Raw genomic sequence first — 54,051 nt, 5'->3', positions numbered from 1 at the left:
AACGACAGCAAGCGCGCGGCGGCGGTCGGCTGGTGGACCGCCGCCGGCGGGGTGTCGATCGCCGCCGGGCCGGTGCTGGGCGGCCTGCTGGTCGAGGCGGTCGGCTGGCGCTGGGTGTTCTTCGTCAACCTGCCGCTCTGCGTGGCGGGGGCGGTGCTGACCCAGATCGTCGTCCCCACGACGCCGCCCAGGCCGAAGGTCCCGTTCGACATCCCCGGCCAGGTCCTGGCCGTCGCCGCGGTCACCCTGCTGGTCGGCGGGCTGATCGAAGGGGGACATCGCGGCTGGAACGGGGGGCCGCTGGCGGCTTTGATCGCCGGCCTGCTCCTGGCCGCCGCCTTCGTGCTGATCGAGCGGAGGGCCAGGCATCCGGCCATGCCGCTGGCGGCGTTCCGCGAGCGCCCGGCCTGGACGGCGGTGGCGGTCGGCTCGGCCCTGAACTTCACCTATTACGGCCTGATCTTCGTGCTGGGCCTCTACATGCTGCGCGCCCTGCACTGGACGCCGGGCAAGGCCGGGATCGCCTTCCTGCCGCTGACGGCGACCTTCGTGCTGTCGAACCTGGTCAGCGGCGGCCTGGCGGCGCGGCTGGGCGCCAGGACGGTCACCGCCGGCGGCGTGCTGATCGCCGCCTGCGGCTACGGCCTGACCGCCCGGCTGGGCGCGGACAGCGGCATGCTGGAGATGCTGCCGGGCTTCGCCCTGATCCCCGGCGGCATGGGCCTGGCGATCCCCGCCCTGACCAGCGGACTGCTGGCCAGCGTCGACCGCCACGACGCCGGCGCGGCCTCGGGAACCCTCAACGCCTGCCGCCAGGTCGGCGGCGCGGCCGGCGTGGCGATCTTCGGGGCGCTGGCGGGGGCGGACGTGGCGACGGGGTTGCGGGTGTCAGGTGTCAGCGCGGCGGTGATCCTGGTCGGGGCGGCGGCGGTGATCCTGCTGCCCGCGCGAAAGGTTTAGCGCCCAAGGAAAACGCCCGCCCCGGTCTCCCAGGGCGGGCGTTTCCAATTCAAACCTCAGTTCCCGCTCACACCAGCGAGCCGTGGCACTGCTTGAACTTCTTGCCCGAGCCGCAGGGGCAGGGGGCGTTGCGGTTGGTGCGTTCCCATTCCTCCGGCAGGGATGAGATCGGCAGGGCCTGGCGCTGTTGCGGCGACAGGCCGTCCGGGATCTCGCCAGCGACGGCGGCGTTCTCGCCGGTCAGCGGGTCCAGGTGGACCTCGACCAGGTTCTCCAGCGACGAATGCGGAATCTCCGGCTCGGCATAGGCGATCTCGACCGTCATCAGCCAGCGGGTGGTGTTGGTGCGCAGGTCGCCCAGCAGCTTCTCGAACAGCGAGAAGGCTTCGGTCTTGTACTCGTTCAGCGGATCGCGCTGGCCATAGCCGCGCAGGCCGATGACGTTGCGCAAGTGATCCAGGTGCATCAGGTGCTCGCGCCACTGCAGGTCGATCATCTGCAGCAGGAAGTTCTTCTCGACCGAGCGCATCTGCTCGGGCGTGATGATCACTTCGCGCTGGGCGGCGTAATCGTCGGCGGCCTTGACGATGCGGTCCTTGATCTCCTCGTCGGCGATGCCTTCCTCGGCGGCCCAGGTTTCGATCGGCAGGTCCAGGCCCAGGATCGACTGGACGCGTTCCTTCAGGCCCTCGACGTCCCACTGCTCGGCATAGGCCTTGGGCGGCAGGTGACGGGCGATCAGGTCGTCGATCGTGTCGTGACGCATCTCGACGATGATGTCCGAGAGGTCGTCGCTTTCCATGAACTCCTGGCGCTGCTCGAACACGGCCTTGCGCTGGTCGTTGACGACGTCGTCGTACTTCAGGAGGTTCTTGCGGATCTCGTAGTTGCGCTGCTCGACGCGCTTCTGGGCCGTGGCGATGGCGTTGTTCAGCCACTTGTGGGTGATCGCCTCGCCTTCCTGGACGCCGAAGGTGCGCATGATCGCGTCCAGGCGTTCGCCGGCGAAGATGCGCAGCAGGTCGTCCTCGCACGACAGGAAGAACTTCGACCGGCCCGGGTCGCCCTGACGGCCGGTGCGGCCGCGCAGCTGGTTGTCGATACGGCGGCTTTCGTGGCGCTCGGTGCCCAGCACGAACAGGCCGCCGGCGGCCAGCGCCTGTTCCCGGGCGACGACGATCTCGGCCTCGAGGCGCTTGCGCTCCTCGACCTCGTCCTCGTGGGTGACCTCCAGGCCCATGCCCTTCTGCTGCTGGCGCCAGTTGGCCAGGCGCATGTCGATATTGCCGCCCAGCTGGATGTCGGTGCCGCGGCCGGCCATGTTGGTGGCGATGGTCACCGCGCCGGGCACGCCCGCGTCGGCGACGATGCCGGCTTCCTGCTCGTGGAAGCGGGCGTTCAGCACCTGGTGCGGGATGCCCTTCTGCTTCTTGCCGTTGTTCTCGAACGAGAAGCTGGACAGCAGCTTGGACAGCTCCTCGGACTTCTCGATCGACACGGTGCCGACCAGGATCGGCTGGCCGCGCACGTGGCAGTCGGCGATCTGCTTGAGGATGGCCTCGTTCTTCTCGCGCTCGGTGCGATAGACCTCATCGTCGTCGTCGATGCGCTTGATGACGCGGTTGGTCGGGATTTCCGAGACGGTCATCTTGTAGATGTCGTCGAATTCCTGAGCTTCCGTCGACGCCGTGCCGGTCATGCCCGACAGCTTCTTGTAGAGGCGGAAGTAGTTCTGGATGGTCACCGAGGCCAGGGTCTGGTTTTCGGGCTGGACGTCGGCGCCTTCCTTGGCCTCGATGGCCTGGTGCAGGCCTTCCGACAGGCGGCGGCCGGTCATCATGCGGCCGGTGAACTCGTCGATCAGGATGACCTCGCCGCCCTTGACGATGTAGTCCTTGTCGCGCGTGTACAGCACGTTGGCGCGCAGGGCCTGGTTGACGTGGTGCACCACCGAGACGTTGGCCGCGTCGTAGAGGCCCGCCGAGTCCTCGGCCAGGTGGCCGCCCGACATCAGGATCTCTTCGATCTTCTCCTGGCCGTCCTCGGTCAGGATGACCTGCTTCTGCTTCTCGTCGTGGTCGTACGTGCCCTTGTCCTGGATCAGCTGCTTCACCAGCACGTCGATCGTCTTGTAGAACTCGCTGCGGTCCTCGGTGGGACCCGAGATGATCAGCGGGGTGCGGGCTTCGTCGATCAGGATCGAGTCCACTTCGTCGACGATGACGAAGTTGTGGCCGCGCTGGACCATCTCATCGACGCTGTAGACGAGGTTGTCGCGCAGGTAGTCGAAGCCGAATTCGTTGTTGGTGCCGTAGGTGATGTCGCTGCGGTACGCGCGCTGACGCTCCCCCTGGCTGAGGCCGTTGACGATCACGCCATAGCTGAGGCCCAGGAAGGTGTAGATCTGGCCCATCCAGTCGGCGTCGCGGCGGGCCAGGTAGTCGTTGACGGTGATGACGTGGACGCCCTTGCCTTCCAGGGCGTTGAGGTAGGTGGGCAGGGTGGCGACCAGGGTCTTGCCTTCACCCGTGCGCATTTCCGAGATGCCCGAGAAGTGCAGCACCATGCCGCCGACCATCTGGACGTCGAAGTGGCGCATGCCCAGCACGCGCTTGCCGGCCTCGCGCACCACGGCGAAGGCTTCGTTCAGAAGGTCGTCGAGGGTCTCGCCCTTTTCGAGGCGGGCCTTGAACTCGGCGGTCTTGCCCCTGAGGGCTTCGTCCGACAGGGCGGCGTACTCGGCTTCGTAGGCGTTGATCTTCACCACCCGCGCGGCGAAGGCCTTGACCTTGCGTTCGTTGGAAGAGCCGAAGAGCTTTTTGGCGAGACCAAGCATGCAGGGGGAATCCGGTGGGACGGTTTGACGAGGAGGCCGGCGCTAAGGCTGTGTGGCCTCGACTACGGTAGATGAAGTCGCGCTGGATCAGCGGATAAATCCGCTATTCCGGTGCGGCCGGAGACTTAAGCACCGGTCATCTTGGTGTCAACGCGAAGACCCTGGCGCAAGTAAGGCTTCTGGGGCCATTAGTGGCCGTCCCGCCTCGGTTTTCGGGGCCTCGAACGCTTTCCGCGCCGAAGCCGTTTCCTCTCGGCGAAAAACCGCGCTAGAGCGGCTTCAGCAAAGCCGGAGATCTTGGCCTTGAACAGCACTTTCCGCCGCGTCGGTATGATCAGCGCCATCGCCTGCGCCTTGTTGCTGGCCGCTTGCGGCCAGAACAAGGTCGCCGACAAGCCGCCGGAGCCTGGCGACACCGCGGTGGCGCGCGTCAACGGCCAGGTGATCTGGGCGTCCGATGTCAAGCGCGAGGCCGTGGCCCAGGGCCTGATCAGCGAGGGCGAGCCGCTGGACATCTCCAGCGAGGTCTTCCGCCAGCGCCTCGACGAAGTGATCGACCAGAAGCTGCTGGCCTCGGAAGCCACCAAGCGCAAGATCGACAAGGATCCGGTGGCCCAGCGCCGCCTGGCCGCCGCCCGCGAGCGCATCCTGGGCGACATGCTGGTCGAGGGCGTCGTCGAAAAGGCCGTCACCGAGGACGCTATCCGCAAGCTCTACGCCGAGCAGCAGAAGCTTTCGAAGCGCTCGGAAGAGATCCGCGCCCGCCAGATCATCGTCGGCAGCCAGGCCGAGGCCGACAGCATCAAGAAGCTGCTGGCCTCCGGCGCCTCGTTCGACGCCCTGGCCATGGAGCGCTCGACCGACCAGGCCACCCGCTTCAACGGCGGCGACCTGGGCTATTTCACCCTGGACGTGATGCCCGAGCCCTATGGCGTGGCCCTGAAGGACGCCCAGAAGGGGACGCTGGTGGGTCCGTTCGCGGCCGAGGGCGGCTGGGTCATCGTCAAGGTCGAGGACAAGCGCACCGAGGAGCCGATCACCCTGGAGGCCGCCCGGCCGCAGATCGTGCGCTTCCTGACCTATGACCAGGTGCGCGACATTCTCGAGAAGCTGCGCGGCTCGGCCAAGGTCGAGATGCTGGTCGCCAAGCCCCAGGACGTGTCCGGCGCGACCGGCGCCCAGGAACCGGCGTCCGCCCCGGCGGAGCCGCAGGGCGCCCCCCCGCCGGCGGCGGCGCCCGTCCAACCTGCCCAACCCGCCAAGAAGTAAGAGCGGCCCACATGACCAAGACTCCCCAGATGGCCGGCAAGACTTCGGGCAAGACCACCGTCGCGAAGGCCCCCGAGGCCGCGCCGGGTTCGGCCAATCCGGTGGCCGCCGCCGGCGCCGCGATCGAGCGCGCCCTGGTCGATCCTCTGACCTCCGCCTTGAAGCGCGCCGGTCTGCGCCGCGCCCAGAAATCGGCCGGCGAGGACCTCGCCAGCCCGACCGCGCCGGTCCCCGCCAAGCCGGCGTCCGCCAAACCCGTCTCAGGAGGCGCGGGCAAGCCCGGCCTGGCGATCTCGCCCCTGGCCGTGCCGTTCCCGGTGATCCCGCCGATCGCTGGCGTCGAGATCGCCACCGGTCGCGCCGGCTTCTACAAGCACGAGCGCGAGGACCTGGTCCTCATGCGCTTCGCCGAGGGGACTTCGGCGGCGGGCGTGTTCACCCGCCACGGCGTCGGCTCGGCGCCCGTCGACTGGTGCAAGCGTCAGCTGGCCGCCACCGGCGGCGCGGACGTCCGCGCCCTGGTGGTCAACGCCGGCTGCGCCAACAGCTTCACCGGCCGTCCCGGCGCCGACGCCGTGCGCCGCGTGGCCACGGCCGTGGGCAAGCGCCTGGACTGTCGCCAGCGCGACGTGATGATGGCCTCGACCGGCGTCATCGGCGTCATCCTCGACGACAGCAAGATTACCGCCCGCCTGCCGGAGGTCGAAGCCCGCCTGAAGGCCGACGCCTGGGCCGAGGCGGGTCGGGCGATCATGACCACCGACACCTTCCCGAAAGGCGCCTACGCCACGGCGCTGATCGACGGCGTGGAAGTGAAGATCGCCGGCATCGCCAAGGGCTCGGGCATGATCGCGCCCGACATGGCCACCATGCTGGCCTTCGTGGCCACCGACGCGGCCATCGCGCCCGCGGCGCTGCAGACCCTGGTCAGCCTCTATACTCGCACGACCTTCAACTGCGTGACGGTGGACGGCGACCGCTCGACCAACGACACCCTGCTGCTGTTCGCCACCGGCCAGTCGGGCGCGCCCAAGATCCACCGCGCCGGCGACAGGCGCCTGGCCGACTTCCGCGAGAAGCTGGAGGCCGTCCTGCTGGACCTGGCCCTGCAGCTGGTCCGCGACGGCGAGGGCGCCACCAAGTTCGTCAAGATCACCGTCAACGGCGCCGAGAGCCCGGCCAGCGCCCGCAAGATCGCCCGCACCATCGCCGAGAGCCCGCTGGTCAAGACCGCCTTCGCCGGCGAGGACGCCAACTGGGGCCGCATCGTCATGGCTGTCGGCCGCGCCGACGAGCCGGTCGCCCGCGAGAAGATCAGCGTCAAGTTCGGCGACCTCTACGCCGCCCGCGACGGCCTGGTCTCGGCCGAATACGACGAGGCCAAGATGAGCGCCTACGTCAAGAACCAGGAGTTCGAGGTCAGCGTCGACGTCGGCGTCGGCAAGGGCTCGTCCACGGTCTGGACCTGCGACCTGACCAAGCAGTACGTGGCGATCAACGGGGATTACCGGAGCTAGGGGCTCGGTTCCAAATTCCAAACCCTTGTCATCCCGGCCGCAGCGAAGCGGAGAGCCGGGACCCAGGGGCCGCTTCTCTGCCGCTAGCCCCTGGGTCCCGGACAGCCTCTGCGAGGCTTCCGGGATGACAAGCGGTCGGCGCTTTTCTGCTATCGTTAAATCCCGACGCCAATCGCGTAAGGAGCTCTCCCCCATGACCGACCTCACCCCCGACCAGGAAGCGGCCCTGCTGGCCGACCTGACCAAGGCCTGCCGCGAGGCCGGCTACGTGGTCGAGGCGATCGATCGCGGGCTGGAAGTGTCCGGCGGCGAGGAGGCCAATGACGACGGGGCCAATGACGACGGAGGCGGCGCCTACTACCTGCTGCCCGACCATGGCTGGCTGCAGGCGCGTTGCCTGGTCCTGGATCCCGAGGATCTGGCCGAGGCCCGCGACCTGACGGCCCTGTTCGAGACCGTGGCCAAGGCCCAGTTCCGCCTGATCGGCTGCCGCTTCGGCTACGACGTCGAGACCGGCCTGTGGCTGGTCGAGGATCTCTATCCGGGCTTCGATCCGGCCAAGGTCCCGGCGGTGCTGGAACAGCTGACCTTCATCTGGGACGCGCTGGAGGGCCTGTTCGAAAGCGCGCTCGAGGGGGTGGTTCCCAACGACGACGCCTTCGACGCCGCGTTCGACCTGGAAGCGGCGACGCCGCCGAACTAGTTTGGACGCCTTGTCGTCCAGGGGAACCGTCGGCCAAGCTTGCCGTTCCTGATCGGTGTTCATGTGTGGTTGGAGGGCGTTGCCATGTCTCGGAAACTGTTTGTCATGATCGGAGCGGTGGCCGTCCTGGCGATCTCGCCGACGGCCCACGCCCAGATGAAGCCGCCGACGACGCCGGACGAGCCGGGCGGCCGTTGGGGCGAGGCCAAGAAGAAGGCCGTGGATATCGGGTCGCAGCCGGCGCGCGACGTCGGCATCTCCAAGCGCGATATCCCGCCGATCCTGGAGAAGGCGTTCGACAATCCCTACAGCCTGCAGGGCCTGAAGACCTGCAAGGCGATCGCCGGCGAGATCACTCAGCTGAACGCCGTGCTGGGTCCCGACTACACGATCGGCAACGAATATACCGAGAACCGCGCCGGCAAGCTGGCCGAGGCCGGCGGCAAGACGATCATCAACAGCATCATCCCGTTTCGCGGCCTGGTTCGCGAAATGACCGGCGCGGCTCCGGCCGACCGCCACATGAACGCGGTGGTCGACGCGGGTCTGGCCCGGCGCGGCTTCCTGCGCGGCGTGCACCTGAGGCAGGGCTGCAAGACGCGGTTCTAGGAATTCCCCTTCTCCCTTGGCGGGAGAAGGGGACCTTCGGCTACAGCGTGCTCATGTCGATCACGAAGCGGTAGCGCACGTCGCTCCTGGCCATGCGCTTGTAGGCTTCGTTGATCTGGTCGATGGCGATGACCTCGATGTCGGCGACGATGTTCTTTTCACCGCAAAAGTCGAGCATCTCCTGGGTCTCCTTGATCGAGCCGATCATCGAGCCGGCCAGGGTGCGGCGGCCGGGGATCAGGGCGAAGGCGTTCAGCGGCACGGGCTCTTCCGGCGCGCCGACCAGCACCATGGCGCCGTCGACCTTCAAGAGGTTCAGGTACGCCCCCCAGTCGATGCCGGCCGAGACCGTGCAGATCAGCAGGTCGAACGTCCCGGCCAGGGTCTCGAAGGTCTTGGGATCGTTGGTCGCGTGATAGCGCGACGCGCCCATCCTCAGGCCGTCGGCCTGCTTGGACAGGGTCTGGCTCAGCACCGTGACCTCGGCGCCCATGGCGTGGGCCAGCTTGACGCCCATGTGGCCAAGGCCCCCCATGCCCAGGATGGCGACCTTCTTGCCGGGACCGGCGTTCCAGTGGCGTAGCGGCGAGTAGAGCGTAATGCCGGCGCACAGCAGCGGCGCGGCGGCGTCCAGCGGCAGGTTCTCGGGGATCGACAGCACGTAGTCTTCCTTGACCACCATGTGGTCGGAATAGCCGCCATAGGTCGGCGTGTCCGAACCCGGCTCGAAGCCGCTGTAGGTCAGGACGAGGCCTGGCTGATACTGCTCGCGGTCCAGGTCGCGGGCGGCCTTGCAGGTCACGCAGCTGTCGACGAAGCAGCCGACGCCGACATGGTCGCCTTCCTTGAAGCGCGTGACGTTGGCGCCGACGGCGGTGACCACGCCGGCGACCTCGTGGCCGGGCACGATCGGATAGACGCTCTGGCCCCAGCCGTTGTCGACCATGTGGATGTCGGAGTGGCAGACGCCGCAGTACTTGATCGAGATGACGACGTCGTCGGCATTGGGCTCGCGACGTTCGAAGCTGAACGGCGCCAGGGGCGCGCCGGCGGCGGGCGCCGCATAGCCTTTAGCGGTGGCCATTGGGAAGTGTCCTTGAGTTTGGGGACCGATCGGGGAGGATCGAACGGCCAGAGGTTTGCCACGCGCCGGGGCGGCGGCGTTATGCCGATCCTGCAAAGCTCATGCACGATCCTGCAAAACGCCGTGAGGACGGTTTTCGCCTCACCCGCGCGGGCGTAGAGGTTCAGTGTTGCGAAAACCCAGGAAACCAAGCCCTTGAGCGTGTCCGACAACGCCCCCGACAGCGCTGGCGTCTATGCCGAGATCGCCAGCCTGGTCGCCCGTTACGCCAAGGACGACCATCCGGAATCGGCGATCGACGGCCTCTATCTGACGCGTCGCTGCTCGCCCAGCGGCCGGTTGCACGTCGACCAGCGGCCGTCGTTCTGGCTGGTGGCCGGCGGCCGCAAGTGCCTGACCGTCGGCGACCAGGACCTGCACTACGGCGTCGGCGACTGCCTGCTGGTGGCCCTGGACCTGCCAGCCACGGCGCGGATCCTCCAGGCCAGCGAGGCCGAGCCGCACCTGTGCGTCGGCGTGGCGATCAACCCGGCCCGCCTGGCCGAGCTGATCGGTCGCCTGCCCGAGCAGGCCTCGGCCGCTCCGCCGGGCGGCGTGCGCGGCGTGGCGGTGAACCCGGCCTCGCCGGAACTGCTGGACGCCACCTTGCGGCTGCTGCGCCTGCTGGACCGTCCTGGGGACGTGGCGGCGATGGCGCCGCTGATCGAGCAGGAGATTCTCTACCGCCTGCTCAGCGGTCCGCAGGGCGCGCGCCTGATGCATATCGCCATGGCCGAGGGCCAGGGCCAGCGGGTCACCCGCGCCGTCGCCTGGCTGCGCCAGCATTTCGACCAGCCGCTGCGGATCGAACTCCTGGCCGAGCACGTGGGCATGAGCGAGAGCTCGCTGCACCACCACTTCAAGGCCGTCACCAACATGACGCCGATGCAGTACCAGAAGCAGCTGCGGCTCTATGAGGCCCGCCGCCTGATGCTGGTCGAGGGCCTGGACGTCGGCGCGGCCGGCTTCTCCGTCGGCTACCAGAGCCCCTCGCAGTTCAGCCGCGAATACCGCCGCCTCTACGGCCTGCCGCCGGCGCGTGACGTCGAGGCCCTACGGGCGCCGATCGCGGCGGAGTAGGGCGCCTTGCCACTCGCCCGCTGATCGCGTCACATGCCCGCCTGCAGTATTGGGGGCGGGTTTTGACGGAAGCCTTGATCGTTCGCGGCTTGAACAAGACGTTCGCCAAGCCCGCGGTGTCCGACCTCGACCTGACGGTCCACGCTGGCGAGCTCTACGCGCTGCTGGGCCCCAACGGTGCGGGCAAGACCACCACCTTGCGGATGGTTGCGGGCCTGACCCAGCCCGACAGCGGCGCGGTGGCGATCTTCGGCGTCGACGCCCGCGAGGATCCCGCCGCCGCCAAGGCCCTGCTGGCCTGGGCTCCCGATGAGGCGATGATCTACGACAAGCTCAGCCCGCTTGAATATCTGGAGTTCGTCGCCGGACTCTGGAACATCGAGCCCAAGGCGGCGAAGGCCAGGGCCGAGCAGTTGCTGGAGACCCTGGGCCTGACCAGCGAGGCGCGGCGGCGGTGCGAGGGCTTCTCGCGCGGCATGAAACAGAAGGTCGCCCTGGCCGGGGCGCTGATCCACGATCCCAAGCTGCTGATCCTGGACGAACCGCTGACCGGCCTGGACGCGGCCGCCGCGCGCCTGGTCAAGGACATGCTGCGGGCCCGCGTCGACGCCGGCGCCACGGTGATCCTGACCACCCACATTCTGGAAGTGGCCGAACGCATGGCCGACCGTATCGGCATCATCGCCGGCGGCCGCCTGCTGGCCGAGGGCACGCTGGACGAGCTGCGCGGCAAGGCCGGCGAGGCCAGCGGCCGGACGCTGGAGGACGTGTTCCTGCAGCTGACCTCAGAGGCCGTCCCTCAGGGCGTCGTCGCGTGAGCCTGCCGTTCAAGCCGGCCAGCACGGCGTGGCTGCTGGCCCACGAGCTGCGCCTGGCCTGGCGCGGCTTTCTGGCGGGGCGCAAGGGGCGGGGACCCGGGGCGTTGATCGCCTTCGTGATCCTGGGCGGCCTGATCGTGTTCGGCGGCGTGGCCATGGGCCTGGCCCTGCGCGGCCAGCAGGTTCCGGTGGTCCCGCTGGCGGTGGTCATCGTCGATCTGGCGCTGGCGGTGATCCTGACCCTGATGCTGTCCAGCACCCTGGCGGCCTCGGCGGACGCCCTCTATGAGCGCGGCGATCTCGACCTGCTGTTCTCCTCGCCGCTGGCGCCGCGCAAGGTGCTGTTCGTCCGGGCCCTGGGGCTGGCGGTCAATGCCGGGCTCTGGTTCATGGTCCCGGCGGTGCTGCTGCTGACGCCGTCGATCGTGCTGGGACATCCGGCCTGGCTGGGCGTGTTCGTGGTGCTGGCCGCCGCCGCCCTGGCCGCCTCGGGCGTCGGCCTGCTGCTGGCCATGGCGCTGTTCGCCGTGATCGGTCCGCGCCGCACGCGCACCGTGGCCCAGGTGATGGCGGCCCTGATCGGCGCCGCGTTCTTCCTGGCCAGCCAGTACCGCAACCTGATGGGCCAGAAGGCCAGCGAGAGCCTGTTCGCCCGCATCGCCACGGACGCCCGCGAAGGGCGCATCCAGCCGCCGCCGCTCGCCGACCTGCCGCTACGCGCGGCCCTGGGCGAGCCGATCCCGCTGCTGATCCTGGTGGCGCTGGGCGCGGGGATCTTCCTGTTCGCCGCCCAGACCCTGGGCCGCCGTTTCGCCGACGCGGCCGCCGCCACCCAGGGCGCCGAGACCCGCAAGGGCGCCAAGGGCCCGACGCGCGCCTTCGCCGCCGGACCCTTCCAGGCCACGGTGCGCAAGGAGCTGCGCCTGATCAGTCGCGACGCGGCGCTGCTGTCGCAGGTGCTGCTGCGGGTTCTGTACATGCTGCCGCTGGCCCTGGTGCTGGCCCGCGGCGCCGCGCACATGCCGGTCTGGGCGCTGGCCGGACCGGCCGCCGCCGTGACCTTCCTGGCCGGACAGGTGGCCGGGAGTCTCGTCTGGATCACCGTCTCGGCCGAGGACACGCCGGACCTGCTGGCCATAGCGCCCGCCCCGATGGGCGTTCTGCGCCAGGCCAAGCTGACCGCCGCCCTGCTGCCGGTGGCCGTGCTGCTGGCCGCGCCGATCGCGGTCCTGGCCTGGTACGCGCCGCTGGCCGGGCTGTGGACCGCGATCGGCGCGGGGCTGTCGGCCTGGAGCACGGGCCTGATCGGAGTCTGGTATCAGAAGCCCGGCAAGCGCGCCGACTTTCGGCGCCGGCGCGGCGCCTCGCTGCTGGCGACCCTGGCCGAATTGTTCGTCGCCACCCTGATCGGTGTGGCGACGGCGCTGGCGGTGGCGGGCTGGCTGGTCTGGGCGCTGCCGCCGCTGATCGTCGCGGGGGCGGTGATGATGGCGTTGCGAAGGACCGACGAGCAGATCGCGGCGGCGCTGCGCGTGGCGAGCTAAGCCTCCAGCAGGGCCCGGATCCGGCACACCACCCCGTCCGGCTGGAAGTCGATCGCCGCCGAGCCTGACAGCTCCGCCGCCAGGCCGCGCTCGATCAGGCGCGAGCCGAAGCCGCGCTGGGTGGGCGGCGCGACGGGCGGGCCGCCGCTTTCGGTCCAGGTCAGGTCCAGCCGCGCCGCGCCGGGATCGGGAGCCAGCGCCCAGGAGACGCGAACCCGGCCCTCCGGCGTCGACAGCGCCCCGTACTTGATGGCGTTGGTGGCCAGCTCATGCAGGGCCATCGACAGCGACAGGGCGCTCTTGGGCGAGAGGCGGATCGATGGCCCGCTGAGGTCGAACCGGCCGGGGCCGCCATGCAGCGCCGCCACGCGGCTGATGACGTCGTGCAGCTCGGCCCCCTCCCAGTTCTCTCGGGTCAGGAGGTCGTGGGCCTCGGCCAGGGCGACGATGCGGTTGGAGAAGGCCTCCTGCGCCTGGTCCAGAGCGCGGGCGCCGTTGAAGCTCTGGGCGGCGATGGCCTGGATGGTGGCCAGGCTGTTCTTCACCCGGTGGTTCAGCTCGTTGACCAGCAGGCGCAGGTGCAGCTCGGCGCGCTTGCGCTCGGTGATGTTGACCAGAGCTCCGACGACGCGGTGCGGCTTGCCGTCGTCGCCGAAGAACACCTTGCCCTTCGTGCCCAGCCACCGCTCCACATGGTCGTCGCGACCGATGACGCGATACTCGACGGCATAGTCGGCGCGTAGGGTTGGATCCGTGGCCCGCCTAGCCGCGTCGCGCACCCGCTCCACGTCGGCCGGATGGATCAGCCCGTAGGCGGTCTCGACATCCACGGGTTCGCCGGACGGGAGGCCGAACATCTGGCAGCAGCGGTCGGACCAGGTCAGCACGCGGGTGTCCAGGTCCAGGTCCCAGGTGCCGACATCGGCGGCGTCCATGGCCAGGCGCAGGGTCTGTTCCTGACGCAGCAGGCGGTCGACCGCTTCCCGGCGCTCGGTGACGTCCGACGCGACGCCGACGAAGCGCACGCACTGGCCGCCGTCGAAGAAGGCCCGGCCGAAGACCTCGACCCAGCGCAGGGCGCCGTCGCCGCCGCGGCGGATGCGATATTCGAGATTGATCGCGCCGTCGCCGGAGGGATCCGTGGCGGCGGCCACGGCCGCGCGGACCCGGGACAGATCGTCCGGATGCAGCAGGCGCTCGAAGGTCTCCTGCGTGGGCTTCTCGTCGGGCGACAGGCCGAAGATCGAGCGGGCGCGGGCGTCCCAGAAGCGCTGGCCGATATGGGGCTTATGGTCCCAGCGACCCATGCCCGCGGCCTGGGCGGCGAGGTCGAGGTCGATGCGCGCGGCCGCCAGTTCGGCCTCGACCTGCTTGCGTTCGGTGATGTCGACGACAACGCCGGTGTTGCGGGCCGGCTGCCCATCCTCGTCCAGATAGGCCCGGCCGCGCGTATAGACCCAGCGGATCGAGCCATCGGCCTGCACCAGGCGATACTCGTGCGAGAAGTCGCCGCCCTCCCGGGTCGCTTTCAAGGCGCTGTCGCGGACGCGTTCGCGGTCGTCGGGATGAACGGCGGGCGTATAGCTCTGCACCGGCAGGCCGGCCGCGGCGAATTCGGGCGAGACGTTATGCAGCTCGGCGTAGCGGGCGTCGGCATAGACCTTGTTGGCCTTGATGTCCCACTCCCAGGCTCCGACCACCCCGGACGCGTCTCGCGCCATCTCGTAGCGCTCCTGAGTGGTCTTCAGGGTCTTCTGGTCGGCCACCGACTGCGAGACCTCGACCGCGGTGACCAGCACCCCGCCGATGCCGTTCGGCGCGCTGGCGTCTGGCACGGGGCTGTAGCTGATGGTGAAGTAGCCGATCTCCTGGGTTCCGTGGCGCGTCACCTTCAGGGGCAGCTTCTCGAACGCGAAGCCGCCGCTGGTTCCGTTCAGGATGTCCTCGTGGAAGGCGCGGATCGAGGCCTGGAAGTCGGGCGAGGTCTGGTCCAGCCGCGCGCCAAGCGCCTCGGGGTGCCGCTCGTGCAGGGCGGGCGCGTAGGCGTCGTTGTAGATCAGGACCAGCTCTGGACCCCAGCGCAGGGCCATCGGGAAGTTGGTGGCCAGGATCATGTCCACGGCCAGATGCAGGCTGGGCGACCAGGCGTCGCGGGGGCCGACGGGCGTCTGGGACCAGTCGAACGCACGCACGCGCTCGGCCATCTCGCCGCCCGCGATTCTAGTCAGCACAGGCGCGGCGCGTGGCCTGCCCTCGCCCATTTGCGGTCCCCCATCCGATCAGACGACCGGCCCTGAACAAGGTGAACCCATAGCCCGTCCGGATTCAAGCGGGGCTTTGGTGAACGCACGCACGAAAACGCCCGGAAAACGCGAATGGTTCTCCGGGCGCAACGGATTGTTCGAAATGAGGATTAGTCGATCGGGGACCAGCGTTTTTCGGGCGGAGCGGCCGCGGGCTTGGGGCCGCGGAACTCGTTCCGGGGAGCCCCGGCCTTCTGACCTTGGCCCGGACCCCGGCCTTGACCCTGGCGCTGCGGGCCCTTGCCCTGGGCCGATTGTCCGCCGGCGGAGCGTCCACCGCCGCCGCCATTGGAGCCATTGCGACCCCGGGGACGCTGACGACGCAGTTCCGACGGCACGTCGTTGCGCGGATCGGCCTTGCGCGGATCGACGTACTTCTCGGCCGGAGCCAGCTTGTCGGCGACGGCCGCGGCGGCGGCCAGCTGCTTGTCGTTGCGGCGGTCGAAGGACGGGATCGTCTGGCGGGTGGCCTTCTGGATGTCCTTCAGCAGGTTGCGTTCGTCATCGGCGCAGAAGCTGATGGCGATGCCGTCCTTGCCCTTGCGGGCGGTGCGGCCGATCCGGTGGACATAGGCCTCCGGCACGTTGGGCAGCTCGTAGTTGATCACGTGGCTGACGTCGTTGACGTCGATGCCGCGCGCGGCGATGTCGGTGGCGACCATGGCCCGCATCTCGCCGGCCTTGAAGGCGGCCAGGGCGCGCTCGCGCTGGCCCTGGGTCTTGTCGCCGTGGATCGAGGCGGCCTCGATGCCCGCCGCGTTCAGATACTTGGCCACCCGGTCGGCGCCGCGCTTGGTGCGGGTGAAGACGATGGTGCGATCAACGCCCGGTTCGGACAGGATCTCGGCCAGCAGGGGACGCTTGCGTTGCGCTTCGATGAACAGGACGCGCTGGTCGATGCGCTCGACGGTGGTCGCTTGCGGCGCCACCGAGACCTGCACCGGATCCTTCAGCAGTTCGGCGGCCAGCTTGCCGATCTCGGTCGGCATGGTGGCCGAGAAGAACAGGTTCTGGCGGTTCTTGGACATCTGGGCGGCGATCTTGCGGATCGGCACCACGAAGCCCAGGTCCAGCATCTGGTCGGCCTCGTCGAGGACGAAGATCTCGACGCCCGAGACGCTGGCCGACTTCTCGGCCATGTGGTCCATCAGGCGGCCGGGGGTGGCGACCAGCACGTCGATGCCGCCGGCCAGGGCCTTCATCTGCGGGCCGTACTTCACGCCGCCGTAGATGGTGTGGACCGAAAGGCCCATGTGGACGGCGTAGGCCTTGAAGTTCTCGGCGATCTGAGTGGCCAGTTCGCGGGTCGGCGACAGCACCAGGCAACGGAAGCCGCGGCGCGGGGCCGGCATGCGGTTCTCGGCCAGGCGCTGCAGGATCGGCAGGGCGAAGGCGGCGGTCTTGCCGGTGCCGGTCTGGGCGATGCCCAGCAGGTCCTTGCCTTGCAGCACGACCGGGATGGCCTGGGCCTGGATCGGCGTCGGCTCCTTGTAGCCCTTCTCGGCAAGGGCCTTCAGCAGCGGCTTGGCCAGGCCAAGGTCGGAAAATTGAGTCACGTGTGTTTTGTCTTTCGTGCGCCGAAAGACAGCCCATGCGTCCTCGCACGGCTGGCCCCTCGGCTGGTCGTCGGAGGAGCGCCCCGCGTGCACGGGCGATCTAATGAGAATCTCTTCAGGGCGCTCGACAGGCTGGTCCGGAAACGGACCGTCACGCGGCTGGAGCACCGATAGCGCCAAGGGGGCGCGAAGCGGATATCGCTTGTTGCAGTGCAAAAGTCAAGGAAGGCGAGGCTCGGGTGGTGACGCAGTTTGAATTGGGCGTTGAGGGAAAAGTCCGCTGAGCGGCGGGGTGCATGGGCGAACAGAGGAGATCGCCCATGTTTCTTCGTACCGAGACCATCCACCTGCGTCACGGCGGCCAGCAGCTTTCGATCAGCTATGAAGTCGAGGACGGGATGACCCGATATGTCGGGTCAATCGACGGCAGTCGGTGTGTGACGTCCATAACCCGAGAGGGGGCGTTGTCGGCGCTCCTCCGTCGCCGCATCGGTCGTGCCATGCTGGCCGGAGACGTGGCATGAGATGTGTTATGGTTGTCCGGTCCGCAACGCGCGGACCGGAGACCAAGATGCCGCGCCGAAAGCAGACCGACCACGAGGAGATCACCGCGACGTTACGCGCCGCGCGGCTCTTCGTGGGAGAGTCTGATGCGGCGATGACTTCGGAAGCGGCCACGACGGTCGCTGAGGTTCATGACAAATTGCCACGCCCCAGTGAGGCTGACTTGGCTGCTCTCGCTCGAAAAATCGTCGAACGATAGGTGTTGGGCTTGGCCTGCGAGCTTAGCCTATTGCCAAGGCTTAGCCAGAGACGAGTCTCAATGGTGGACGGATGGAGGAGTCCAAAGAGCCATCTTCAGGTCGCGCACCAGTGAGGCCAAAGAGTAGATTTTCAATTTCCTCTGCTGGGACGTAGATGCTTTTAGCAATATCATCCTTGGTCATGCGCTCATTCCAGAGGGCGGTTAACACCTTCTGCCAAACGACCGAGTGTTCTCTAGCCAGCCCGAAGGGTTCTGCTTTTCGATAGCCTCGCTCGGTAGCCTGGATGGCAAAGGTTCTGTATTGCCACTCTGAAATTATATTCAATTTACTGAGGCGAACGATGAGCGCCATTACAGATACGCCCCAGCGCTTTTTTGCTTCGATAATCTGATTTATTGTATGTGCTCTCGGCAAGGTGGCGTGGACATCTGCTGCTGGCATCAAAAATGATGAAGCGAAAAGATCGGCCTCTTCTTCTGCGCGCCGACCTTTTGGTCCTCCGTGCTTATGTAACACTAGGTGCCCAAGTTCATGGGCAGCATCAAAGCGGCTACGTTCGGCAGATTTCATGGTATTGAGAAATACGTAAGGCCGGCTATCGCGCCATACAGAAAACGCATCTACAGCCATGGTGTTCTCCACCATTGAAAATAGGCGAATTCCTTTCGCCTCCAGTAGATGCACCATGTTCTTGATCGGGCGCTCACCCAAGCCCCACTTCTCTCGAAGAGAGCGAGCCGCAACCTCCGGGCCGTCGCCATCCAGATCGATCAGATCGGCGTCAGGCAGATCAAAGCGATGCTCGACCCAATCAGAGAACAGGTAGCCGATGGTTCCCGCAGCAAGCGCGGCGTCACGCTCCTTCGCAGACATCGTACTCATGCTGCGGAAGCTTGCAGCTTCATCTCTCAACGGGTCGGCGTCCGGTTCACAGAAGAATTCAGCCGGGAAGCCAAGTATCCTGGAAATCTGTCCTAGCGCTTCTTCGGCAGGTGTTATGTCGCCACTTTCGTAACGAAGAATAGTGTGAGGTGTTACGCCTATAGCTTCCGCCAGGGCCTTCTTTGTGAATCGGCGCCGCTCTCTCGCTAGAGTGAGTCTCGATGGAGTAAACATTTCGCACTACTTACGACGAACATTGATCTCGAATTCCTGGTCGGTGCCGATATCCGGATTAGTGGTTTCGACGGTGAGCTTTTCCCATTCGCCATCTTGGAGAATGAAAATGCGTTCGCTGTACTTCACCACGTAGCCGCCTTGGAATTCGCTGGGCCGAGATAGCTCCGCTCGGACCTTTTGGCCATCATCGAAGATGCACAAGTACCATAGCGAGTATGGCGGCTCCTTCGCAGGGGACACTTCCTCTCGCCGGAACAATTCGCCCTGGTTGTTTAAATCGATCACCTTTTCGGACGCCGCGCCCTTGAGCGTGCGGTTGCGCGGCGAGCGAAGCTGATCGCAGGTGCCCAGATCAGTGTTCATCACCGCGATCACCTTCTTCAGTTCTTCATTGAAGACGGTCTCGATCCCATTGTGATTTCCCCGCTCCCACCCTTCACGCAAGAAAATCTGCCGGGTGCGGACCGTCGCGGCGTTCCACGCGTAGAAGCCCGGCGCGGCTTTCGCATCGTTGTCCGTGCATCCGGCGCGAGCAGCGACAGCCGCCTTTACGACATCGATCCATTGATCGCGCGTAGAATTGAAATACTGGCGGAGCCGGCGATCACAAGTGCGCGGGTCCGAATGCACGATGGCGGCCATGATTCCTCGCGTAACTTTTTCCAACCACATTTGTGTCGGAGAAAAGTTACGCGGTCAAGGCGGCTCTGGCCGTGAAATCCGAGCCCATGTTTTGAGCGCGGCAATTAACCCACGCCTCGACAGCGAAGGGCCTGCCTGAAAGGCATATCGCCTAATAGCATTTCAGCTCCTTCAGTTCGAGCCGGAACGCCCGCTCATAGTACTCAAGGATCATCTTAGCCTTCTGGCCCTTGCCGACCGACGCCGTCGCGACGTTCGTGTACCCGACGTTGTTGCCCCCTTCGTCCAGGGCCGCAGCCCCCACGTAAAGATTGCTACAGTCCTCGCGTGGTACGACCCAGAGGGCCATGCACGTGGCGCCGCTGGGGCACGAGTAGTCGCTGTGATGGATGAACTTGATGCCCATGGTGACGTTGCTTTTGACCACCGTGAAGCGTTCGTTGACTTCAATGAACCCTCCCGGCAGCCAGGGTGGCTCAGGTGGGGCGTTCGCTGACTTCTCAGGCGGGGGCGCGATCGCCGGCGTTGTTGAGGTCACGGCGGCGGCACCAGTCTCGGCCTTAGGCTGAGAGAACACGATGGCGAGCGGGATCAGCATCCAGGCGAAGCCGATGATCCTGGCCCTGGTCGAGTAGCCCTTGTTCAGTAGAACCCAGGCGAAGACGTAGGGCAGGACGATAATGCCCAGCATCAGCAGGAAGCCGACGCTGCGCCCCTGGGTCTCCGAATAGCCGCCGTTTCCTGCGTGTCTCGCGTTGGTCAACATCATCGGTCTCCACCAGGAATTTAGGACATTAATGTCCTGGCCGACCTTACCGGCTCGCTAACATCTACCCAGATGGACTGGGAGCGGATCGTCGCCGCGAACATCAAGCGACTGCGCCTTGAACGCGGTTTGAGCCAAGAGGTGCTCGCCCATGACGCCGACATCGCGATGCGGCACCTGGGGCGCATCGAGCGTGGGCAGGGCAATCCGACGGTCGCTGTCCTGGGCAGGCTTGCCGGGGTCCTCGGCGTCCATCCGCGCGACCTCTACGACGCCTAACCGAGGTCGAGGCAAGCACCTGCTGCCGCATTATGGCGTTAAGGCGCATTAAGGTGAAGATCGCCTACCTTCATAACTATGGCGGAACTTAGTATTCGTCAGGTTAAGTCAACTATACGCCGAAAAAATATCTCTCTCGCTGACGCTCTTTCGTTGACGCGATGAATTCCGGCTGCTTCTGACGCCGCGCCTGATCCTCAGGAATGCCCAGGAGAGCTACATGGCCTACAAGATCGCGCTCAGGACTGACCGTTTGCGGCCAGACACGGCGTCGCGTGAATAGACTAGACGCGCGGCTCCGCGCCTACATCCTCCACGCCCTTTGTGAGGGCGTGTCGCAGCGTTCATGCGAACGCATTTTCGGTGTCAGTCAGAACACGGTCGCCAAGCTGTTTGAAGAAGCCGGCGACATGGCGATCGCCCATCTCAGGTCGATGAAGGACCTCGCGATCGCCAAAATCCAGGCGGACGAACTCTACGCCTTCGTCGGCGCCCGAGAGCAGAACGCCAAGACCATGAAGGCGCCCACCCCCGGCGCCGGCCGGGTATGGACCTATCTGGCGATGTGTTCTGAGACGAAGTTGATCTTCGCGTACCATCTGGGCGACCAGACGCTCGAAGACGCCACGGTCTTCGTTCGGCGTGTCGCATCCAAGCTCAAGCGAAATCCGGGTGGCGGGTTCGCTGTCCGCCCCACCATCATCACCGACGGCCTACGCGCATATCCCGAGGCGATGGAAAGAGGGTTCGGGAGCGATCTCAACTTTGGAATTCTGGCCAAGCAGTATTCCAAGGTGGATGGCGAAGGGAACAAGGTCACGGGCGCGCGCTACGAGGGGGCGACTAGGATCGTTGGAAGGGGTCAAGTCGACCAGCGCGACATCCATACAAGCTATATCGAGCGGCAAAATTTGAATGTCCGCATGGGCGTGCGGCGCTACGGCCGGAAGACCAACGCCTTTTCTAAGCGCCTGCTGAACCACGAGCGACACCTAGCCCTCTGGATCGTCTACCATAATCTCTGCTGGGTGCCCCGCCCGAAGGCGCCGTCGGAGAAGTTTGACAGAGACGGCAAGCCCAGGGCCTGGGCCAAGGTCATGCCGGCCGGCATCGCCGCTGGGATAACTAAGCACCTCTTCGAGATCAGAGACCTGTTGGCCCTGACGGACGCCTTCATTGCTGAACGAAAGCGACTGGCCAACGAGGCCGCCAGCGCGGCGGAGGAGGCATCGGCCATTGTCGTGGAGGCCGAGGATGTTGAACTGGCACCGACCCACTGGGTGTACCGAAGCTTCCGCCACCGATCGACTAAGACCCACGCTGCTGGCTGTTCCAATTGCCGCGACGGTGCGGGAAAGAAGGGGACTGGCGGCACTGACAACGGCGAATGGTTGCCCTTCTACCGCCTGGATGACGCCACGGCCGCCGCCGAGAGGCTGGAGCCGGATCGCCATTCGATCTGCAACATGTGCCTGGGCGAGTATCGAAAGCTTGGCAAAGGCCGGTGAGCCTTTCACCGCGTTCAATGGTGCCGGTGAACGCAGATACGTGGAAGTTTCATCTCGTGAATTTTGCCCTGGGTTGTCCAAGCCACGACCACCATTGGGGTCATGATCTCAGGAAGCGCCCTCCACAGGCCGGTGTTGGGGTCTTTACTCATGGCGGGAGAGGCTAGCTCGTCGAACGTGTCCACGACCATCAGCTTCTGGGGGCGATCGTCGAGTCCGAGGTGAACGAATTCGCCCAACATCAATGGGGGATCGCTGGCGGACAGTTCCGGTGCAGGTTCAACGATTTCTAAATCGTTCAGGTTGTGTATTGGTTTCTTGCTCATAAAAGGTGTCCTGGAGAATTTATGTTCAAGCTTGGGGCCAAGGTGCGTCGGAAGATGCCGACCATGCAGGTGGTCGAGATTCGCGGGACCGATGTGACTTGTACTTGGATGACGCCTGAGGGGCCGGTGACCCAAACGTTCGAGCAAGGTGAATTGGAAGCCTTGCCTCAGGGGCCTAAGTTCCGACCAATCAAACGGACCTAGCCTGTTGCGAATGGGCCGTTACTAACCGGTCGGCCGAAACTGCGTCACCACCGAGGCTCGGGGCCCTTGCCAGCGTCGGAACGCCGCGCCAAACCCGGCTCATGACCAAGCCGATCGTCCTTGTCGCCGCCGCCGCCCTGATCGATGTCGACGGGCGGGTGCTGATCTGTCAGCGGCCCCAGGGCAAGCAGCTGGCCGGCCTGTGGGAGTTCCCGGGCGGCAAGGTCGAGCCGGGCGAGACGCCCGAGGAATGCCTGATCCGCGAGCTCGACGAGGAGCTGGGCATCAAGGTCGCCCAGGCCTGCCTCGCGCCGTTCGTGTTCGCGTCCCACGGTTACGAATCTTTTCACCTGCTGATGCCACTTTATTTGCTGCGCCGCTGGGAAGGCCAGGTGACGCGCAAGGAGCATGAGGGCCTGGCATGGGTGAAACCGGACAAGCTTGCGGACTATCCGATGCCGCCCGCGGACGAGCCTCTGGTGGCCTGGCTGCGCGACGTGCTCTGAAGCGTTTCTGGACCGACGAGTCCGGCGCGACCGCGATCGAATACGCCCTGCTGGTCGGACTGCTGGCCCTGGCCCTCGTCGGCGTGCTGACGGGTCTGAGCGGGGCTCTCAACGGGGCCTTCGACAAGGCCAAGGCCGCCCTCGGCGCCTGATCAGGGCCTGGGCTTCTCGCCGGTCGGCTGCTCCTGGACCCCCAGGGCGTCGGCCAGGCGCATCTTGGCCGAGCCCGGCCGCAGCGGCTTCTGCTGGCTGTCGTGCGGCGCCCACCCCGTCACCGAGACGATCTCGAACGTCGCCGGCACGCGGCCGTCGGCCTCCGCGAACCTCTCGACATAGAGCTCCATCGCCCGCAACAGCACCTTGCGGCCCAGCGGCTTGCGCGAGCGGTCCAGCAGCACGCTGGTCTCGCCCATGGCCCGCAGGTCGCCCAGCAGCTTGATCGGGTGGGGGTAGCGGACCTTCACGCGATCGACGTCGGCGACCGGCAAGGCGAAGCCGGCGCGCTGCAACAGGCCCGCCGCGTCGATGGCGTCGGCGAACGGCGAGACCCGCATCGACGCGCCGTCCGATATCTCGGCCTCGGCGGCCAGCAGGCACTGGCGCAGCTCGGTCAGGGTGGCGCCGCCGAACATCGCGCCCAGGAACAGGCCGTCGGGGCGCAGGGCGCGGCGGATCTGGATCAGCGCGCCGACCAGATCATTGGTCCAGTGCAGCGACAGGGTCGAGACCACCAGGTCGAGCGTCGCGTCGCCGAACGGCAGGCGCTCCTCGTCGGCGGCGACGCGAAGGGTCTGGCGACCGTCCAGCATCCGCGTCGAGAGGTCGGTCTCGATCAGCGTATCGATGTTGGCGCGGGCGTCGCTGTCGCTCAAGGCCTTGAAAAAATGGCCGTTTCTCGCGCCGAGGTCGACGGCGACCGGAAAGCGTCGCAGGATCGTCTCCAGTCGCATGACCACGTCCTGGGCCACGCGGGCCTTGAGAAAGTCGGCGGAGGCGTAGCCCGGCGCGGCGCGGTCGAGGCGGACGCGATGCAGGGCGCGGTCGAAGAGCAGGGGGGAGGCGGTCATTGCGCGCGGAACATGGCGACTCCGAACCGTTCTGGAAAGCCGGACCTCTCATGTTCGGACTCGGGCGCTCGGTGCTCGACCTGCTGCTGCCGCCGTCCAGCCTGGACGGCGAGGCGGCGCTCAGCGGCGGGCTGACCGCCAGCGCCTTTTCGAAACTCACCTTTCTGGACGATCCGGTCTGCGACGGCTGCGGCCTGGCCATGGCCTATGCGGAGGCGGCGCTGGAGCGCTGCCCCGCCTGCCAGGCCAGGCCCAAGGCGTTCCAGCGCTGCCGCGCCGCCTGCGTCTATGACGAGCACTCGCGCGAGCTGATCCTGAAGCTGAAGCACGCCGACCGCACGGACCTGGCCGGCCTGTTCGCCCGCTGGCTGTCGCGCGCCGGCGTCGACCTGCTGGCCGAGGCCGAGGCGGTGGTTCCGGTGCCCGTCCACCGGTCCCGCCTGCTCAGCCGCCGCTACAACCAGGCCGCCGAGATCGCCCGGCCGCTGGCCCGGATGGCGGGCCTGGCCTACCTGCCCGACGTCCTGATCCGAAGGCGCGACACCGACAGTCAGGGCGGCAAGTCGGCCTCGGGCCGGCGGCGCAACGTGGCGGCCGCTTTCGCCGTCCCCGAAGGGAGGCGACACCGGGTTGTCGGCCGGCGGATCGTTCTGATTGATGACGTGTTGACCACAGGCGCCACGGCCGAGGGGTGCGCGCGAGCGCTTCTGGCCGCCGGCGCGGCGTCGGTGACGCTTTCCGTCGTCGCCCGCGTTACAGAAATGCAGGCGCGTCCTATATGAGGACGCACAACACCAGGGTATCGACCGTTCCATGGCTCACGTCACCATCTACACCCGCCCGTTCTGCGGCTACTGCGCCCGCGCCCTCGCCCTGCTGACCGACAAGGGCGCCGACTTCACCGAGGTCGAGGCCGGCATGGATCCCAAGCTGCGCCAGGAGATGATGGACCGTTCGGGCCGCACCACCTTCCCGCAGATCTTCGTCGGCGAGCGGCACATCGGCGGCTGCGACGACATGATGGCCCTCGAGCGCGAGGGCAAGCTGGACCAGATGCTGGCCGCATGACTTTGAAGGTCGGTCTGATCCAGACCCGGACGCCCGCGACCCACGCGGCGGCGCTGGCCCATGTCGCGCCGCTGGTGCGCGAGGCGATCGGGCAAGGCGCCCGGTTCGTGCTGACGCCGGAATGCACCAATGTCCTGCAGAAGGACCGGAGCAAGCTGCTGCCGACCCTGACGGCGCTGGCGGACGACCCGGTGGTCAATGGCCTGCGCGCCATCGCGGCCGAGACCGGGACCTGGATCGACGTCGGCTCGGCCCTGGTGCGGCGCGAGGACGGAAAAGCGGCCAATCGCCAGGTCGTCATCGATCCGACCGGCGCGATCGTCGCCACCTACGACAAGCTGCACATGTTCGACGTGGATCTTCCGACCGGTGAAACGGCGCGGGAGTCGGCGACCTACACGCCGGGCGACAAGGCCGTGGTGGTGGACACGCCGCTCGCCACGTTCGGCCTGACCATCTGCTACGACATGCGCTTTCCGGCCCTGCATCGCGCCCTGGCCCTGGCCGGAGCGACGGTGATCACCGCGCCGGCCGCCTTCACCCGTCCGACGGGCGAGGCGCACTGGGACGTGCTGCTGCGGGCCCGCGCCATCGAGACCGGCTCGTTCGTCATCGCCGCGGCGCAGGGCGGCTTCCACGAGGACGGCCGCGGCACCTGGGGCCGCTCGATCGTCGTCGGGCCGTGGGGCGAGGTGATCGCCAAGCTTGACCACGATGAGCCCGGCGTGCTGATAGCCGAGCTCGACCTGCCCGCCGCCCTGTCGGCGCGGGCGGCGATCCCGGTCCTTCAAAACGCCAGGCCTTTCGTCGGCCCCTAAAGCTCGCCATCTATAGCCCATGATCAAGTACGCGCTTCAGTGCGACGCGGCCCATGAGTTCGAAGGCTGGTTCGGCTCGTCGTCGGACTATGACGACCAGGCCGCGCGGGGCCTCGTCGAATGTCCGCTGTGCGGCTCGCGCGGCGTCTCCAAGCAGATCATGGCTCCAGCCGTGGCGGGCACGAAGGCGCAAAGCGCCGCGCCGGCCGTCGATCCGAAGATGCGCGAGATGATGATGACGGCCATGGGCGAGGTCCGCCGCCACGTGGAGGACAATTTCGACTATGTCGGCGACGCCTTCGCCAAGGAGGCGCGCGCCATCCACGAGGGCAAGTCCGAGGAGCGCGGCATCTACGGCGAGGCCTCGCCGACCGAGGTCAAGGCGCTGGTCGAGGACGGCGTGCGCGTGGCCCCGCTGCCGCCGCCCGCGCCGAAGAAGACCGAGGTGAACTGAAGGTCCCTGCCAAGGACCGGCAGGATCAGGGCCGCGATCAGCGACAGCGAGCCCGCCGAGATGTTCAGGCCATAAAGCGCCGCGGCGGCCGCGTAGGCCAGCCACTGGCGATCCTGTGTCCGCGCGACATAGGCCGCGACCGCCGGGGCCAGCAGCGCCAGCTCGTAGTTCATGGCGTAGGGCGAGATCAGCAGCGCCCCGCCCAGCAAGGCGATCAGCTGGTCGGGCCAGGCGGCGTCGCGGCGGAAAGCCGTCCACACGCCCCACAGGACGGCGGGCGCCAGCAGATAGGCCCAGGCGCCGTTCAGGCCGAGGGCCGTCAGTTTCGCATAGGGCGTGATGGCGGTGTCGAGCAGGCCCTGGCTGGCGACGATCCCGTGGAAGCGCGGCAGGGCGGCGAACCAGTCGACCCAGGTCCGCGGCCCGAACACGCCCGCCGACAGCGCGCAGATCAGCAGGCCCCAGCCGCCGGTGAACAGGATGGCGCGCCACTGTCCCTGGGCCGCCAGGGCCAAGGGCAGCAGGATCAGGAGCTGCGGCTTCAGCGAGGCGGCGACCGCGAACAGCAGGCCCGCGACCAGCGGCCGCCGCCGGAACGACAGGCCCAACACGACGAGGCCGGCGATCAGCAGGCTGAGCTGGCCGCAGAAGATCGCGAAGGCCACCGACGGCAGCAGCAGCCACCACCACGGCGCGCGGATCCTCGCCGCCGCCGTCGCCAGGACCGCGACGCTCAGCGCCATCAAGGTCAGGTAGCTGGCCAGGAACGGCAGCCGCGACAGGGGCGCGAACAACAGCAGGGCCGAGGGCGGGTTGAGGTAGGGGCGAAGAATCCCGCTGGCCGGATCGAAACCCTGGCGCAGGGTCAGATACTCGAAATCGTAGAGCCGGCCGGGATCGACGAGCGCCACGCGGCCGCCGCTCCAGAAGCACAGGAAATCCAGGCCGACGGGCTGGATCGTCACGTCGCGCGCCACCAGCACGCCCAGCACGGCGAATGTGGCCAGCAGCGCCGCCAGTGGCAGTTGGCGATGGTCCTTCCGGCCAACGGACATATCACCCTCGGGGTTGTGACGGATGTCCCCAAGGTTGCGAAAACTATTAAAAGGCGTCTTAAAAATTGATCTGTCGGAGAAATGAATCCCTGGGTGGATTTATTGCTCGCCATAGGCCCCAAACACGAAGGGCGCCGGACCGGAGTCCGACGCCCTTTTGTCTGTCAGCGCTGCTTAGCGCTTAGCGCTTAGCGGTTGCGATAATAGCGGTACTCGTAGTGGCACTTCTTCTTGCCCTTGCCGATCTCGTGACCGGCGACGGCGCCGACGCCGGCGCCCAGCAGCGTGCCTTCGGTCTTGTTGCCATGGCCGGCGACGGTGTTGCCGAGCAGAGCGCCGCCGAGACCGCCGATGATGGCGCCGTTCTTGGCCTTGGACTTGTTGCAGACCAGGACGCGCTCACGGCGTTGCTGGGCTTCTGCGGCGGTGATGGCCACGCTGCTGACGGTGAAACCGACGACGGTGGCCAGGACGATGGTCTTCAGGCGGGCGCGCATGGCGGGCTCTCCGATTAATTGTTCTTGTAGATCCCTCGGCTCGTAAACGCCCAAGCCGACGGTCGGTTGCCAGAAAGTCGGGCAGCCGACCGTCAGGTCAGGTCTTACGTCGTCGAAAGACTAGCCTTCGACGCGATAGTGGCCGTTGGCGTCGGGGCAGACGCGGACATAGCGGGTCTCGACGCGGCCGTTGTACTCGGTCGGGGCCGGGGCCAGGCGGCAGCGTTCGCCGGAGCTGGCGTAGCGGCCGTCGCTGTAGCGGTAGGGCTGGGTCTGCTCGTAGCTGTAGTAAGCGCCGCGCGTGTCGCACTTGGCCGAGGCGTTGCCCACGGCCGCGCCGACGCCGGCCCCGACCAGGGCGCCCAGCACGGTGCCTTCCGGACGGGCGTTGCGGGCGGCGACGTTCGAGCCCAGCGCCGCGCCAGCCAGGGCGCCGATCACGCCGCCGACGGTGGCGTTCCTCTTGGCGTCCTGCCGGCAGTCGTTCGCGGCGGAGACGTTGGCGTTGGTGTCGATGCTGTAGGCGCCGGCATAGGGGGCGGCGAAGCGCGAGCCCTCGCCCGGGTGGCGACGGTCATAGGCGCCATTGCCGTAGCGGCGGTCATAGGCGTCGCGGGCCGAGGTGTAGCGATCGCGATCACGCTCCCACTGCTGGCGGCCCGGATCGTAGTTGGAGCCCGAGGCGTAGCTCACGCCGCTGGTGCGGAAGCGGTCGGCGTCGCGCGGATGGCGGCGGTCATAGGCGCCATCGCCGTTGCGGCGATCATAGTTGTAACGGGCGCGCTCATAGTTGGCGCGGGCCCGTTCGAAATCGGCCTGCTCGGAATAGTAGGCGGCGCTCTCACGATACTGGGCCGTGCTGTAGCGCGTGGCGTAGGTGGGATAGCGACGATCATAGGCGCCGCGGCCGTAGCGACGGTCATAGTCCTCGCGGGCCTGGACGTAGTTGGCGCGGTCGCGCTCATAGGCGTCCTGGCGCTCCTGATACTCGGCGACCTTGTCATAGTAGTTGGCGCGCTGAGCGTCGTAGTTCTGAAGGCTGCGCTGGTACGCGGAATCCTGGGCGAAGGCGGGGGCGACCGCGCCGCACGCCATGGTGGCGGCCAGCACGGCGGCCAAAGTCTTGGAAGTCATGAGAAGTCTCCGTTCCCTCTAGAACGGATCGACGGCCGACCCCCGAAAGTTGGGTCGCCAATCCGAGTTCAAGTCCCTGCGCGGAGAGAAGCCGCGCCTCGGGCCGAAGTTCCCGGCTCAGCTTCGTTTCAACCCCTGGTGACGGTCATCATGTAGTTGATGTCGACATCGGCCGAGCGGCTCCACCGTCCCGTCAGCGGATTGTAGGCCACGCCGAACGGGCCCTGCATCTCGACCGGCTCGCCGGCCAGGAAGGCGCGCAGCTCCTCGGGCTTGAGGAACTGCTTCCAGTCGTGGGTGCCCGGCGGCACCCAGCGCAGCACGTATTCGGCGCCGATCTTGGCCAGGGCCAGGGCCTTTAGCGTGCGGTTCAGGGTGGCGACGATCATCAGGCCGCCGGGCTTGAGCAGCTTGGCGCAGGTGCGCAGGAACTCGCCCGGATCGGCGACGTGCTCGATCACCTCCATGGTCAGGACGACGTCGAACGGACCCGCGCCCTCGGCCAGCAGCTGCTCGGCGGTGGCGGGACGGTAGCCGATCGCCAGGCCCTGCTCGGCCGCGTGGGTGGCGGCGGTCTTGATGTTCTTTTCCGAGGCGTCGATGGCGGTGACGGAAAAGCCCAGCCGGGCCATGGGCTCGGACAGCAGACCGCCGCCGCAGCCGATGTCGAGCAGGGAGAGGCCCTCGAACGGCTGGCGCTGCGTTCCGTCGCGGTCAAACCGGGCCAGGGCCTGGTCGCGGATGAAGGCCAGGCGGCAGGGGTTGAACACGTGCAGCGGCGCGAACTTGCCCTTGGGGTCCCACCACTCGGCGGCGATGGCCGAGAACCGCGCCACGTCGGCGGGGTCGATGCTCCAGGAAGGCGCGTCGGAGGGGGAGGGCGAGGTGGTGTCCGTCATGAAGCCAATCTAGAGCGCCCCATGCGTCCGGGCTAGGGTCCGGTCGAGCGCCTGGAGTCAAAGCCGATGAAGTCCTTGATCGCCGCCGCCTTGCTGACCGTGGTCGCCGGCCAGGTTTCGGCCCAGGAGCCGTCCCTCAGGACCGTCGAGACCCGCCGCCTGGATGCGCCCGAGGCCAACCAGGGCGTGGCGGCCGACAAGGCCCACCTCTACGCCGTCGATAACGGCAGGATCGCCCGCTACGATAAGGCCACGGGCGTCAAGCAGGCCGAGTGGACGGGCGACCCGGTGCGTTTCAAGCACCTGAACGCCTGCCTGATCGTCGGCAAGGACCTTGTCTGCGCGGGCTCGAACTATCCCAGCGTGCCGCAGAACAGCGCGGTCGAGCTGTTCGATCCCGTCAAGATGACCCACACGCGGACCATTCCGCTGGGGCCGGGAATCGGCTCCCTGACCTGGGTCGACCGCCGCGACGGGTTCTGGTGGGCGATGTTCGCCAACTACGACGCCAAGGGCGGCGAGCCGGGGCGCGACCATCGCTGGACCACCCTGGTGAAGTTCGACGACCAGTGGCGGCGCGTCGGGGCCTGGGCCCTGCCGGCGGCGGTGCTGGAGCGCATGGCGCCGTACAGCTGCTCGGGCGGCGGCTTCGGCGACGACGGCCTGCTCTATGTCACCGGCCACGACCGGCCCGAGCTCTACGCCCTGGCCATTCCCACCGAGGGCGGGGCGACCCTGGATCTGGTCGCGACCCTGGCGATTCCGTTCGAGGGCCAGGCCATCGCCTGGGATCGCGGCGGGGATCCCCACGCGAAGCGCACGCTGTGGGGCGTCAACCGCGCCACCCGACAGGTGGTGGCGGTCCAGGTTCCGCCGGTTCCGGACGTTTCGGGCCCAAAATAGCCGTCAGAGCATTGCGGCGCCGCATCAAGGTCGCTAGAAGGCGGCGGCTTGCGCGAGCGGGGGCCTCGCGCCGCGTTCCGCGCAAGAATTGACCGGTTTTCGAGGTGACAGGCACGTGTCTCGGTTGGTGATGAAGTTCGGCGGCACGTCGGTGGCCGACCTGGAGCGCATCCGTCGGGTGGCGCGCCTGGTCGCGGCCGAGGTGGCGACGGGCAAGCAGGTGGCGGTGGTCGTCTCGGCCATGTCGGGCAAGACCAACGAGCTGGTCGCCTGGACCGACGGCGCGGGCCGCGCCGCGCAAGGGCTTCCGGAGTCGGACGACGAATACGACACCGTGGTCGCCTCGGGCGAGCAGGTGACCGCCGGCCTGCTGGCCATGACCCTGCGCAACATGGGCCACAAGGCCCGCTCGTTCCTGGGCTGGCAGGTGCCGATCATCACCGACGAGGCCCACGGCCGCGCCCGCATCGAGGACATCCCGCCCGCCAATCTGGAAGCCTGCTTCGCCAGCGGCGAGATCGCCGTGATCGCCGGCTTCCAGGGCGTGACCCCGAACCAGCGCATCACCACCCTGGGCCGGGGCGGCTCGGACACCTCCGCCGTGGCCATCGCCGCCGCCGTGAAGGGCGCCTGCGACATCTATACGGACGTCGACGGCGTCTACACGACCGACCCGCGGATCGAGAGCAAGGCCAGGCGCCTGGCCAAGATCAGCTACGAAGAGATGCTTGAAATGGCCTCGCTGGGGGCCAAGGTGCTGCAGACCCGTTCGGTCGAGATGGCCATGGCCCATCGCGTCCCGGTGCGGGTGCTGTCGAGTTTCGTCGAACCCGGGGAAGCTCCCGGCCAAGGTACGATCGTCTGCGACGAGGAAGAAATCATGGAAAAGCGCATCGTCTCGGGCGTCGCCTACAGCCGCGACGAAGCCAAGATCACCCTGCTGGGCCTGCCCGATCACCCGGGCGTGTCCTCGCAGATCTTCGGCCGCCTCGCCGACGCCAATGTGAACGTCGACATGATCGTGCAGTCGCGCGCCCGCAGCGCCGCGACCGCCAACATGGAGTTCACGGTCGGCAAGCGTGACGCCGCCCGCGCCGTCGAGATCGTCCGCACCGCCCAGAAGGAGATCGGCTTCGAGGACGTCGCCGTCGACGAGGACGTCGCCAAGGTGTCGGTGATCGGGGTGGGCATGCGCAGCCACGCGGGCGTCGCTCAGTCGATGTTCAAGGCCCTGGCCGAGAAGAACATCAACATCCAGGTCATCTCGACCTCGGAGATCAAGATCTCGGTCCTGATCGACGCGGCCTATACCGAACTGGCCGTGCGCGCCCTGCACGCGGTGTATGGGCTGGATCAGCTGTAAGGCTGAGCGGCCCCCTCAGTCGGCTTCGCCGACAGCTCCCCCATAAAGGGGGAGCACGCTTAGGTTCTCCTCCCCCTTCATGGGGGAGGTGGCCGCGAAGCGGTCGGAGGGGGCTTCACCGCCATCTTCCTTCTACAAAACGTCGCGTTCGGACGTTATGAGGGCGCCAGCCCACGGAGCCCCCATGCCCGACGTCTTCAAGTTCGATCCCGACGCCAAGACCGTCACCTTCCACGGCGACGCCGGTCTGGACCTGCTCTACGATCTGCTGCTGCGCGCCAAGTTCGGCGACGGCTACGAGAAGCCGCTGCTGATCAGCCCGTGGCTGGCGGCGCTGCTGAACCAGCTGGACCAGGCCCTGCCGGACGACGGCCAGTGGTTCCCGGAAAAGCCCGGCCAGCCGATCTTCGACACCGACGACCTGCTGGCCATGGGCGACGCGGTCATCGAGGAAGGCCATACGGTCGGCTGGTGGACCATGACCAAGGCGGAAAAGCGCGCCTATCTGCGCAACGTCGTCGCCGCCCCGCACCCGCTGACCGATCTCGAGGTCGAGTTCATCGAGACCGACATCGACGCGGCGCTGGAACAGGCCCGCAAGCTGGTGGCCGACGCCGACGAGCCGCTGGCCCTGCCGGGGCACGGGTAGCCCGAACTCCCCGCCTCTGTTTCCCCCGGCGAAAGCCGGGAAGATCGGAATGGGGTAGGGTAGCCGTCATGGGCCACCACCTCTCAGCCCCCGCCGAACTGTCGTTCCGCCGCTATGGCGAGGACGCGCCGCCGCATGTTCACGCCTTCGACCAGATCGTGCTGCCGCGCCGCGGCGTGCTGGAGATGGAGATCGACGGCCGGGGCGGCCGGGTCGATCCGGGCCGCGCGGCGGTGGTCCCGCCCGGCGCGCGCCACGCCTTCGCCGCCTCGGGCGAGAACCTGTTCGTGGTCGCCGACATCGGCGGGGCGCTGATGAAACCGTTCGAACGCCTGCGCGAGCGGCCGTTCGCCCCGGTCACCGGCGCGGTGCGCGGCCTTCTCGAGTACCTGGCCGGCGAGGCGCCCGGCGCGATCGAAACCGGCGTCGCCAGCCTGTGGACGCCGCTGCTGCTGCGCGGTCTCTCGGCCGCGCCGGGCGCTGTCGACCCGCGCCTGGCGCGAGCGGTCGCGATAATCGAGGCCCGCTACGATCAGCCGCTGACCGTCCGCGACCTCGCCGCCGAGGCCGGCATGAGCCAGAGCCGGTTCTTCGCGCGGTTCGCCGACGCCTACGGGACGACGCCGCACGGCGCGCTGTCCGACACGCGGCTGCGCGCGGCCCAGCGCCTGTTGTCGGACACCCGCCTGTCGATCGCCGAGATCGCCGCGCGCACGGGGCACGGCGATCAGAGCGGTCTCACCAGGCGCATGAAGGCGGCGCTGGGCGTCACCCCCGGCGCCTGGCGAAAGCGGCGCTAGCCTCAGTGGGCAATCTCAGGCGCCGCCATAGGCGGCATGGATGCTCGTGCTGGCGGTGTCGTTGTTGCCGTCGGTCACCTGGCACACCCAAGCCGACAGACGCGGCGGTCCGCTCCAGGAGCCGGCCCATCCGAATTCGACCACCGGACTGTTGGGATCCGATATCACGATATCGGTCGAGCCGGAGATGCGCGTCCACTGGTAGCTATAGGGGCTGACGCCGCCGCTGACGCTGACGGTGACTTCGCCTTCGCCCACGCCGATAACCGACGGCGAGGCGCTGGCCGACAGCGTCCGGGCCTGGGCGGCGGACGCGACCATCAGGGCGCCGACGCCCAGGCCGGCGGCGCCGAACATCAATTCACGACGGGACTTCATTCAACCCTCCTGATGTTACCTAAGGTTGGATGAGGCCATCACTCTACCTTCGAGTCAACCTGTAATAGAAACCGCCAAACCTCCGGGAGTTTTCGCCAAGCCAGGCGCCGCCGGGCCTGCTAACCCGGACGCATGAGCACCTCCCGCAACCTCCTTCTGGGCCTGCTGTTCGGCCTGATCGCCGGCGCGTTCTGGGGCGGGGTGTTCCTGGCGCCGAAGCTGCTGGCCGCCTTCACGCCGCTGCAGATGACGGCCGGGCGCTACATCGCCTACGGCCTGGCGTCGGCCGTGCTGCTGGCCCCGAGCTGGAAGACGGTGATGGGCAAGATGACCGGCAAGGACTGGCGGGACCTGGCCGCCCTGAGCCTGCTGGGCAACCTGATCTACTATGTCGGTCTGTCGGTGTCGGTGCAGAGCGCGGGCGTGGCCCTGGCCTCGCTGATCATCGGCCTGCTGCCCGTGACCGTGACCCTGGTCGGGGCGAAGCCAGGGGAGGGCGTGGCGCTCCGCCATCTGGCCGCGCCGCTGGCGCTGGTCGTGGCCGGCGGGGTCTGCATCAATGTTTCGGTGTTCACTGAGAGCCAGGGCGTCGGCGTCGCGCGGCAGATCGTCGGCGTGCTGGGCGCGACCCTGGCCCTGGCGATGTGGACCGCCTACGCCGCCTGGAACGCCCGCCGCCTGGCCGCGACGCCGAAGTTCACCAGCCACGAGTGGTCGCTGCTGACGGGCCTGGCCACCGGCCTGCTGTCGCTGGCGCTGGTGATCCCAGCCTTCGCCCTGGGCGGCGAGGCCCACGCGCCGGCGGCCCATACCCCTGAAGCTTGGGGCTGGTTCTGGATGGTCAGTTTCGCCGTCGCGATCGGTGCCTCGGTGATTGGCAACGGCCTGTGGAACGCGGCCAGCCGCCTGCTGCCGCTCAGCCTGTCGGGCCAGCTGATCGTGTTCGAGACCCTGTTCGCGCTGCTCTACGGCTTCCTGTACGAGGGCCGCTGGCCGCGTGGGCTGGAGACGGCGGCGATCGTGCTGATGCTGGCCGGCGTGCTGTGGTCGGTGCGGCTGCATCGGCCGGCGAGGGAAGTGTTGGTCGCGTAACCCCCCAAGCTTTTTGGCGCCCCGAAGGCTTTCTCAACATGAAGCGAACCTGAACAGCGCGGTTCAAATCAGGTTCAGGCGGGCCCCTCTAAAACAACATTCAACAGCGCCGCCCAGTCTCATCTTCGGGAAAGGGGGCGACGCTTCTGGAACAGGAGCCCCGCCATGAAGACCATCGGCAAGTTCACCAAGACCGTCGTCGCCGTCGCCATCACCGGCGCGCTGGTCGCCCCCGCCTCGGCCGCCTTCGCCGGCGAGAAGACCGATCGCGCCGTGGTCGGCGCTCTGATCGGCGGCATCGCCGGCGCGGCCTTGGGTCACGGCAAGGGCGAAGCGGTCGCCATCGGCGCCGTCGCTGGCGCCGCCCTGGGCGCGACGACCGCCAAGGACAAGTACGACCGTCGCTACAGCCAGTCGTACCGGACCGCCCCCCGCTACAGCGAGAGCCGCTACAGCGACAACCGCTACGGCGACAATTACTACGGCCATGACAACCGCTACGCCTACGATCGCGGCGGCTACCGCAACGACCGTTATGACGCCCGCTACGACAACCGTTACGCCTACGGCTATCGCCGCTAAGCGTCCTCCAACGCCGCTCGTGTTCCGATCCCTCCCCGAGCGAGCTCACTGCGCCGCCCTGACAAGGGCGGCGCTTTTTCTCGCCGCCCTTCCCCTATCGGAAAATTGGGGCGGCGCTTTTCCGCGCGGTCACACCTAATCGCCGTTCGGTTGTCCGCGCCGGCTATCGCGCTGGCGGAATCTGCTGTAGCCCCCATCTGGAAGGCTTGGACCGGCCTTAACCCTTGGCGCTTCAAGCTGGGCTACACCGGTTCCAGCGAGAGGGAGCGCGTAAAGGCGTCATGGCGGCATCCGGCATCGCCGTTCGAGGACCACGCAGCCTGCTGCGGCAGATTCGCGAGGCCATGGCCGGCGGCGGTCCCGCCCAGGCCAAGCTCGACATGGTGGTGCGCACCATCGCCATCTCGATGGTCGCCGAGGTCTGCTCCATCTATCTGCGCCGCGCCACCGGCGATCTCGAACTGTTCGCCACCGAAGGCCTGGCCCGCGAGGCCGTCCACGTCACCCGGCTGAAGCCGGGCGAGGGCCTAGTCGGCGAAACCATGCGCCTGGGCCGGCCGCTGAACCTGTCCGACGCCGCCAGCCATCCGCAGTTCTCGTACCGTCCCGAAACCGGCGAAGATCCGTATCACGCCTTCCTGGCCGTGCCGCTGCTGCGCGGCGGCCGGGCGATCGGCGTGCTGGTCGTCCAGAACCGCACCGAGCGCAACTATGACGAGGAGGAGGTCGAGGACCTCCAGATCATCGCCATGGTGCTGGCCGAGATGGTCAGCTCCAGCGAGCTCCTGGGCGCCGCCGAACTCAAGGACGTCGAGCTGGCGCCGCACAAGCCCGAGCGGCTGAAGGGCTCGCGCTTCGCTGAAGGTCTCGCTTACGGCGTCGCGGTGCTGCACGAGCAGCCGGTCGCGCCCGAGACCCTGCTGTCCGACGACGCCCTGGCCGAGGAAGCCCGGCTCTCCTACGCCATCGAGGCGCTGCAGACCCAGATCGACCAGATGCTGGAGGGCCAGCACGGCCTGGTCGGCGCCAGTTACGAGGTGCTGGAGACCTACCGCCTGTTCGCCCACGACCGGGGCTGGAACCGGTCCCTGAACGAAGCCGTGCGCTCGGGCCTGACCGCCGAGGCGGCCGTCGAACGCGTGCGGTCCGAGCACCGCGCCCGCCTGGGCCAGGCCCGCGACCCCTATCTGCGCGAGCGGCTGCACGACCTGGAAGACCTCAACGACCGGCTGCTGCGCCACCTGTCGGGCGACGTCCACGCCGTGCGCAAGCTGCCCGACGACGCCATCCTGATCGCCCGCAACCTGGGGCCGGCCGACCTGCTGGAATACGACCGCACCAAGCTGAAGGGCATCCTGCTGGAGGAAGGCTCGGCGGCCAGCCACGCGGGCATCGTGGCCCGTGCGCTGGACATCCCGTGCGTGGGCCGCCTGGCCGGCCTGCGCGACCGGCTTAGCGAAGGCGACCCCGTCGTGGTCGACGCCGAGACCGCCGAGGCCTGGCTTCGCCCGCGTCCGGACGTCATCAAGGCGCTGAAGGTGCGGATGGAGGTCCGGGCCCAGCGCAAGGCCGAGTTCGCCCGCCTGCGCGACACCCCGCCGATCACCAAGGACGGCGCCAAGATCACCCTGCTGATGAACGCCGGCCTGGCCGTCGATCTCGACATCCTGGCCGAGACCGGGGCGGAGGGCATCGGCCTGTTCCGCACCGAGTTCCAGTTCATGGTCGCCGAGGAGCTGCCGCGCCTGGAGGCCCAGACGGCGCTCTACGAGAAGGTCCTGGAAGCCGCCGACGGCATGCCGGTGACCTTCCGCACGCTCGACCTGGGCGGCGACAAGCTGCTGCCGTACATGGAGCTGGAGCGCGAGGACAATCCGGCCCTGGGCTGGCGCGCGGTGCGCATGGGCCTGGACCGTCCGGCCCTGCTGCGCATGCAGATCCGCGCCCTGATCAAGGCCGCCGCGGGCCGGCCGCTGAAGGTGATGTTCCCGCTGGTGGCCAATGTCGACGAGTTCCGCGCCGCGCGCTCGTTCGTCGACCAGGAAGTGGCCTGGGCGCTGAAGCGCGGCCGGCCCGCGCCGTCGCGCCTGGACGTCGGGGCGATGATCGAGGCCCCGTCGCTGCTGTGGCATCTGGACGCACTGTTGCCGATGACCGACTTCGTTTCGGTCGGCACCAACGACCTGATGCAGTACCTGTTCGCCGCCGATCGGGGCAATCCGAAGGTCTCGGACCGCTACGATCCCCTGTCGCCGGCCGCCCTGCGCGCCCTGAAGACCATCCAGCAGGCCTGCGCCGACACCGGCACGCCGGTGTCCGTGTGCGGCGAGATGGCGGGCCGTCCGCTGGAGGCCTTCACCCTGGTGGCCCTGGGTTTCGAAGCCCTTTCCATGCCGCCGGCCGGCATCGGGCCGGTCAAGCAGATGGTCCTGTCGTGCGATCGCGAGGCCGCCCGGCGCAATGTCGAGGCCCTGCTGAAAGGCTCCGGCGGATCGCTGCGCGGCGAGATCGAGACCCTGGCGAGAAAGCTCTACGTGGCGGTGTGACGAAAGCTTGACCGTTAACCAAGCGTCACCGTTTAGTACATTGAATCCCGCTACTTAGTTTGATATCCACAAACAGTTGTTAAGACTTCCGTGAGATACGGAGTTGGGGGCTCCGCGCTTTCGCGCGCGGCGCGATATTGGGGGCGTTTAGTCGGTCATGCCGCTGGATACGGGCAACGTGAGGCGTTTGCATCTCGTCACGGACGCTGATGTGGACGATACGCCGATCGCGGTCGCGCAACCTTCGCTGGACGAGGGGGCCGATATCGGCCTGGCCCTGAAGGCGGCCCGCGAGTTCCGCGGCCTGACCACCCAGGACGTCGCCGACGCCACCCGCATCCGCCAGAGCTATATCGAGGCGATCGAGGACATGCGTCTCGACGACCTGCCGTCGCGCCCGTTCACCATCGGCTATGTCCGCGCCTATGCCGGCCTGCTGGGCCTGGACGCCGAGGCGGCCGTGGCCCGCTTCAAGACCGACAGCCCCGACGAGGGCGCCGAGCTGCGCGCCCCGGTCGGCGTGCGCCGCGAGCGCGACCCGCGGCTGGCCCTGATCTTCGCCGGCGGCCTGCTGGTGGTGGGCGCCATCCTGCTGTGGAACGTCGCCCAGCGCGCCATCACCAAGGAAGAGCCGCCGCCGCAGGTGGCTCCGGCCGCCGTCTCGACCCAGGTCCAGTCGCACGCCAGCAACAACCAGGTCGCCCTGGGCTCGCCGCTGCCGGCCCCGGTCGAATCGACCACGCCCGATCCCTACAAGACCCCGGGCCTCGACGACGCCGCCGCCAACGGCGGTTCGGTCGACGCCGCCAACGCCGCCTCCAAGGCGCGCGCCGTGGCCGACGCCAAGGCCGGCGTCGTCGATCCGGCCAGCCAGTTCGTGGTGGGCTCGCCGTTCAAGCTCAAGGGCCAGGTCCTGGGCGCGACGCCGGCCGAAGCGTCTGGCGTGCTGATCCAGGCCCGCAAGGCCGGCTCCCTGACCGTGCGCCGCGCGGACGGCACGATCCACATGACCCGCTGGCTCTCGGCCGGCGACGCCTATCGCGCGCCGCGCACGCCGGGCCTGATCCTCGACGTGGTCGAGCCGTCGCTGTTCGAGGTCTATTACAACGGCCGCCTGACGGGACATCTGACGTCGAACCAGACCGCGGTGGCCAAGCTGATCCCGCCAGCGCCGGCGGCGGCGCCTGCGGTGGCCGCTCCGAAGCCTCAACAATAACCCGATCTCCCCGGCGAAAGCCGGGGCCCAGATCGAACCCACGAGCGCTCACGGGCCTGTCTCGGGCCGTAGGCGCATTCGCCCCAACCTCACCGGATGAATCTGGGCCCCGGCCTTCGCCGGGGAAACGAGTGTAGGGAAATCGAGGGCAGGGCGGGGGAAGCCCTTCAGTTCCTGCCCAACACCCTCTAAATTAGCGCCATGGCCGCAGACCACACGCACGTCCGTCCCTGGCGCATGATCACGCGTCGGCAATCGCGCAAGATCCGCGTCGGCGATGTCGAGGTGGGCGGCGACGCGCCGATCACCGTCCAGTCGATGACCAACACCCTGACCAGCGACGCCGCCGCGACGCTGGAGCAGATCCGCCAGCTGGAGGAGGCCGGCGCCGACATCGTCCGCGTCAGCTGCCCCGACGTCGAAAGCACGGCGGCCTTCAAGACCATCGCCCGCGAGGCCAAGGTCCCGCTCGTGGCCGACATCCACTTTCACTACAAGCGCGGCATCGAGGCGGCCCAGGCCGGCGCGGCCTGCCTGCGGATCAACCCGGGCAATATCGGCAGCCCCGACCGCGTGCGCGACGTCATCCAGGCCGCTCGCGATCACGGCTGCTCGATGCGGATCGGCGTCAACGCCGGCTCGCTGGAGCGCGAGCTGCTGGAAAAGTACGGCGAGCCGTGCCCCGAGGCGATGGTCGAGAGCGCCCTGAACCACGCCCGCATCCTGCAGGACCACGACTTCCACGAGTTCAAGATCTCGGTGAAGGCGTCCGACCCGTTCATGACCGTGGCCGCCTACTACCAGCTGGCCGAGGCCATCGATTGCCCGCTGCACCTGGGCGTCACCGAGGCGGGGGCCTTGCGGACCGGCACGGTGAAGTCCTCGATCGGCATCGGCTCGATGCTATGGGCCGGCATCGGCGACACCATCCGGGTCTCGCTGGCGGCCGATCCCGTCGAGGAGATCAAGGTCGGCTTCGACATCCTCAAGTCGCTGGGCCTGCGCCACCGCGGCGTCAATATCATCGCCTGCCCGTCGTGCGCCCGTCAGGGCTATGACGTCATCAAGACCGTTGAAGCGCTCGAAAGCCGCCTGGCCCATATCGCGACGCCGATGTCGCTGTCGATCATCGGCTGCGTGGTCAACGGCCCGGGCGAGGCGCTGATGACCGACATCGGCTTCACCGGCGGCGGGGCCGGGGCGGGCATGGTCTACATGGCCGGCAAGCCCGACCACAAACAATCCAACGACGGGATGATCGATCACATCGTCGAACTCGTTGAGAAGAAGGCGGCCGAGATCCAGGCCACGAACGCCGCGCGGACTCTCGCGGCCGAATAGGGAGTGAGCGCCATGCGCGCGATGGTTCGCGGTCTGACCATGGTCCTGGCTCTGGCGGCGGCGTCGGGCGCCCTGGCCGCCGGCCGTCCCAATCCAGAGGGCGAGGCCAAGCTGGCCAAACGCCTCGAGGGGCTCGTGCCGGGCAAGCCGGTCCACTGCATCAGTCTGCATCCCACGGAAAGCAGCGAGATCATCGAGGGCACGGCGATCCTCTACAACGGACCCGGCGGCCGCATCTACGTGAACCGGCCTCGGAGCGGCGCCGACACGCTGCGTCGCGACGACATCCTCGTCACGCGGACCATCACCGCCCAGCTGTGCAATACCGACATCGTCACCCTGGTCGAGCCGATGTCGCACTTCTCCAAGGGCTTCGTGAACCTCGGCGACTTCGTGCCCTACGCCAAGCCGAAGCCGAAGCCCTGAACTCAAGAGTTTTTACTAGTCACGGCGCGTCATGACGGCTAACGGCGTGGGATGATCGGACCTCACCCCTCGGGCGGCTATATCCTGGACGAACTGTCCGTCGGGATGACCGCCGAAAAGCACGTCCCCGTCACCGAAGCGCGGATCGGCCTGTTCGCCGAGGCCTCGGACGACTTCAATCCCGTGCACATGGACGAGGCGTTCGCCGCCAAGACCGCCTATCGCGGGCGGATCGCCCACGGCCTGCTGTCGGCGTCGTTCGGCTCGGCGGTGGTCGGCACCATCCTGCCCGGAGCCGGGGCGATCTATCTGTCCCAGACCCTGGCCTTTCACCGTCCAGTGCGGGTCGGCGACGTGGTCATCGCCCGCATCACCGTCGCGGCCATCGACGCCGAGAGCGCCCGCGTCACCCTGCGCTGCGCCGGCTATGTCGGCGAGGACCTGATCATGGACGGCGAGGCCGTGGTCCGCGTGCCGCGTCGGCGCAAGCCGGCCAGGGCTTAGGCACGTTCCGTCGGCTCCGCCTCGACGGTTGAGGCGGCGAGGGTGAGCCGCGCTTCGTGACGCCGCGCGCGTTCGCGCCCGACCGGAAGGGCGGCCTCAGCCCGCGATCAACGCCGCCCGCTCTTCGCCGGTCAGCGGACGCCAGCGCCCCTCCGGCATCTCGCCCAGGGTCAGCGGACCGATCCTGACGCGGAACAGGTCGACGACCTTCAGCTCGACCAGTTCGCACATGCGGCGGATCTGGCGGTTGCGGCCTTCGCGCAGGACGATGCGCAGGCGCTGGTCGGAGATGACCTCGACCTCGGCCGGGCGCAGCTCGCGGCCGTCCAGCTCCAGGCCGAAGCGGAGCAGCTCCAGCTTCTCCTCGGTCAGCTCACCCATCACCGCGACCCGGTATTCCTTTTCCAGGTCCGACTGCGGGCCGATCACGGCCTTGGCCACGACGCCGTCCTGGGACAGTAGCAGGAGGCCGCGCGAGTCCTTGTCCAGGCGACCGATCGGCGGCAGCAGGTCGCCCGACTGCGGGATCGGCGCCGGAACGCCGCCCCAGATGTTCTGGCGGGTCAGCAGGCGGGCGGCCGGGACCTGGCCGGGATCCGGCTGGGACGAGACCACGCCCACCGGCTTGTGGATCATGTAGGTGAAGGTCGATTCCAGCTTGGCCGTGGCGCGGTCGGCCAGCACCAGGGTCTGGCCCGGCAGGATCTTGCGGCCGACATCTTCCACGACCTCGCCGTCGATCGACACCAGGCCCTCGGAGATCAGCGCTTCGGCCTCGCGGCGCGAGCACACGCCGCTCTGGGCCAGCCACTTGTTGACCCGCTGGGGCTCGTCCTCGTCGTAGGTGCGGGTCCAACCCATCAGCCGAAGCTTTCTTCGAGGCTGGCCAGGCGCTCGGCCTGGTCCTCGGCGATCAGCGGGTTGATCACGTCGTCCAGGGCGTCGCCCTCGATGATCCGCGACAGGTTGTAGAGGGTCAGGTTGATCCGGTGGTCGGTCACCCGGCCCTGCGGGAAGTTGTAGGTGCGGATGCGTTCCGAACGGTCGCCGCTGCCGACCTGGCTCTTGCGGGCCTCGGAGCGGGCGCTGTCCAGGGCCTCGCGCTGCATGTCGTAGAGGCGCGCCTTCAGGTTCTTCATGGCCCGGGCGCGGTTCTGGTGCTGCGACTTTTCCGAGCTGGTCACCACCACGCCGGTCGGCAAGTGGGTGATGCGCACGGCCGAGTCGGTCTTGTTGACGTGCTGGCCGCCCGCGCCCGACGAGCGATAGGTGTCGATCCGCAGGTCGCTTTCCTTGATGTCGATCTCGACGTCCTCGGCTTCCGGCAGCACCGCGACGGTGGCGGCCGAGGTGTGGATGCGGCCCTGCGCCTCGGTGGCCGGCACGCGCTGCACGCGGTGGACGCCGCTTTCGAACTTCAGCCGTCCGAACACGCCGTCGCCGGTGATCGAGGCGACGATTTCCTTGTAGCCGCCCATTTCGCCTTCCGAGATGCTGTCGATCTCGACCTTCCAGCCATGCAGCTGGGCGTAGCGCTGGTACATGCGGAAGAGGTCGCCGGCGAACAGGGCCGCCTCGTCGCCGCCGGTGCCGGCCCGTACTTCCAGGATGGCCGAGGCGTTCTCGTCCTTGTCCTTGGGGGCCAGCATCAGGGCCAGCTCGCGCTCGAGGACCGGCAGCTTCTCGTCCAGGGCCTGGATCTCGTCCTTGACCATGTCGGCCATTTCGGGATCGGCGGCCATGACGTCCAGCTCGGCGCGTTCGGCCGACAGCTTGGCCAGGCGCTCGACGGCCTCGGCCACCGGGCGCAGTTCGGCGTGCTCCTTGGAGAGCTTGACGATCTCGGTCCCATCCGTCGCGGCGCCCATACGGGCCTCCACTTCGCGGAAGCGGTCGAGAACCTGGTCGAGGCGGGCCTGGGGCAGTCGCAAGGGAGATGTCGCAATGGCTAAGGGATAGGGTCGGTCTTCCTAGTGCTTTTCCCCGCCGAAGGGAATGTTTCCCGCGCCTGAGCCAGGCGGACGCCAAGGACGCGCTGCTGACGCTCATTGTCATGCGTGGCGATTGAAAACTTACCTGGACGTGCTTAGGTCGCGATGCAGCGCGCGCGGAGAGGTCCGGCGGGCTTTGCGAGGGAAATTTCCATGTCCGTCACCATCCAGACCGTCACCGTGACGTCGCTCACGCGCGGCCTCAAGACGCTGTCGTCTCTGCTCGAAAAGGCCAAGGCCCACGCCGAGGCCGCCGGGACCAGTCCGGACGCCTATGTCGAGGCGCGCCTGTTCGACGATATGCTGCCGCTGTCCGGCCAGATCCAGCGCGCCTCCGACGCCGCCAAGGGCGCGGTGTCGCGGCTGACGGGCCTCGACGCCCCCGCCATGGCCGACGAGGAAAAGACCTTCGCCGAGCTGCAGGCGCGGGTCGCCAGGACCCTGGCCTATGTCGAGAGCGTCCCGGCCTCGGCCTTCGACGGCGCCGAGACGCGCGAGGTCGTGGTCCCGGCTGGCACGTTCACGCTGCAATTCACCGGCCAGGACTATCTGCTGGAGTTCGTGATCCCGAACTTCCAGTTCCACGTCGTCACCGCCTACGACATCCTGCGTCACAAGGGCGTGCCGCTGGGCAAGCGCGACTTCCTGGGCATCGGCCCGGAGCGCCTGAAGACGGCTTAGGACGCTGACCTGATCCTCCCCCGCGTCGCGGGGGAGGATCAGAACGCCGGCTTCACCTCGATGGACACCAGCTGGCGCGGCGCCCGCGAGGGCCGCAGGTCGCCGTCCACGACCAGGCGATAGGGGCCTTCGCGGTCGTCCAGCCTGTGGCCGTTGACCGTGTCGGCGACCACCACCGGATTGGCGCGATAGACTGGATCGGTCTCGGCCAGGGACAGCACGCTGAAGAAGCCGTCGGCGGCGCGGGCGATGACCACCTGGTTCAGATAGCGCCCCATCAGCCGCTCGCCATGCACCACCCCAGCCTGGGCCAGCACGGCGTCGAGGCGGGCGCCCTCGTAGGTGACGGCCGCGCCCTTGACCGTGATCGTGGCCTTGGCGCGGGGCAGGGCGGCCAGGTCCTTCGGGCTCAGGGTGACGGTGTCCCGGCCGGCGACGGTGACCTTGAGGTCCTGGGCGGCGGCCGTCGTGGCGAGCAGGGCCGTGACGGCGAGGGCGAGCAGCAGGCGCATGGGGAGTCTCCGTGGGGGCTGTCCTCGCCCTTCGACAGGCTCAGGGTGAGGACTATTGAGCGGCCACACCAGTAGAAACCTCATCCTGAGCTTGTCGAAGGACGAGGTTTCGGGCCCTCACCCGTGCGACCGCATCGGCGGCGGCGGGGCCACGTCCGCCAACGCCTCCAGGCTCACCGGCTTGGCCTCATGGCTGACGAACAGCGGGTACAGCGACGCCACCAGCAGCGCCGCCATCACGATATTGAACGTCCGCAACACCGCCGGCTTGTTCAGGAACGGCCGCAGTCCCTGGCCGAACCCCGCCCAGGCCGCGCTGCACGGCGCGCCGATCAGCATGAAGGTTCCGGCCAGCAGCGGCACGAGGGTCCAGCCGCTGCCCTCGGGGGCGTAGGTCGTGACCGCGCCGAGCGCCATGGCCCAGGCCTTGGGATTGACCCACTGGAACGCCGCCGCCTGCAGGAAGGTCATCGGCTTGGCCAGGTCCTTGTCGCTGACCTTGCTGGACGTCCCGATCTTCCAGGCCAGCCACAGCATGTAGCCGGCCCCGACCCAGCGCAGGATCTCATGCAGCACCGGATAGGCCCGGAATACGCCGCCCAGGCCGAAGCCCATGGCCAGCACCATGAAGCCCAGGCCGCAGCTGATCCCCAGGATGTGCAGCACGGTCCGGCGGAAGCCGAAGTTCGCCCCGGACGCCAGCAGCATCATGTTGTTTGGCCCAGGCGTCCCCGCCGTGGCGAAACAGAACAGCACGTAAGCGAGCAGCAGTTCGGGGGTCATCTCCGGTCTCCCTGACAAGTGTCTCGGTACGAGTAACCGAGGTGTCATGGTGATGATTTCCATTGTATCGTGAGTCAAATTGCATATTGTCATCATGACAATAAACGAGACGCGCGACGCCCCGTGGCCTGGACACCGACAATTCCCGAGGGTGACGCCCCGCTCTACGAGCGGCTGGTGGCGGTGCTGCGCGCCGACATCGCCTCGGGCGCCCTGGCCCCCGGCGTGCGCCTGCCGCCGCAGCGGGAACTGGCCTATCGCCTCGGCGTGGGCCTGGGCACCGTCACCCGCGCCTATGTCGAGGCCGAGCGGGCGGGGCTGGTCAGCGCCCACGTCGGCCGAGGCAGCTTCGTCAACGCGCCGGCCGAGCACCGGCCCTACGAGCGCGACGGTCCGATCAACCTGGCCCAGAACATCGCCGCCCAGGCTCCCGCCGGGGCGCGCCTGCCCGAGGCCCTGGCGCGGCTACGGCGACGTCCGGATCTCCTGGAGCACCTGACCTATGCCCCGCCGGCGGGGCACGAGACCCAGCGGCGGGCCGGGGCGGCCTGGCTGGCGCGGACCAGCAGCTACGAGAGCGTCGACTGGCGGCGGCTGATCTGCTGCGCCGGCGCCCAGCAGGGCCTGGCCCTGGCGCTGGGCGCGGTGCTGGCCCCGGGCGACGTGGTGCTGACCGAGTGTCTGGCCTATCACGGCCTCAAGACCCTGGCCCTGCACAGCGGCTGGCGTGTCCGAGGCCTGGCGATGGACGCCGAGGGCCTGCGCCCCGACGCCCTGGAAGAAGCGATCCTCACGACCGGCGCGCGGGTGCTGGCCGTGCTGCCGACCCTGCAGAACCCGACGGGCCGGATCATGAGCCGCGCGCGCCGCGACGCCATCGTCGCCCTCGCCCGCAAGCACGACCTGACCCTGGTCGAGGACGACATCTACGGCGCCTATGCCGACGGCGCGCCGCCGCCGTTCGCCATGCTGGCGCCGGAGCGGACCTTCCACGTCTCGGGCGTCTCCAAGACCCTGGCCCCGGGCCTGCGCGCCGGCTTCCTGGTCGTGCCGGCGGCCGAGACCTTCGAGCGGGTGCTGGACGCGGTGCGGGTGTCGGTCTACGCGCCGCCGGCCTTCGGCGGGCTGATCGCCACCCAGTGGATCGAGGACGGCTCGGCCGACGCCATCCTGGCCGAGACCCGCGACGAGGCGCGCGTCCGCATGGCCATGGCGCGGGATCTCCTGGGGCCGGCCATGGAGACCGTCTATGCCGAGACCGCGCCGCACATCTGGCTGCCGATGAGCGAGCTGGAGGCCGAGCGCCTGGCCGGCCGCGCCCTGCGCGGCGGGGCCGAGGTCACCCCGCCCTCGGCGCCCGTCGTCGAGGCCGGCCACGAGAGCGGCGTCCGCGTCTGCCTGGGCGCGGTTCCGGACCGCGAGGTTCTGCGCCGGGGCCTGGAGATCGTCGCCAGCGCGCTGTCGAGCGAGGTCTCGGAGCGGTCTAGGGCGGTGATTTAGCCACCTACCCCGCCCCGTCTCCCCGGCGAAAGCCGGGGCCCAGATTCATCCGGAGTGGCTGGGGTGTTCGCGCCTATCGACCTGTCAGGATAATATGCGCTCGTGGGTTCGATCTGGGCCCCGGCCTTCGCCGGGGAAACGGAATTTTTGGCTACCACAACAGCGTCTTCACCCACGTCGAGCCGTCCGGCGCGATCGAGACGTTCTTGATCACCACCTGGCTGTCCTTGGCCAACCAGAAGGTCGTCGGCTTCATTTCGGGGTGGTTGTAGTCGGTGGTCACCACCCAGCAGTCGACCTTGCCGCCGGCCGAGCTGGTCAGGACTTCGCTGCCGGTGACCTTGAACACATAGGCCGCCGGGGCCTCGCCGCCCGGATGGTGGAAGACGATCGAGGCCTCGTAGCCCTTGGCCAGCGGCAGGGCCTGCAGGAACTCCATGTCGGTCTCGAAATTGAAGGCCGGCTGCGGCGAGGCCACGTCGTAGGCGGCCGTCGTGTTGGCCTCCAGATCCTTCAGCCCGACGATGCGGTCGGGCTTGAAGTCGAAGCCTTCGATCTTGGTCTGGCCGTCCTTGCCGGTGGTGCGGCGCTCGTGGCTGTAGGGCCGGAAGGTCCCCAGCTCGAACCAGCTGTCGAGCTTTTTCACCACGCCCGGCGTCGAGCCGTCCCAGTGCTGGACGATGTGCAGGCGCTTGACCCCGGCCTTGTCGGGCTCGACGCGGATCTCGCGGGTCCAGACGTCCAGCGGCGTGATGGTGTCGCCCATCTGGCGGTAGCGCAGATAGCGATGGGTGGCGGGCTGCAGCTTGTCGAACCGCGCCAGCGGCTGGCCGACGGGAACCGGGGTGACGGCGGCCTGCGCGGAAGCCGTGACGGCGAACGCGAGCGCGGCGCCGACGGCGATGCGGGAAATGAACGACATGAAAAGCCCCTGAGCCAACAACGCCGGCATGTGAGGCCAGGCGTTCGGCGAGGGCTACTTAAGGTTCGGTAATGCTGGCCAGCACCGCCGCCGCCCGCTCGGCGGGCGCGCCCGGCGCGATCGGGATCAGCGTGTAGCCCAGTTCCCGATAAGCCTCTTCATGCACGGCCTCGAACCGCCGCGCCTCCTCCAGGCTGATCCGCCGCGCGGCGGTGGGCGTGATGAAGCCCAGCCCCCGCACCAGGAACACCCGCCTCTGGTAGAGCCCCTCGATCCGCTCGAGCTCGGCCCGCAGCAGCGGCGAAACCGGATGACCCAGGAACCGCGCCAGGGCCAGGGCGCAGACCGGCGAGCGGTCGAAGAACACGACCTCGCCGATGGCCCGCGCCTCGCGCTGCTTCTGCAGACACACGATCGCGTCCACGAAGCCCGGATCGGTCCACGGCTCGGCCACGCCCTCGGCCTGGGCGAGGGCGATCACGTCCGTCGCGACCTCTTCGACCACGACATGGCCGGCGCGCTCCAGGGCGCGCAACAGCACGGTTTTGCCAGCGCCCGGGGCGCCGGTCAGGATGTAGCGATGCATGGGGGATCCTCGCCGCGACGGCGGCGTGTGATCCAAGCCTAGCGCGCCTACAGCGCCTTTTCCAGGATCACGAAATGCAGGTCGTCGCGCTGCGGCACGCCGAAGCGCTCGTCGCCATAGGGGAAGGGTTCGGTCCTGCCGGTCAGGCGGTACCCGCGCCGCTCGTACCAGGCGATCAGGGTGTCGCGCACCGAGATCACGGTCATCTCCATGGTCTTGCCGCCCTGGGCGCGGGCATGGGCCTCGGCGGCCTCCAGCATCGTTCGGCCGATGCCGTTGGCCTGGCGCAAGGGCGAGACGGTGACCATGCCGACGTACCAGGCGTCGTCCTCCGACGGCTGGATCCACACCGAGGCGTGGGGCTTGTCGCCCTCGGCGTCGCGCAGGGTCAGGATGGTCGCGCCCGGCGTGGCGGCGAGGTCGGCGCGCAGGCTCTCTTCATCGGTGCGCTGGCCGCCCAGCAGATAGCTCTCGCTGGTCCAGCCCTGGGCCGCCAGTTCGCCCCGATAGGCCGAGTTCACCAGGGCGGCGATGTCGGCCAGTTCGTCTTCGCGGTAGGGCAGGAGCAGGGTCATGCCGGTTCCTTAGGCGGCGAGCGCGGCCATGGGAAGTCTAACGGCCGCGCACCTTGTTCCACGCCCCGCCGGTCACCCGCCGGACCATGCCGGCCTCGCGCTTGATCATCTCCCAGGGATGGAAGGCCAGGCCCACCGTGTCGGCCATGGCCGCCCCCCGCGCGCCCATCGGCTGTTCGGGACCGATGGTGGAGTCGACGGCGGTCTGGTGCTCGATCTCGGCGTTCAGCTCGGCCCCGACCAGGATGGCCATGATCGAGAACCACACCCAGACCATGAAGGCGATCACCGCCCCCAGCGTGCCGTAGGTGGCGTCATAGTGGGCGATGTTGGCCAGGTAGAACGAGAAGCCCAGCGAACCGAACAGCCATCCGGCCGAGGCCGCCGCCGCGCCGATCCACACCCACCGCCAGCGGGCCCGCGCCCGACTGGGGCCGAAGCGATAGAGCACGGCGAAGGCGATGGCGGTCATGGCCAACACCAGCAACCAACGCAGCGGCGAGACGATCTCGTCCAGCGCCGAGAGGCGCGCGGCCTTCAAAAGCAGAGGCGTGACGATCAGCACGCCCGAGGCGATGGCCGCGTACAGCAGAGCGCAGAAGGTGAAGAGGTAGCTGAGCAGGGTGCGCGGCACGAGGTGGCGCTTCTCGTCCTCGTCATAGGCGATGTTCAGCCCGTCGAAGAGCGTGCGCATGGAGGCGTTGGCGCTCCAGATCGACAGCAGCAGGGAGAAGCCGAAGGCCACGCCCAGCTTGGCCTGGCCCTGGCTGGCCAGGCGCAGCATCTGCTCGCCGACGATCTGCACGACGCTGGCGGGGAAGACGCCGGCCATGTCGCGCAGCTGGGCCTCGACGGTCCGCACGTCGGCGAACAGGCCATACAGCGAGACGAAGGCGCCGATGGCCGGGAAGAGGGCCAGCAGGGTGTAGAAGGTCACGCCCCCGGCCACGGCCGGCAGGCGGTCGACGCCGATCTCCAGCCAGGTGCGCCAGACGATGTCGCGCCAGCCCAGCAGCGGGATATGGCCGGGATGGCGCGCGGCCCGGCCGCGCTGCGGCTCGGCCTCGTCGAACTGGGCCGGCGGCATGGCGCGATCCTCGGACAGGCCCGGCGGATCGACGATCGGCTCTTCGATGGGCTTCTTGCGCGGCAGGACCAGCGGCGCGGCCGCCAGCAGCACGATCCATGGCGCCAGATGGTATGGACGCGATTTGAGCCATTTAAGGATCGGACGCGGCGAAGCGTCGGTCATGAAGCGCTCTCCAGGCCACCAGAACCCCGCGCGGCGAGTCGCGTTCCCGTCCAAGGGCTCCTCAAGCCTTGCCATGACTCGCGTCGTCCACGATTTTCGCGATCATGGACGCCCGCATCGCCTCGATCTATCGCCATCCCGTGAAGGGCTTCACGCCCGAGCGGCTGACCGCCGCCACGCTGGAGGCCGGGGCCTGCTTTCCGTGCGATCGGCTCTACGCGGTCGAGGACGGCCCCAGCGGCTTCGATCCCGCCGCGCCGGCCCACATCTCGAAGATGAAGTTCACGGTGCTGGCCAAGATCCCGGCCGTCGCCAAGGCCCGCACGGCCTATGACGAGACGACGGGCGTGTTCAGCGCTCGCGCGGAGGGCGCGCCCGACTTCGCCGGCGACCTTCGGACGGATGCGGGCCGCGCGGGCCTGGAGGCCTGGCTGACCGCCCTGCTGGACGGCGAGATCAAGGGGCCGCTGAAGGTGGTCGAGGGACCGGGCGCCTACCGGTTCATGGACAGCCGCTCGGGCTATGTCTCGATCGTCAACCTGGCCAGCGTGCGCGACCTGGGACGACGGATCGGCCGCGACCTGGATCCGCTGCGGTTCCGCGCCAATCTCTATGTCGAGGGCTGGCCGGCCTGGGTCGAGAACGACTGGACCGGCAGGACCCTGACCCTCGGCGGCGCGACCGCCGAGGTCCTCAAGCCCATCGTCCGCTGCGCCGCCACCCACGTGGATCCGACGACCGCCGAGCGGGATGTCGAGTTGGTGAAGGTCCTCTTCGACACCTACGGCCACATGTTCTGCGGGATCTACCTGAACGTGACGCGGGGCGGCGCGGTGGGCGAGGGGGATGGGGTGGCGGTCGGTTGATCAGCCCAGGTGAAACTTGGCGTCCATATTCTGATGGAGAATGCGGACGATCTCGACCATGCCGCTGACCCTATAGAAGATCACGTGGGAGCCTGCCGAGCGTCGGCGGTATCCGGGACGCAGATTGCTGTCAGGCCAGCCAAGGTCTGGTCGTTCAGCAATCATGCCAATGGCCGTGTAGATTTGGCGATGATAGGCGGCGGCCTGCTGGTCGCCCCACCTATTTAGGGAATAGTCCCAGATCTCGTCGAGATCGGCTTTGGCGCGGCGCGAAAGCCGATACCGTGTCATTCCTCGTGGAACCCTGGAGGTGCGGAGGAGGCTTTCAGCTTCTCTTCGATATAGGCGTCGAAATCGAAGTTCTCGATAAAGCCGCTTTCTTCGCCTTCGATCAGTGCGGCCCGCAGGGCGGCCAGCTTCGTTTGCTGATCCTCGAGCAACCGCAGCCCCGCCCGCACGACTTCACTGGCCGAGCCGTAGCGGCCGTCGGCGACTTGGCTGTCGATGAAAGCCTGGAAATGCTCCCCTAGGCTCACGGAAGTGTTCTTGCTGGCCATGATGCCACGATACCAAAAACTGGTACCGCTTTCAATCTCGCCTCCCGCCCTCCAAAACGCTAAACCCCGATCATGACCCTGACCCTCGTCAAAGCCTGGACCGCCGCCAAGGATCGTCTGAAGGACGCCGGCATCGATCAGCCGTCGATCGACGCGCGCCTGATGCTGGAGGTGGCCGCCAACGTCACCCGCACCGAGATCGTCACCGATCCCTACCGCGAACTGACGACGGAGCAGCAGGCGACCCTGGAAGAGTATCTGTCCCGTCGCGCCCGCCGCGAGCCGGTCAGCCACATCATCGGCCGCAAGGGCTTCTGGAAGATCCTGCTGCAGGTGAACAAGAACGTCCTGACCCCGCGTCCCGAGACCGAGGTCATCGTCGACGAGGTGCTGAAGGCCTTCCCCGAGCAGATGCCGTTCTCGATGCTGGATCTGGGCGTCGGCTCGGGCACGATCCTGCTGGCGGTGCTGGCCGAGCGGCCGGCGGCCAAGGGCCTGGGGGTCGACGCCTCCGCCGAGGCCCTGGCCGTGGCTCGCGACAACGCCGCCAGCCTGGACCTCAACAATCGCGCGGCCCTGATGCACGGCGACTGGACGGCGGGCCTGGGCGATGGCGGTTTCGACGTCGTCGTCTCCAATCCGCCCTACATCCCGACGGCGGTGATCGACACCCTGGAGCCCGAGGTTCGCGACCACGAGCCGCGTCTCGCCCTGGACGGCGGCGACGACGGTCTGGACGCCTATCGCCTGCTGGCGCCGGAGATCCTGCGTGTGCTGAAGCCGGGCGGGATGTTCGCCGTGGAGATCGGCCACGACCAGTCCAAGGCGGTCGAAGCGCTGTTCAAGACAGCCGGCGCCCAGCAGGTCAAAACGATCAAGGACCTGTCGACGCACGACCGTGTCGTCACCGGGGTGAAAAATCCCTTGGAAACCGGGGCGTGAACCGTTAGACGAGTCTTGTCTCCTTCCAGATCGCCAGGTGACGGGAAAAGCAGACGTTCATGACGCCTAGGCGTTGAACGCATGCGACGCTCCCCTGGCAGGCGCGCCCGGTCCGCCGGTCGCCGCGCCAAAAGAGCAGGGCGGGGGCTCTACGGAAACCAGTGTCTCTGAAACTCAACAGGGTTCGACCCGCTCAGAGACCAGCAAGGCCGGACGCGCCAGCGCAAGACTGACCTCCGGACAGGTTCAGAGAGACCATGAGAGATTTCAAAGGCATGAAGCGCCAGCGCGGCCGCAACAATCGCGGTGGCAGCGGCGGCAAGCCTCAACAGCACAACGCCAACCGCGCTTTCGATTCGAACGGGCCCGAAGGGGTCAAGGTTCGCGGCGCGGCTCAGAGCGTCTACGAAAAGTACCAGCAGCTGGCCCGTGACGCGACGTCGTCCGGCGACCGGGTGCTGGCCGAGAACTATCTGCAGCACGCCGAGCACTATTTCCGTGTTCTGCGCGCCATCCAGCCGAATCGTCCGGTGTCCGACATCGTCGGCAAGGACGTCTACGCCGCCTACGAAATCGATTTCGAGGCCGAGCCGCCGGAAGAGCCGGAGGTCGCCGAGACCCCCGCCCAGCCGGAAGGCCAGGGCGAGGGCGGCGAGAACGGTGAAGGCGGCGAGCAACGCCGCGACCGTTTCGAGAATCGCGATCGGGACCGCAACCGCGATCGGGACCGCAACTTCGACAACAATCGCGACCGCAACAACAATCAGGGCGAAGGCCGCCGCGACCGCTGGCGTGACCGCGACGACCGTCCCCGGGATGATCGACCGCGTGATGATCGGCCCCGCGATGACCGTCCTCGCGACGATCGCCCTCGCGACGATCGCCCTCGCGATGACCGTCCGCGTGATGACAGGCCCCGTGACGACAGGCCGCGCGAGGACCGCTTTCGGGACCGCGACGACCGCCCTCGTGATGATCGGCCCCGTGACGACCGCCCGCGCGACGATCGTCCGCGTGAGGACCGTCCGGCCGCCGCCGAGGGCGAGCAGCCGCAGGGCGGCGAAGGTCAGGGCGAATTCCGCGAGGGCCGCCGCCGTGGCCGCGACCGCAACCGCGATCGCGACTGGCAGCCGCGCGGCGACCGCGACCCGATGGCCGTGATCGAGCCGGAAGCCTCGCCGCTGCCGATCGCCAGCGCGCCCGCCAGCGAGAGCTCGCCGGTGCTGCGTGGCCAGGACGGCGCCGTCAGCGAGGCTCCGGCCTTCCTGGGGCGCAAGACGTCTCGCACCACCGCCGCCGCGGCGGTCGCCGAACCGGCCGCCGAGGCTCCGGCCTCGACCGTCGACGGCGAAGAGGTCAAGAAGCCCCGTCGCCGCCGCGCCCCGCGCAGCTTCGAAGCCGGTGAAGGCGCTCCGGCCAGCTCGGAGTCGGAAGAGGCCTGATCGGCCGCTTCACCGCTGAAGATCGAAAGGGAGCCGTGAAAGCGGCTCCCTTTTTTCTTGGGCCGCCGCCAGGCTCCGGACGCGGCTGGCCGAGGCCGTGGACGGGCCGCGACACGTCGCCGCGACCAATGCCCGGCGCGCGCGCGAGTCCCCTCTGGCGATGTCGCGACTTCACCGATAGGGTTGGCCTGCTACAGGGGCGGAGCCAGTTATGG

59 protein-coding genes and 1 pseudogene (2 of these 60 running past the window's edge) are annotated in these 54,051 nt (G+C 68.0%); 36 read left to right on the top strand and 24 right to left on the bottom strand.

The features are described 5' to 3' along the window. Positions 1-960, top strand: partial view of an MFS transporter gene (locus tag AC07R7_RS04025; protein ID WP_494634210.1) — the 3' portion only. Its footprint begins 387 nt before the window's first position; only the last 960 of its 1,347 coding nucleotides appear in the window; its start codon lies off the left edge, out of view; its stop codon occupies positions 958-960. Between the two features lie 67 nt (positions 961-1,027). Here AC07R7_RS04025 and secA read toward each other — a convergent pair whose 3' ends face one another. Further along, positions 1,028-3,796 (bottom strand): preprotein translocase subunit SecA, encoded by a 2,769-nt coding sequence (gene secA, locus AC07R7_RS04020; protein WP_492882672.1) that lies wholly within the window; start codon positions 3,794-3,796, stop codon positions 1,028-1,030. Between the two features lie 330 nt (positions 3,797-4,126). On the opposite strand from secA, the gene AC07R7_RS04015 reads away from it, so the two are divergent. The 4 genes from AC07R7_RS04015 (at position 4,127) to AC07R7_RS04000 (ending at position 7,894) form a co-directional block, all read left to right on the top strand. Further along, positions 4,127-5,065 (top strand): peptidylprolyl isomerase, encoded by a 939-nt coding sequence (locus AC07R7_RS04015; RefSeq protein WP_492884345.1) that lies wholly within the window; start codon positions 4,127-4,129, stop codon positions 5,063-5,065. 29 nt (positions 5,066-5,094) lie between these two features. Beyond that, positions 5,095-6,582 carry a bifunctional glutamate N-acetyltransferase/amino-acid acetyltransferase ArgJ gene (gene argJ / locus AC07R7_RS04010; protein ID WP_494634279.1) on the top strand — a complete coding sequence of 496 codons (1,488 nt, stop codon included), beginning with the start codon at positions 5,095-5,097 and terminating at the stop codon, positions 6,580-6,582. 193 nt (positions 6,583-6,775) lie between these two features. Further along, the gene (locus AC07R7_RS04005) at positions 6,776-7,285 is read left to right on the top strand and encodes a hypothetical protein (protein WP_494634209.1); all 510 of its coding nucleotides are present in this window, start codon (positions 6,776-6,778) and stop codon (positions 7,283-7,285) included. A gap of 84 nt (positions 7,286-7,369) precedes the next feature. Continuing rightward, complete coding sequence (locus AC07R7_RS04000; protein ID WP_492882674.1) at positions 7,370-7,894, top strand: hypothetical protein; 525 nt, start codon at positions 7,370-7,372, stop codon at positions 7,892-7,894. Positions 7,895-7,934: 40 nt separating this feature from the next. Here AC07R7_RS04000 and AC07R7_RS03995 read toward each other — a convergent pair whose 3' ends face one another. After that, positions 7,935-8,978 (bottom strand): NAD(P)-dependent alcohol dehydrogenase, encoded by a 1,044-nt coding sequence (locus AC07R7_RS03995; protein ID WP_494634208.1) that lies wholly within the window; start codon positions 8,976-8,978, stop codon positions 7,935-7,937. A gap of 201 nt (positions 8,979-9,179) precedes the next feature. Here AC07R7_RS03995 and AC07R7_RS03990 point away from each other — a divergent pair, with 201 nt between their 5' ends. From AC07R7_RS03990 to AC07R7_RS03980, 3 genes are read left to right on the top strand one after another with little or no spacing between them, the layout of a single operon-like run. Then, positions 9,180-10,097 (top strand): AraC family transcriptional regulator, encoded by a 918-nt coding sequence (locus AC07R7_RS03990; protein WP_494634278.1) that lies wholly within the window; start codon positions 9,180-9,182, stop codon positions 10,095-10,097. 41 nt (positions 10,098-10,138) lie between these two features. Next, positions 10,139-10,915: an ABC transporter ATP-binding protein gene (locus AC07R7_RS03985; RefSeq protein ID WP_494634277.1), complete on the top strand. Its 777-nt coding sequence runs from the start codon at positions 10,139-10,141 to the stop codon at positions 10,913-10,915. Further along, complete coding sequence (locus AC07R7_RS03980; protein WP_494634207.1) at positions 10,912-12,459, top strand: hypothetical protein; 1,548 nt, start codon at positions 10,912-10,914, stop codon at positions 12,457-12,459. The genes AC07R7_RS03985 and AC07R7_RS03980 overlap by 4 nt, the downstream gene beginning before the upstream one ends. On the opposite strand, the gene AC07R7_RS03975 is transcribed toward AC07R7_RS03980, so the two are convergent. Together AC07R7_RS03975 and AC07R7_RS03970 are read right to left on the bottom strand one after the other, a co-directional pair. Beyond that, positions 12,456-14,690, bottom strand: a complete 2,235-nt coding sequence (locus tag AC07R7_RS03975; RefSeq protein WP_494634206.1) for a PAS domain-containing protein — start codon at positions 14,688-14,690, stop codon at positions 12,456-12,458. The two genes, AC07R7_RS03980 and AC07R7_RS03975, sit on opposite strands and share 4 nt — an antisense overlap. Before the next feature lie 182 nt (positions 14,691-14,872). After that, positions 14,873-16,318 (bottom strand): DEAD/DEAH box helicase, encoded by a 1,446-nt coding sequence (locus tag AC07R7_RS03970; protein ID WP_492882682.1) that lies wholly within the window; start codon positions 16,316-16,318, stop codon positions 14,873-14,875. A 320-nt stretch (positions 16,319-16,638) separates the two neighbouring features. Here AC07R7_RS03970 and AC07R7_RS03965 point away from each other — a divergent pair, with 320 nt between their 5' ends. Further along, the gene (locus AC07R7_RS03965; RefSeq protein ID WP_494634205.1) at positions 16,639-16,842 is read left to right on the top strand and encodes a hypothetical protein; all 204 of its coding nucleotides are present in this window, start codon (positions 16,639-16,641) and stop codon (positions 16,840-16,842) included. A 47-nt stretch (positions 16,843-16,889) separates the two neighbouring features. After that, on the top strand, positions 16,890-17,081 hold the full coding sequence (locus AC07R7_RS03960) for a hypothetical protein (protein WP_494634204.1): 192 nt from the start codon (positions 16,890-16,892) through the stop codon (positions 17,079-17,081). A gap of 40 nt (positions 17,082-17,121) precedes the next feature. Here the strand turns inward: AC07R7_RS03960 and AC07R7_RS03955 are convergent, their stop codons facing one another. The 3 genes from AC07R7_RS03955 to AC07R7_RS03945 form a co-directional block, all read right to left on the bottom strand. Continuing rightward, the gene (locus tag AC07R7_RS03955; RefSeq protein ID WP_494634203.1) at positions 17,122-18,201 is read right to left on the bottom strand and encodes a helix-turn-helix domain-containing protein; all 1,080 of its coding nucleotides are present in this window, start codon (positions 18,199-18,201) and stop codon (positions 17,122-17,124) included. Positions 18,202-18,207: 6 nt separating this feature from the next. Beyond that, positions 18,208-18,846 carry a hypothetical protein gene (locus tag AC07R7_RS03950; protein ID WP_494634202.1) on the bottom strand — a complete coding sequence of 213 codons (639 nt, stop codon included), beginning with the start codon at positions 18,844-18,846 and terminating at the stop codon, positions 18,208-18,210. 151 nt (positions 18,847-18,997) lie between these two features. Further along, complete coding sequence (locus AC07R7_RS03945) at positions 18,998-19,612, bottom strand: hypothetical protein (protein ID WP_494634201.1); 615 nt, start codon at positions 19,610-19,612, stop codon at positions 18,998-19,000. 72 nt (positions 19,613-19,684) lie between these two features. On the opposite strand from AC07R7_RS03945, the gene AC07R7_RS03940 reads away from it, so the two are divergent. Both AC07R7_RS03940 and AC07R7_RS03935 read left to right on the top strand, forming a co-directional pair. After that, complete coding sequence (locus AC07R7_RS03940; protein WP_494634200.1) at positions 19,685-19,891, top strand: helix-turn-helix domain-containing protein; 207 nt, start codon at positions 19,685-19,687, stop codon at positions 19,889-19,891. Positions 19,892-20,223: 332 nt separating this feature from the next. Further along, positions 20,224-21,399 (top strand): IS1 family transposase, encoded by a 1,176-nt coding sequence (locus AC07R7_RS03935; RefSeq protein ID WP_494634199.1) that lies wholly within the window; start codon positions 20,224-20,226, stop codon positions 21,397-21,399. A gap of 14 nt (positions 21,400-21,413) precedes the next feature. Here AC07R7_RS03935 and AC07R7_RS03930 read toward each other — a convergent pair whose 3' ends face one another. Next, positions 21,414-21,725 (bottom strand): hypothetical protein, encoded by a 312-nt coding sequence (locus tag AC07R7_RS03930; protein WP_494634198.1) that lies wholly within the window; start codon positions 21,723-21,725, stop codon positions 21,414-21,416. Positions 21,726-22,030: 305 nt separating this feature from the next. Here AC07R7_RS03930 and mutT point away from each other — a divergent pair, with 305 nt between their 5' ends. Both mutT and AC07R7_RS03920 read left to right on the top strand, forming a co-directional pair. Continuing rightward, positions 22,031-22,435, top strand: a complete 405-nt coding sequence (gene mutT / locus AC07R7_RS03925) for an 8-oxo-dGTP diphosphatase MutT (RefSeq protein WP_492882684.1) — start codon at positions 22,031-22,033, stop codon at positions 22,433-22,435. Next, the gene (locus AC07R7_RS03920; RefSeq protein ID WP_492835763.1) at positions 22,351-22,587 is read left to right on the top strand and encodes a Flp family type IVb pilin; all 237 of its coding nucleotides are present in this window, start codon (positions 22,351-22,353) and stop codon (positions 22,585-22,587) included. Before mutT ends, AC07R7_RS03920 begins: the two co-directional genes overlap by 85 nt. On the opposite strand, the gene AC07R7_RS03915 is transcribed toward AC07R7_RS03920, so the two are convergent. After that, the gene (locus AC07R7_RS03915; protein ID WP_494634197.1) at positions 22,588-23,502 is read right to left on the bottom strand and encodes a methyltransferase domain-containing protein; all 915 of its coding nucleotides are present in this window, start codon (positions 23,500-23,502) and stop codon (positions 22,588-22,590) included. Here AC07R7_RS03915 and AC07R7_RS03910 point away from each other — a divergent pair. From AC07R7_RS03910 to AC07R7_RS03895, 4 genes are read left to right on the top strand one after another with little or no spacing between them, the layout of a single operon-like run. Further along, on the top strand, positions 23,502-24,284 hold the full coding sequence (locus AC07R7_RS03910) for a ComF family protein (protein WP_494634196.1): 783 nt from the start codon (positions 23,502-23,504) through the stop codon (positions 24,282-24,284). The two genes, AC07R7_RS03915 and AC07R7_RS03910, sit on opposite strands and share 1 nt — an antisense overlap. Positions 24,285-24,315: 31 nt before the next feature. Next, a complete protein-coding gene (gene grxC, locus AC07R7_RS03905) occupies positions 24,316-24,570 on the top strand; it encodes a glutaredoxin 3 (protein ID WP_494634195.1) in 255 nt (84 codons plus the stop codon). After that, positions 24,567-25,388, top strand: coding sequence for a carbon-nitrogen hydrolase family protein (locus AC07R7_RS03900; protein ID WP_494634194.1), 822 nt, complete (start codon positions 24,567-24,569; stop codon positions 25,386-25,388). Before grxC ends, AC07R7_RS03900 begins: the two co-directional genes overlap by 4 nt. Before the next feature lie 19 nt (positions 25,389-25,407). Continuing rightward, entirely contained in the window at positions 25,408-25,842 is a 435-nt protein-coding gene (locus AC07R7_RS03895; RefSeq protein ID WP_492835753.1) for a DUF1178 family protein, read from the top strand. On the opposite strand, the gene AC07R7_RS03890 is transcribed toward AC07R7_RS03895, so the two are convergent. The 4 genes from AC07R7_RS03890 to ubiG all read right to left on the bottom strand — a co-directional run bounded on the left by AC07R7_RS03890 (position 25,740) and on the right by ubiG (position 29,427). Beyond that, positions 25,740-26,897 (bottom strand): glycosyltransferase family 87 protein, encoded by a 1,158-nt coding sequence (locus AC07R7_RS03890; RefSeq protein ID WP_494634193.1) that lies wholly within the window; start codon positions 26,895-26,897, stop codon positions 25,740-25,742. The genes AC07R7_RS03895 and AC07R7_RS03890 overlap by 103 nt on opposite strands. Positions 26,898-27,085: 188 nt before the next feature. After that, positions 27,086-27,394 (bottom strand): glycine zipper 2TM domain-containing protein, encoded by a 309-nt coding sequence (locus AC07R7_RS03885; RefSeq protein WP_492882698.1) that lies wholly within the window; start codon positions 27,392-27,394, stop codon positions 27,086-27,088. Between the two features lie 120 nt (positions 27,395-27,514). After that, positions 27,515-28,528, bottom strand: a complete 1,014-nt coding sequence (locus AC07R7_RS03880) for a YMGG-like glycine zipper-containing protein (RefSeq protein WP_494634192.1) — start codon at positions 28,526-28,528, stop codon at positions 27,515-27,517. A gap of 128 nt (positions 28,529-28,656) precedes the next feature. Next, the gene (gene ubiG / locus AC07R7_RS03875) at positions 28,657-29,427 is read right to left on the bottom strand and encodes a bifunctional 2-polyprenyl-6-hydroxyphenol methylase/3-demethylubiquinol 3-O-methyltransferase UbiG (protein ID WP_494634191.1); all 771 of its coding nucleotides are present in this window, start codon (positions 29,425-29,427) and stop codon (positions 28,657-28,659) included. Positions 29,428-29,493: 66 nt separating this feature from the next. On the opposite strand from ubiG, the gene AC07R7_RS03870 reads away from it, so the two are divergent. From AC07R7_RS03870 to AC07R7_RS03855, 4 genes are all read left to right on the top strand, one after another. Continuing rightward, a complete protein-coding gene (locus AC07R7_RS03870; protein WP_492835741.1) occupies positions 29,494-30,330 on the top strand; it encodes a hypothetical protein in 837 nt (278 codons plus the stop codon). Positions 30,331-30,445: 115 nt separating this feature from the next. Then, positions 30,446-31,693 (top strand): aspartate kinase, encoded by a 1,248-nt coding sequence (locus AC07R7_RS03865; protein ID WP_492882705.1) that lies wholly within the window; start codon positions 30,446-30,448, stop codon positions 31,691-31,693. A gap of 184 nt (positions 31,694-31,877) precedes the next feature. Then, complete coding sequence (locus AC07R7_RS03860) at positions 31,878-32,342, top strand: hypothetical protein (protein WP_492882707.1); 465 nt, start codon at positions 31,878-31,880, stop codon at positions 32,340-32,342. A 68-nt stretch (positions 32,343-32,410) separates the two neighbouring features. Further along, on the top strand, positions 32,411-33,142 hold the full coding sequence (locus AC07R7_RS03855; protein WP_494634190.1) for an AraC family transcriptional regulator: 732 nt from the start codon (positions 32,411-32,413) through the stop codon (positions 33,140-33,142). Between the two features lie 15 nt (positions 33,143-33,157). Here AC07R7_RS03855 and AC07R7_RS03850 read toward each other — a convergent pair whose 3' ends face one another. Further along, positions 33,158-33,520, bottom strand: coding sequence for a SprB repeat-containing protein (locus tag AC07R7_RS03850; protein ID WP_492882711.1), 363 nt, complete (start codon positions 33,518-33,520; stop codon positions 33,158-33,160). A 132-nt stretch (positions 33,521-33,652) separates the two neighbouring features. Between AC07R7_RS03850 and AC07R7_RS03845 the strand changes: the two genes are divergently transcribed. The 7 genes from AC07R7_RS03845 (at position 33,653) to AC07R7_RS03815 (ending at position 41,227) form a co-directional block, all read left to right on the top strand. Further along, positions 33,653-34,612 (top strand): DMT family transporter, encoded by a 960-nt coding sequence (locus AC07R7_RS03845; protein WP_494634189.1) that lies wholly within the window; start codon positions 33,653-33,655, stop codon positions 34,610-34,612. A 165-nt stretch (positions 34,613-34,777) separates the two neighbouring features. Next, positions 34,778-35,194, top strand: coding sequence for a hypothetical protein (locus AC07R7_RS03840; RefSeq protein WP_494634188.1), 417 nt, complete (start codon positions 34,778-34,780; stop codon positions 35,192-35,194). 281 nt (positions 35,195-35,475) lie between these two features. Next, positions 35,476-37,740, top strand: a complete 2,265-nt coding sequence (gene ptsP / locus AC07R7_RS03835; protein ID WP_492835723.1) for a phosphoenolpyruvate--protein phosphotransferase — start codon at positions 35,476-35,478, stop codon at positions 37,738-37,740. Positions 37,741-37,897: 157 nt separating this feature from the next. Next, a complete protein-coding gene (locus tag AC07R7_RS03830) occupies positions 37,898-38,956 on the top strand; it encodes a helix-turn-helix domain-containing protein (RefSeq protein ID WP_494634187.1) in 1,059 nt (352 codons plus the stop codon). Between the two features lie 201 nt (positions 38,957-39,157). Beyond that, a complete protein-coding gene (ispG, locus tag AC07R7_RS03825; protein WP_494634186.1) occupies positions 39,158-40,297 on the top strand; it encodes a flavodoxin-dependent (E)-4-hydroxy-3-methylbut-2-enyl-diphosphate synthase in 1,140 nt (379 codons plus the stop codon). Between the two features lie 12 nt (positions 40,298-40,309). After that, on the top strand, positions 40,310-40,723 hold the full coding sequence (locus tag AC07R7_RS03820; protein WP_492882723.1) for a hypothetical protein: 414 nt from the start codon (positions 40,310-40,312) through the stop codon (positions 40,721-40,723). 51 nt (positions 40,724-40,774) lie between these two features. Further along, positions 40,775-41,227, top strand: a complete 453-nt coding sequence (locus tag AC07R7_RS03815; RefSeq protein ID WP_492882724.1) for a MaoC family dehydratase — start codon at positions 40,775-40,777, stop codon at positions 41,225-41,227. Between the two features lie 96 nt (positions 41,228-41,323). Here AC07R7_RS03815 and AC07R7_RS03810 read toward each other — a convergent pair whose 3' ends face one another. Both AC07R7_RS03810 and prfA read right to left on the bottom strand, forming a co-directional pair. Beyond that, positions 41,324-42,088 (bottom strand): pseudouridine synthase, encoded by a 765-nt coding sequence (locus AC07R7_RS03810; RefSeq protein WP_494634185.1) that lies wholly within the window; start codon positions 42,086-42,088, stop codon positions 41,324-41,326. Next, positions 42,088-43,158 carry a peptide chain release factor 1 gene (prfA, locus tag AC07R7_RS03805; protein ID WP_492882728.1) on the bottom strand — a complete coding sequence of 357 codons (1,071 nt, stop codon included), beginning with the start codon at positions 43,156-43,158 and terminating at the stop codon, positions 42,088-42,090. Before prfA ends, AC07R7_RS03810 begins: the two co-directional genes overlap by 1 nt. A 213-nt stretch (positions 43,159-43,371) precedes the next feature. Here prfA and AC07R7_RS03800 point away from each other — a divergent pair, with 213 nt between their 5' ends. Then, positions 43,372-43,899 carry a DUF1993 domain-containing protein gene (locus AC07R7_RS03800; protein ID WP_494634184.1) on the top strand — a complete coding sequence of 176 codons (528 nt, stop codon included), beginning with the start codon at positions 43,372-43,374 and terminating at the stop codon, positions 43,897-43,899. A gap of 38 nt (positions 43,900-43,937) precedes the next feature. Here the strand turns inward: AC07R7_RS03800 and AC07R7_RS03795 are convergent, their stop codons facing one another. Beyond that, positions 43,938-44,411 (bottom strand): molybdopterin-binding protein, encoded by a 474-nt coding sequence (locus AC07R7_RS03795; RefSeq protein ID WP_125156008.1) that lies wholly within the window; start codon positions 44,409-44,411, stop codon positions 43,938-43,940. Between the two features lie 117 nt (positions 44,412-44,528). After that, a complete protein-coding gene (locus AC07R7_RS03790; RefSeq protein WP_494634183.1) occupies positions 44,529-45,194 on the bottom strand; it encodes a LysE family translocator in 666 nt (221 codons plus the stop codon). A gap of 123 nt (positions 45,195-45,317) precedes the next feature. On the opposite strand from AC07R7_RS03790, the gene AC07R7_RS03785 reads away from it, so the two are divergent. Beyond that, the gene (locus AC07R7_RS03785; RefSeq protein WP_494634182.1) at positions 45,318-46,694 is read left to right on the top strand and encodes an aminotransferase-like domain-containing protein; all 1,377 of its coding nucleotides are present in this window, start codon (positions 45,318-45,320) and stop codon (positions 46,692-46,694) included. A gap of 151 nt (positions 46,695-46,845) precedes the next feature. Here the strand turns inward: AC07R7_RS03785 and AC07R7_RS03780 are convergent, their stop codons facing one another. Genes AC07R7_RS03780 through AC07R7_RS03765 form a run of 4 tightly spaced genes read right to left on the bottom strand, consistent with a single transcriptional unit; the run spans position 46,846 to position 50,029 of the window. Further along, entirely contained in the window at positions 46,846-47,616 is a 771-nt protein-coding gene (locus tag AC07R7_RS03780) for a DUF3108 domain-containing protein (protein WP_494634181.1), read from the bottom strand. 58 nt (positions 47,617-47,674) lie between these two features. Next, a complete protein-coding gene (locus AC07R7_RS03775) occupies positions 47,675-48,202 on the bottom strand; it encodes an AAA family ATPase (RefSeq protein WP_494634180.1) in 528 nt (175 codons plus the stop codon). Positions 48,203-48,249: 47 nt separating this feature from the next. Continuing rightward, positions 48,250-48,777, bottom strand: coding sequence for a GNAT family N-acetyltransferase (locus tag AC07R7_RS03770; RefSeq protein WP_494634179.1), 528 nt, complete (start codon positions 48,775-48,777; stop codon positions 48,250-48,252). A gap of 37 nt (positions 48,778-48,814) precedes the next feature. After that, positions 48,815-50,029 (bottom strand): YihY/virulence factor BrkB family protein, encoded by a 1,215-nt coding sequence (locus tag AC07R7_RS03765; protein ID WP_494634178.1) that lies wholly within the window; start codon positions 50,027-50,029, stop codon positions 48,815-48,817. A gap of 104 nt (positions 50,030-50,133) precedes the next feature. Between AC07R7_RS03765 and AC07R7_RS03760 the strand changes: the two genes are divergently transcribed. Beyond that, positions 50,134-50,895: an MOSC domain-containing protein gene (locus AC07R7_RS03760; RefSeq protein ID WP_494634177.1), complete on the top strand. Its 762-nt coding sequence runs from the start codon at positions 50,134-50,136 to the stop codon at positions 50,893-50,895. Here the strand turns inward: AC07R7_RS03760 and AC07R7_RS03755 are convergent, their stop codons facing one another. Together AC07R7_RS03755 and AC07R7_RS03750 are read right to left on the bottom strand one after the other, a co-directional pair. Next, positions 50,896-51,186, bottom strand: a complete 291-nt coding sequence (locus AC07R7_RS03755) for a type II toxin-antitoxin system RelE/ParE family toxin (protein ID WP_492882748.1) — start codon at positions 51,184-51,186, stop codon at positions 50,896-50,898. Then, positions 51,183-51,452: a type II toxin-antitoxin system ParD family antitoxin gene (locus AC07R7_RS03750; RefSeq protein ID WP_492882750.1), complete on the bottom strand. Its 270-nt coding sequence runs from the start codon at positions 51,450-51,452 to the stop codon at positions 51,183-51,185. Before AC07R7_RS03750 ends, AC07R7_RS03755 begins: the two co-directional genes overlap by 4 nt. A gap of 72 nt (positions 51,453-51,524) precedes the next feature. Between AC07R7_RS03750 and prmC the strand changes: the two genes are divergently transcribed. The 4 genes and pseudogenes from prmC to AC07R7_RS03730 form a co-directional block, all read left to right on the top strand. Then, a complete protein-coding gene (gene prmC, locus AC07R7_RS03745; RefSeq protein WP_494634176.1) occupies positions 51,525-52,394 on the top strand; it encodes a peptide chain release factor N(5)-glutamine methyltransferase in 870 nt (289 codons plus the stop codon). A 73-nt stretch (positions 52,395-52,467) separates the two neighbouring features. Further along, positions 52,468-52,647: pseudogene (locus tag AC07R7_RS03740) on the top strand (hypothetical protein); the annotation flags it as partial. A 4-nt stretch (positions 52,648-52,651) separates the two neighbouring features. Beyond that, positions 52,652-53,836, top strand: a complete 1,185-nt coding sequence (locus tag AC07R7_RS03735; RefSeq protein WP_494634175.1) for a DUF4167 domain-containing protein — start codon at positions 52,652-52,654, stop codon at positions 53,834-53,836. Positions 53,837-54,047: 211 nt separating this feature from the next. Then, on the top strand, positions 54,048-54,051 hold the beginning of the coding sequence (locus AC07R7_RS03730; RefSeq protein WP_492882756.1) for a sensor histidine kinase. 1,046 nt of this gene lie beyond the right edge of the window; the window shows 4 of its 1,050 coding nt (coding positions 1-4); the start codon lies at positions 54,048-54,050; its stop codon lies off the right edge, out of view.

It is taken from the genome of Caulobacter sp. GW821-FHT05F04 (genome assembly GCF_059419665.1).
The sequence above is the reverse complement of the archived record's forward strand: the minus strand, read 5'-3'. Positions and strand labels throughout refer to the sequence as shown.

Excerpts from the sequence above, each read along its gene's own strand:
- AC07R7_RS03965 (WP_494634205.1), top strand. The coding sequence starts at position 16,639 with ATGTTTCTTCGTACCGAGACCATCCACCTGCGTCACGGCGGCCAGCAG.
- AC07R7_RS03795 (WP_125156008.1), bottom strand. The coding sequence starts at position 44,411 with ATGCGCCTGCTGCTCGCCCTCGCCGTCACGGCCCTGCTCGCCACGACG.
- AC07R7_RS03755 (WP_492882748.1), bottom strand. The coding sequence starts at position 51,186 with ATGACACGGTATCGGCTTTCGCGCCGCGCCAAAGCCGATCTCGACGAG.
- AC07R7_RS03765 (WP_494634178.1), bottom strand. The coding sequence starts at position 50,029 with ATGACCGACGCTTCGCCGCGTCCGATCCTTAAATGGCTCAAATCGCGT.
- AC07R7_RS03775 (WP_494634180.1), bottom strand. The coding sequence starts at position 48,202 with ATGCATCGCTACATCCTGACCGGCGCCCCGGGCGCTGGCAAAACCGTG.
- AC07R7_RS03750 (WP_492882750.1), bottom strand. The coding sequence starts at position 51,452 with ATGGCCAGCAAGAACACTTCCGTGAGCCTAGGGGAGCATTTCCAGGCT.
- AC07R7_RS03950 (WP_494634202.1), bottom strand. The coding sequence starts at position 18,846 with ATGGCCGCCATCGTGCATTCGGACCCGCGCACTTGTGATCGCCGGCTC.
- grxC (WP_494634195.1), top strand. The coding sequence starts at position 24,316 with ATGGCTCACGTCACCATCTACACCCGCCCGTTCTGCGGCTACTGCGCC.
- AC07R7_RS03770 (WP_494634179.1), bottom strand. The coding sequence starts at position 48,777 with ATGACCCTGCTCCTGCCCTACCGCGAAGACGAACTGGCCGACATCGCC.
- AC07R7_RS03930 (WP_494634198.1), bottom strand. The coding sequence starts at position 21,725 with ATGAGCAAGAAACCAATACACAACCTGAACGATTTAGAAATCGTTGAA.
- AC07R7_RS03850 (WP_492882711.1), bottom strand. The coding sequence starts at position 33,520 with ATGAAGTCCCGTCGTGAATTGATGTTCGGCGCCGCCGGCCTGGGCGTC.
- AC07R7_RS03855 (WP_494634190.1), top strand. The coding sequence starts at position 32,411 with ATGGGCCACCACCTCTCAGCCCCCGCCGAACTGTCGTTCCGCCGCTAT.
- AC07R7_RS04015 (WP_492884345.1), top strand. The coding sequence starts at position 4,127 with ATGATCAGCGCCATCGCCTGCGCCTTGTTGCTGGCCGCTTGCGGCCAG.
- AC07R7_RS03885 (WP_492882698.1), bottom strand. The coding sequence starts at position 27,394 with ATGCGCGCCCGCCTGAAGACCATCGTCCTGGCCACCGTCGTCGGTTTC.
- mutT (WP_492882684.1), top strand. The coding sequence starts at position 22,031 with ATGACCAAGCCGATCGTCCTTGTCGCCGCCGCCGCCCTGATCGATGTC.
- AC07R7_RS03810 (WP_494634185.1), bottom strand. The coding sequence starts at position 42,088 with ATGGGTTGGACCCGCACCTACGACGAGGACGAGCCCCAGCGGGTCAAC.
- AC07R7_RS03890 (WP_494634193.1), bottom strand. The coding sequence starts at position 26,897 with ATGTCCGTTGGCCGGAAGGACCATCGCCAACTGCCACTGGCGGCGCTG.
- AC07R7_RS03860 (WP_492882707.1), top strand. The coding sequence starts at position 31,878 with ATGCCCGACGTCTTCAAGTTCGATCCCGACGCCAAGACCGTCACCTTC.
- AC07R7_RS03800 (WP_494634184.1), top strand. The coding sequence starts at position 43,372 with ATGTCCGTCACCATCCAGACCGTCACCGTGACGTCGCTCACGCGCGGC.
- prmC (WP_494634176.1), top strand. The coding sequence starts at position 51,525 with ATGACCCTGACCCTCGTCAAAGCCTGGACCGCCGCCAAGGATCGTCTG.
- AC07R7_RS04005 (WP_494634209.1), top strand. The coding sequence starts at position 6,776 with ATGACCGACCTCACCCCCGACCAGGAAGCGGCCCTGCTGGCCGACCTG.
- AC07R7_RS03840 (WP_494634188.1), top strand. The coding sequence starts at position 34,778 with ATGAAGACCATCGGCAAGTTCACCAAGACCGTCGTCGCCGTCGCCATC.
- AC07R7_RS03945 (WP_494634201.1), bottom strand. The coding sequence starts at position 19,612 with ATGTTGACCAACGCGAGACACGCAGGAAACGGCGGCTATTCGGAGACC.
- AC07R7_RS03960 (WP_494634204.1), top strand. The coding sequence starts at position 16,890 with ATGCCGCGCCGAAAGCAGACCGACCACGAGGAGATCACCGCGACGTTA.
- AC07R7_RS03880 (WP_494634192.1), bottom strand. The coding sequence starts at position 28,528 with ATGACTTCCAAGACTTTGGCCGCCGTGCTGGCCGCCACCATGGCGTGC.
- AC07R7_RS03820 (WP_492882723.1), top strand. The coding sequence starts at position 40,310 with ATGCGCGCGATGGTTCGCGGTCTGACCATGGTCCTGGCTCTGGCGGCG.
- AC07R7_RS03955 (WP_494634203.1), bottom strand. The coding sequence starts at position 18,201 with ATGTTTACTCCATCGAGACTCACTCTAGCGAGAGAGCGGCGCCGATTC.
- AC07R7_RS03735 (WP_494634175.1), top strand. The coding sequence starts at position 52,652 with ATGAGAGATTTCAAAGGCATGAAGCGCCAGCGCGGCCGCAACAATCGC.
- AC07R7_RS03870 (WP_492835741.1), top strand. The coding sequence starts at position 29,494 with ATGAAGTCCTTGATCGCCGCCGCCTTGCTGACCGTGGTCGCCGGCCAG.
- argJ (WP_494634279.1), top strand. The coding sequence starts at position 5,095 with ATGGCCGGCAAGACTTCGGGCAAGACCACCGTCGCGAAGGCCCCCGAG.
- AC07R7_RS03900 (WP_494634194.1), top strand. The coding sequence starts at position 24,567 with ATGACTTTGAAGGTCGGTCTGATCCAGACCCGGACGCCCGCGACCCAC.
- AC07R7_RS03915 (WP_494634197.1), bottom strand. The coding sequence starts at position 23,502 with ATGACCGCCTCCCCCCTGCTCTTCGACCGCGCCCTGCATCGCGTCCGC.
- AC07R7_RS03830 (WP_494634187.1), top strand. The coding sequence starts at position 37,898 with ATGCCGCTGGATACGGGCAACGTGAGGCGTTTGCATCTCGTCACGGAC.
- AC07R7_RS03780 (WP_494634181.1), bottom strand. The coding sequence starts at position 47,616 with ATGTCGTTCATTTCCCGCATCGCCGTCGGCGCCGCGCTCGCGTTCGCC.
- ptsP (WP_492835723.1), top strand. The coding sequence starts at position 35,476 with ATGGCGGCATCCGGCATCGCCGTTCGAGGACCACGCAGCCTGCTGCGG.
- AC07R7_RS03995 (WP_494634208.1), bottom strand. The coding sequence starts at position 8,978 with ATGGCCACCGCTAAAGGCTATGCGGCGCCCGCCGCCGGCGCGCCCCTG.
- AC07R7_RS04000 (WP_492882674.1), top strand. The coding sequence starts at position 7,370 with ATGTCTCGGAAACTGTTTGTCATGATCGGAGCGGTGGCCGTCCTGGCG.
- AC07R7_RS03790 (WP_494634183.1), bottom strand. The coding sequence starts at position 45,194 with ATGACCCCCGAACTGCTGCTCGCTTACGTGCTGTTCTGTTTCGCCACG.
- AC07R7_RS03760 (WP_494634177.1), top strand. The coding sequence starts at position 50,134 with ATGGACGCCCGCATCGCCTCGATCTATCGCCATCCCGTGAAGGGCTTC.
- AC07R7_RS03940 (WP_494634200.1), top strand. The coding sequence starts at position 19,685 with ATGGACTGGGAGCGGATCGTCGCCGCGAACATCAAGCGACTGCGCCTT.
- AC07R7_RS03920 (WP_492835763.1), top strand. The coding sequence starts at position 22,351 with ATGGGTGAAACCGGACAAGCTTGCGGACTATCCGATGCCGCCCGCGGA.
- ubiG (WP_494634191.1), bottom strand. The coding sequence starts at position 29,427 with ATGACGGACACCACCTCGCCCTCCCCCTCCGACGCGCCTTCCTGGAGC.
- secA (WP_492882672.1), bottom strand. The coding sequence starts at position 3,796 with ATGCTTGGTCTCGCCAAAAAGCTCTTCGGCTCTTCCAACGAACGCAAG.
- AC07R7_RS03815 (WP_492882724.1), top strand. The coding sequence starts at position 40,775 with ATGATCGGACCTCACCCCTCGGGCGGCTATATCCTGGACGAACTGTCC.
- ispG (WP_494634186.1), top strand. The coding sequence starts at position 39,158 with ATGGCCGCAGACCACACGCACGTCCGTCCCTGGCGCATGATCACGCGT.
- AC07R7_RS03895 (WP_492835753.1), top strand. The coding sequence starts at position 25,408 with ATGATCAAGTACGCGCTTCAGTGCGACGCGGCCCATGAGTTCGAAGGC.
- AC07R7_RS03845 (WP_494634189.1), top strand. The coding sequence starts at position 33,653 with ATGAGCACCTCCCGCAACCTCCTTCTGGGCCTGCTGTTCGGCCTGATC.